Genomic DNA, 55,244 nt, shown 5'->3' on the forward strand with positions numbered 1-55,244 from the left:
CACGATGAGAGCCACAGCCACCTGCGGGAACGCGTCGCCATTCATCGATGGCGAGCGAATATGACGAATTTCGCACGAGACATTCCGGTGAACCGATAATTGCCGAGTTGTTTCCCGGAACGGTGGGGTGGGCACTGGTGATGCGGTCAGTTGGGACCGCGAAATCGGAGGTGACCGTGCAACCGTCGACGTTCAATCCCTGGACCTGGCGTGACCCGGCCGCGCTCGCCGGCGGGTACGAACAGAGCACGCCGCCGGCGGCGCCACCGGAGCGGTCCGGCGACGGCCCGGACGCACCAGGGCCGGGCACCCCGATCGACCTGACGGGCTACCGGGTCGAGGCGACCGACGGCCGGATCGGCTCGGTCGGCGAGGCCAGCGGGGACACCGACGCCCGGTGGCTGGTGGTCGACACCGGGCCCTGGATCCTCGGCCGCAAGGTGCTGCTGCCGGTCGGCACGGTCGCCCGGGTGGACCACCTCGACCGCACCGTGTACGTGGACCGGACCCGGGAGCAGGTCAAGGGTTCCCCGGCCTTCGACCCGGAGGCGTACGACCGGCCGGACTACCGGGACCGGGTGGGCGGCTACTACCAGGACAGCTACCGCCAGGGCTGACGGCCCGCCGGGGAAGCCGATACCGTAGCGGCATGGTCCGGGCGAGCAGTTACGCGCCGGAGGTCGTCGACCCGGTCGACGGCCTCCCGCTCGATGCCGTGCCCACCTTCCCCACCAGCTCCGGCGACGGCCGCGAGCGGATCATCGACGTGCTTCGTGCCGACGGGATGCGGTTCCGTGACGGCGCGCGATGGCGTTCGACGCACTGACTCGAACCCACTGACCCGAGGGGCGTCCGCCCCGGGTCGATCGCGCCCATCCTCTTCCTTCGGCACGAAAGGCGTACCACCATGTCCACAGCACGGATGCTCACCGGGGACCGCCCCACCGGGCGGCTGCACCTCGGCCACTACGTCGGCAGCATCGCGAACCGGGTGCGGCTGCACCAGCGGTACGAGAGCTTCTTCATCATCGCCGACCTGCACATGCTCACCACGCGCAACGGTCGGCAGGACATCGAGGGGGTGGCCGACAACGCCCGCGAGATGGTCACCGACGTCCTCGCCGCCGGCGTCGATCCGGCACGGGCCACGTTCTACCTCCAGTCGGCCATCCCGGAGGTCGGTGACCTGAACACCCTGTTCCAGAACCTGGTGACCGTGCCCCGGCTGGAACGGGTGCCGTCGCTGAAGGAGATGGCCCGCGACTCCGGCAAGGAGGAGATGCCGTACGGCCTGCTCGGTTATCCCGTGCTCCAGGCCGCTGACATCCTCTGCGTCAAGGGCGAGGTGGTCCCCGTCGGCAAGGACAACGCGGCGCACGTCGAGGTGACCCGGGAGATCGCCCGGCGCTTCAACCACCTCTACGGGGAGGTGTTCCCGGTGCCCGAGCTGATCCCGTCGGAGACGCCCACCCTGGTCGGCACGGACGGCCGGGCCAAGATGAGCAAGAGCCTGGGCAACGCCATCTCGCTCTCCGACGACCCGGCCACGGTGCGCCGGAAGGTGATGGGCATGTACACCGACCCGAACCGGGTGCGCGCCGACGTACCGGGCACGGTCGAGGGGAACCCGGTGTTCGCGTACCACGACGTGTTCAACCCGGACCGGGACCGGGTGGCGGAGCTGAAGCGGCGCTACCGGGCCGGCCGGGTCGGGGACGTCGAGGTGAAGGAGGAACTGGCGGCCACGCTCAACCGGTTCCTCGACCCGATCCGGGAGCGCCGGGCCCGGTTCGAGGCGGACCGGGGCCTGGTCGACCAGCTGATCGTCGAGGGGACCGAGCGGACTCGCGCCGAGGTGCGCAAGACCCTGGTGGAGGTACGCCGGGCGATGGGGTTGAGCAGCGCGTACACCCAGGTGCGGCGGCGGGCCGAGCGCTACCGCAAGCGCGCGGAGACAGCCGCCTGACGAGTCGTCCGCACCGACGGGGACGGGGCCGGTCGGGCAACCGCCCGACCGGCCCGCCGCGTCACGGCGTGGTCACTGGGTGACGGACGCCGCCAGGTGGAACGGGTTCGTGAGGTACGGGCTGGTGCGACGCGCCTCGACGACGAACTCCCACACACCCGGCTTCGGCTTGGCGTAGCTGCGGGTGAACGGGTCGCAGCCGTTGCCGTCCAGGTAGTTGGCGTAGCAGTAGGCGGTGCCGGCGCTGGACCGCTCCGCGTCGAGACCGTCCGGCCCGTACGCCCACCAGCGGGTCTGGCTGCCGTCGGCCAGGCCGGAGAGGTTCACGTCCAGGCTGGTGGCGCCGGCCGGGACCGCCACGGTGTAGATGATCGTGCCGTTTCGGTTCACGGTGCCCGCCGCCGACCAGGTGGCGCCGGGCGCCAGCGGGGCGGCGGCCGCGACGGCCAGCATGGCGGACCGCTCGACGGCCTGGGTGGCGGCGTTGTCGATGGTCAGCACGGCGCTGTGGATGCCCTGGGTGGTCGGGGCGGCGGTCACCCGGACGACCGTCGGGACGCCCTTGGCCAGGGTGACCTTGCGAGGCGCGGTGAAGGTGCCGTCGTTGCCCTGGAGGTCCAGGACGTAGTCCACCGGATCCTCGGAACCGCCGGTGCGGGTCAGGGTCAGGTCGTAGTCGCGAGACTCGCCGACGGCCTGGCCGCCGCTGCCCGGTGCGCAGCTGTTGTACAGCCCGCTGCCGGTGTGCGGCGTGGCCAGCTTGTCCGAGAGGACGGTGCAGACCGGCGCCGAGACGGTGACCTCGTCGGTGTCGGCGACGCCCTTGGCCAGGTACTGCCAGGCGTGCACCACGTCGAACTCGCCGCGGCCCTGGGCGATGGCCGGCTCGTCCTTGTTGAAGTCGGCGGTCGAGTAGATGGCCCGACGCAGCTCCGCCGGGGTGGGGTCGATGCCGTTCTGCTTCGCGGCGGAAAGCAGCAGCGCGGCGGCCCCGGCAGCCTGCGGGGAGGCCATCGAGGTGCCCTGCATCATCGAGTACCCGGTCGGCAGGGGGTATCCGGCGTCCGGGACGGCGCTGCTGGCGATCCAGCTCGGGGTCGGCGAGATGGCCGCGCCGGGCGCGGTGATGTCCGGTTTGAAGCCGCCGTCCTCGCGCGGGCCGCGCGAGGAGAACGGGAAGACCGACCGGACGGCGTTGACGACGGACCCGTAGTTGGCCCACCAGGTGTGCTTGGAGACCGAAGCGCCGACGCTGACCACGTTGCCGGCGGAGGACGGGTCACCGACGCTGTTGGTGCCGGCCCCGGAGTTGCCGGCCGACGAGAAGATCTGGACGCCGGTGGTGTCGATCAGTCGGTCGTACAGCAGCGCCATGGCGCTCTGCCCGTCGTTCAGGGCGGGCATCGAGCCGATGGACAGGTTGATCACGTCCACGCCGTAGTTGGTGGCGAGGTCGACCATGCCGTCGGTGAGGGCGGCGCTGGAGCAGCCGTTGCTGGTGCAGGCCCGCATGGAGACGAGCTTGGCGCCGGGCGCCTGACCGTTCATCTGCCCGCCGAGGATCCCGTGCGCGGCGGTGATGCCGGCGACGTGCGTGCCGTGCGCCTCGTCGAGGGTGTTGATGTTGACGCCGGCCAGCAGTGGGCTCAGGCGCCGGGCCTCGACAGTGAAGGGCTGGCGCTCGTTGAGGTCCGTCGCCGGGTTGTCGGTGCCGATGTAGCCGATCTGCTGGTTCTCCCGGTACGGCCGGTGCAGCTCGTCGTCCGTGAACACGTAGTCCTGGTTGAGGTCGATCCAGACCGCGTTGTCGGACTCGCGGTACGCGATGCCCAGGGTTCCGGTGAGGGTGGGGTCGACGTAGCCGGCGATGGCGAGGTTCTTGCGGGTCAGGTACATGTCGTCGCTGCCGCCGTCGGGCAGCGTCCAGGTGATGTCGTACTTGTCCACCACCGGCCCGGTGACCTTGTTGCCGGCGCTGAGCAACAGCCAGGTGCGGTCGAAGAGCAGGTCGATGAGGTTCAGCGGGTTGCTGCCGACGGCCGTGTCCACCAGCTTGCGTTCGCCGGTCGTGGTGGTGGCGAGCGCCGGGTGGGTCGGGTCGATCCCGGTGTCCATGACGCCGATGGTCACGCCCCGGCCGTCGTAGCTCGGGTGTTCATTCTTGAACGCCACCGAGCCGGTCTCCCGGGTCGGCATGTACGGGTTGTTGTCGGGCGTCGCCGCCGACGGGGCGGCCGGGTGGCGTCCGGCGTCCCCGCCGGCGGCCGGGCTGGCCGCCGTGGTCTCCGCCAGTTCGAGCAGTTCGTCGGCGTCCACCCGGAGCACGTCGTCGAGGGCGACGGCCTGCTCCACGGCGGCGAAGGGCACGTTCGCCTTGACGTAGCCGATCTCCGGCTCGGTGCGGGTGACCTCGGCGCCGAGGTCGGTGAGCTGCCGGGTGGCCGCATCGGCCCGGCCCGGCCGCACCGCGAACATCAGCGTGACGAAGTCGGGGACCGCCTGGCCGGCGCCGGCCGGCAGGCTGCGGGTCCGGTACTGCGCGGCGTACGTGGCGATCAGGGCGCGGTCGTGGCTGCCCAGTTTGTCGGCGGCGCCGCCGGGAGCCGCCGCGACGCCGGCCTGGGCCGGGCCGGCGGACAGGGAGAGGCCGCCCACGACAAGCGTGGCGGCGAGTGCCGCGGCGACCTGACGGGCACGGCGCGGTGTGCGTCTGGCAGGGGAAGTCACTCGACATCCTCCAGGGGCAGGGATGGGCTGACGCGCACACACTGCCATCGATATCGGGCCCCTGAGCTGGCAGTTCACCGCCATGGCATAAATCTGCCAACGCCCTTCGGCCGGTATGTCGGAATTTGCCGCGCCTGCCTACTCGGCAACCCGCTGAGCTGGCGATTCTCAGATCCACTTACGGCGGGCGGCCTGCCAACCCAACTGGATCCTGCTCTGCACCCCGGCCAGACCGAGGAGCCGCTGCACGCGCCGCTGGACCGTCCGCATGCTCACCCCCAGCTGCGAGGCGATCGCCTGGTCGGTGTAGCCGGCCAGCAGCAGGGCCAGCAGCCGGCGGTCGTCGACCGCCAACGGGCCGTCGGGAAGCGCGGAGAGCGCGGTCGGCACCGGCAGGGCCGACTCCCAGATCCGGTCGACAATCCAGGTGAGACAGTCCACCACCGGGCGGGCCCGCACCACCAGCAGCACCGGCTCCCTGGGCGCCACGTCCGGCGGCACGAGCGCCGCCTGCCGCCGGTCGATGACCATCAGCTTGAACGGGACGGCGGCCACCCTCATCTCCTCACCCAGCGCGGCCCACTCCTCCAGCAGCAGCGGGATCTGCGGGCTGTCCGGGTCCAGCAGGTCACGGTCGTACACCACCCGGTAGCGGACCCCGGCCCGCAGCGCCTCGCGCTGGGCGACGTTGTCGGTGGCCGGAACGGCGACAGCCGGACGCCGGCTGAGGGCGCGGATGTCCTGGGTGGCCTCCCGCTGCAACATGGCGTAACGCTCGGCGATGGCCCTTGCCCCCCGGACCACCTCGACCGAGTCCGCACCGCCCCCGGCCGGGCCGTTGGCCTCGAACCGCTCGGCCAGCTGCGCGATGACCGCCTGCGCCCGGCGTAGCTCGTCCATCCGTTGCAACGCCAGGAGCTTGAGGGTCGGGTCCGGGGGCGCGGCCCGGATCAGGCCCGCCGGCTCGGACCGGACCTCCACGAGTCCCTTGCCCGCCAGGCCCGCCAGCGCCCGGTCGACCTCGGCGCGGGACAGTCCGGTCCGATCGGCGAGTTCCGCCGCGCCGGCCGCCGGGGCGGCGGTCAGCGCCAGATAGACCTGTTCCTCACCGGGCTCGACGCCGACAGCCTCCAGCACTTGGCCCTCCACCCGGCAGTCCTGATCATGAGCGACCCGCGGTGGGCAGCAGTGTAGCCAGCTGTCCGCGCAGGCCAAGGCCCCGTGACCCGCGGCTGCGCTACGTGAGGTCGACGTACCGCGGGCAGGGTGGCGCCGGCCCGCGACGAGCTGCCCTCGATACTGGGGACCATGCCGGAGCCGACCCTGCCCATCCGTACCGAGCGGCTGCGCCTGCGGCCCTACCGCGGCGACGAAGTGGACGCTCTGCTCGCGTACTACAGCGATCCGGTGGTGGCCCGCTACATCCCGTGGGAACCGTGGACGCGTGACTTCGCGGCAACCGTGGTCGCCCGGCGCGTCCACGGCACCGGCATCACCGGGGCCGAGTCCCGGCTGGCGCTGGTGGTGGAGCACGAGGGTGAGATCGTCGGCGACGTCATCCTGTGGCCGGCCGACGAGACCCTGTCCCGGGGCGAGATGGGCTGGGCCTTCCACCCGTCGGTGTCCGGGCGTGGGTTCGCCACCGAGGCGGTCCGCGCGCTCGTCGGCGTGGCGTTCGAACAGTGCGGCATGCACCGGGTGATCGCCCACGTGGACGCCCGGAACACACCGTCGGCACGGGTGTGCGAGCGGGTCGGCATGGTCCGGGAGGCCCACCTGCGCCAGGACCACTGGACCAAGGGCGAGTGGGCGGACACCCTGATCTACGGGCTGCTCGCCAAGGAGTGGGCTGCCACGCCGGCGGCGCCCGTGGGCTGAGCGCGCCCATGTGAGGATGTGCCGGTGTCGTATCCCCCTCATTCGGCCCACCCGCCGGTGCCGGGCGCCGTGACGCCGATGGTGTACCCCCACCCGATCCAGCCGCCGCCGGGCTGGTCGGTGCTCGCCGTCACGGTGAACCGTGGCCCGTACATCGTGCCCGTCTCCGCCACGGGCAAGCTCAAGATCGACGGTCAGACGGTGCCGATCCCCGGCGAGGGCACCTGGCACATGGTGCTCGCGCCCGGGCCGCACGACGTGCGCTACACCGACTTCATGGGCGTCCCACTGGTGACCACCGCACTGGCCGCCCATCCGGGCGCGGCGCATCACCTGTCGTTCCGGTTCGGCGCGTGGCGCAACCGCGTCCACGACGGGCACGGCACCGACGTGACGAAGTTCGGGCTCTGGTCGAACTACACCATCCTGCTCCTCGTGTTCGCCGTGGTCGGGGTGGTCTGCTGCGGTCTGCTGGCGCCGTTGGCCACGTCCTGACCCGGCCTTGTTCGGCCTGGCCCCGAACGGTCGCAGCCGCTCGCCTCACCGACCGCCGTGGAGCTTTCGCTGGAAGTAGGCGGCTACCTCGGCCAGATGCTCGCCGTACGCGGGCTCGCTCGGGTGGTACTCGGCGGTCCGCTCGTCCCGGAACGGGGTCAGCCAGCGATGGTAGGTGTCCTGCTCGTTCTCGGCCGCGTGGATCGCGCGCAGGATGACCGGCCGGTAGACCAGCTCCGCCCGCCAGTTGCCCACGTACTTCGCCTTGATGTGCGCCGTCACCGGACGACGCCGCCCGTGGGCGTACCCGATGACCGTGATGGTCTCGTACCCCAGGCCGCCGAAGCCGCCGACCACGTACAGCTTCGCGCCGGCGGGGAAGATCTTCTGGCTGCGGAAGTCCGCGCGCGGCCCGTTCGCGCTGTACGGGTACGGCAGCAGGTTGCCCACGATGCACCACTCCGGGCTCCAGCCGTCCTCAACCATGCGGGGACACTACTGGTTTCCCGACCGCTGACAACGGCCCGAGTCAGTCGCCCGCTTCGACGTACGACGCCAGGTTGGCCAGTGAGGAGGCGATCCCGGCCTCGTGGACCGCCTGGTCGATGCCGGGTGGCACGTCCGTGGCGGTGACGGTCACCTCGGTCCCCGCATCGGTGGCGGCGAGGTGCCAGGTCATTGTCATGGTGCCCGCGTACGCCGGGTCGTCGGCCTCGAACACGGCCCGCTGCACCACCCGTTCTCCGGGCACCAGGGCGGCGAACCCGACGTCGACGACATCCGTCGCGTCTGACGTCTTGCCGGGACTGCCGGCGGAGTCGAGGTAGGTGAGGACCATCCGGAACCCTCCACCGGGCCGGGGATCCCACCGCTCGATCCGCCCGCGCATGCCGTCCGGCGGCAGCCATTCCTCAAGCGACTCCCGGTGAAGGAGGGCGCCGTAGACGGTCGCCGGTGGTGCCGCGATCACCCGGCTGGCCCGGTCGATCCTTCCCATGGCCCGATCCTAGGCACGCAGTGGCTGAGCGGAGCGGAGCGATCCGGCTTCGTCGTCCTCGTCCGGCCGCTGTTGCCCGACTAGGACGAGTGCGCCGCCCTGAACCTCCGCGGCCCGTCGGGCCAGGGGAACGCAGGTGATCTCCCCTCAACCGTTCGGGCTTAGGGTCGGTGGCATGGCGCTGCAACTTGTACAGGTGAACTTCAAGGCTCGGGACGACTCGGCGCTCGGCCGGTTCTGGGCGGAGGCGCTCGGCTGGGGTGTCTCCAGCGAGGGCCCCGGCGTGAGCAACGTCGAACCCGTGGGCTTCGTCTGGCCGGACCCGACCGCCGTCTGCATCGACGTGGTCGCCGTTCCGGACCCCGAGACGGTGAAGTACCGCGTACACCTCGATCTCGCCACCACCTCGGTGGCCCATCAGACGGAGTTGGTCGCGCGCCTGAAGGATCTCGGTGCGACGCCCGCCGACGTGGGCCAGGGCGACGTCCCCTGGACGGTCCTGGCCGACCCGGAGGGCAACGTGTTCTGCGTGCTGGAGCCTCGGGAGATCTACCGGGACACCGGGCCGATCGCCGCGGTGGTGGTCGACTGCGCGGATCCGCGGGCGATGGCCCGGTTCTGGGACGAGGCGCTGGACTGGACCCTGCACGAGGTGACCGACGATCACGCGGTGCTGCGTTCGGTCAAGGGTGTCGGGCCGTACCTGGAATTCCGCCGCATGCCCGGCGAGCCGACCGTGTCGACCCGCGTTCACCTCGATCTGCTGCCGTACCCCGGTGACGATCAGGCGGCGGCGGTGGACCGGCTGCGGGCTTCCGGCGCCACCGTCATCGACGTCGGCCAGGGCGACGTGCCGTGGAGGTGCCTCGCCGACCCGGAGGGCAACGACTTCTGCGTCCTCGCTCCGCGCTGACCCGGCACGCGCTGGGTCGTATGGCCGTGGATCGCTCAGCCGTCCTCTTCAGATCATTGGCTAGCGCATCGATCGGAACGTCGCGCGGATGTCTTCCGAGAGCAGCTGCGGCTGCTCCCAGGCCGCGAAGTGCCCGCCCCTGTCGTGCCGGTTGTAGTGGACGAGATTGGGGTACGCCCGCTCCGCCCAGCTGCGCGGAACCCGGTAGATCTCGTCGGGGAAGATGCTCACGCCGACCGGGATCGTCACGCCCTTGGTGGCGAAGAAGGGGAGCTTGCTCTCCCAGTACAGCCGCGCCGAGGACACCCCGCTGTTGGTCAGCCAGAAGAGCGTGATGTTGTCCAGGATGTCGTCGCGCGTGAGGTCGCTCGGCCTCTGCAGACGCCCTTCGAGGACCTGCTGGACCAGGCCGGGCTGACCGCTGCCGTCGCCGTGGTCGAGCATGAACGCGGCGAGGTCGATGGGTGAGTCCGCCAGGCCGTAGAGCGTCTGCGGGCGCGTCCCCATGATCAGCCCGTACGCCACGTGTGACCCGAAGAACGTGAGCAGTTGCTCGTACGTCTCCCGCTCCTCGCCGGAGAGACCGTCCGGTGCCGGGCTGCCGGCAAAAGCCGCGAGAAAGAGCTCCGGCGGAACCGCGCCGGGCATGTTGGTGTGGATGCCGATCAGCTCCGGCGGCGCCGGCTCGGCGTCCTTCGGATCGGCCCGGCCGCCGGCCATCGCGTCGACGACGATCGCGCCCCAGTCGCCGCCCTGCGCCACGAACCGTGTGTACCCGAGACGCCTCATCAGCTCGACGTAGGCCTTCCCGATGTGCACAGGATCCCAGCCGGTCGTGGTCGGCTGGCCGGAGAACCCGTACCCGGGCATCGACGGGATCACGACGTCGAAGGCATCCGACGCGTCCGCGCCGTGCGCCGTCGGATCCGTGAGCGGGCCGATGATCTTCAGCTGCTCGATGATCGACCCGGGCCAGCCGTGGCAGACGACCAGCGGGAGCGCGTTCTCGTGCTTCGAGCGAACGTGGATGAAGTGGATTTCCAGACCGTCGATCTCGGTAACGAAGTGCGGGAGGGCCTTCAGCCGCGCCTCGCACCTGCGCCAGTCGTAGTCGTTCGCCCAGTAGCGAGCGAGGTCCTGCATGAGCGCGAGCGGCACGCCCTGCGAGTCGTCCTTGACGGTCTCCTTGTTCGGCCAGCGCGTGGCTCTGATCCGCGCGCGCAGATCCGCAAGGGCCGCCTCGGGGACCTCGATATTGAATGGCCGCACTTCTGCGGCGCCCGTCCGCGCTTCCGTCTTGACGGCCACGCAGGCCTCCCTTCCGCTTTGAACGCCTTGAGGTCGAGCGGGTTGGTCTCCGCCGGTCGCGGACGAATGGCGTGCCCCGGCTTCTATCGGGCAGCTTCGGTTTAGGCGACCGCCCGGACTGCGCCAGGACAGCAGGGGCAGGCGGGCTTACCTGTCCAGAGCGTAGGACGCTTTCCCCAGGTCCGGAGCCATAAGAGCAATCCCCCGTTGGCCTTCCGGGACGGGCCCGGGGGGCAGACGACCAGGGCGTGCCGCTGGAAGTGGGGGTCAAACAACTAGGGCCGGTCTCCTGTGACAGGAAACCGGCCCTTGATCTCTTGCGCGCCCGAAGGGACTCGAACCCCTAACCTTCTGATCCGTAGGAGCGTCCCGCCTCCGCCGTTACCCGCTTCGCCTGCCTGCTGGCTCGTGGCCGGCGTTCATCTGGTGGCGGCTGTTGGCGTCCTGCTGGGGTCAGGCTGGGGTCAGAGACTGGCAGCTTGGGAATCACACAAGATCGGATCGTCATGCTGGGTAGCGGCTGGTCGGACCGGTCCTGGACGGCCTGACTTGGCCCCTATTGGCACCCGCTTGTGGCCCGTGAATGGCCCGGCAGCTTCGACTGCGGTTGGCGGAGTTGGTTCAGCGACGGTTACGGGATCGGCGGAGCGCCCAGACCCCGCCAACGATCGCCGCAGCAGTCGGCAAGAGGCAGCAGAGCGTCAGGACGAACAGGTGCCACGGCTTGAGAGCTCCCATGGCCGAGAGGATAAGGACCGCTTCCCAACACCGCTGTCCCTGGAGCCTCAGTTTGAAAGAGCGTGCTCGGCTGGTCGTGATGCCCGAAACGCCTGCGGCCTGCGGCTGACGCGGCTGCCTCTCGTGCCCGTTGGTGACCGCTACGCGTCCTGGTTACTGGCTTTCGGCTGGCCCGGGACCGTCCGTCCACCGCCGTCTTGCCACAGACCGATGGTGTTCGCTGCTTGGAGTGGTCCCGGCCGGCGCAGGGGCCATTCCGCGTGGGAGTAGCCCCGGCGCCGGGTGATCCGTCAAAACCGGTCGGTCCAGGCGGTACCCAGGATCACCTGGTACGAGCTGACCCGCACAGGTGAGAGCGTCAGCAGTTCATCGGCGAGGAGCTCGCCGGTGTTCGGATCGAAGATCAGCAGCCACCGTTGATCGTGTTCGCGGTCGTCGAAGGTGATGGCTACACCGTTTCGGCCGCCTCGGTCGGTTACTTGGCCTCGCCACAGGAATCCGGGTACGTCCGCGAGGATCCGCAGGATCTCCGCGCGGGTCTGGCGTGGTACAACGTACCGCCCGTACACCGTGCTGACCTGCTTCGAGACGGGGCCGCCGCCGATACTGACCTTGAGCAGTTCGGCTAGCTCGGCACGATTCGACGGCAGCGGAGCGGAGTCCGGCCTCGGCGGCAGCGGCATGTAGGAGAGCTGGGGCCCGGGACTCACGGACGTGACGGGCTCGGCAGCCTGGGCCTTGAGGACCTCCTGCTGCCAGTACTCCCGGGACTCCTGGTCCGGGTACTGAGGCTCGTGTGGGATGGTGATCTGTCTGCCGGACCCGTCGGGAGCCTGCCAGACTTTCCACTCCGTGATGTGAGAGATGAGGTAGCGCCCATCGGGCGACGTCACCAACGGCTCGCCCCACACCTTCGTGTGGTGGTACGTGTAGCGTCCGGTGCTGTTGTCGTACTCTGCGTTGACAAGCCTGTCCGCCAGTGCGCGCAGTTGAGGGCCGGCCGCTGGCGCGTCAGAGTCGTACTGATACGAGACCGGCAGTAGCACCGTCCCGAGTTCGGGGCCGGGAGGGCTGGCCGTTGGTGCGGTGTCCGGGCTGGTTGCGTTAAAGGTGTGGACGATTGCTGTGGTGCCGGCCGCCACCACGGCTAGCGTTCCGGCCGTGAGGACCAGCCGGCGGATCGGCCGTGCGTGGCGACGACGGTGGTCGACCGGTTCGGCGGTGGCCTCGGCGAGGTCGATCACGTCACGTGCGGAGAGTCGGGGTTGGGCGGTGGCGGTGTTTCGGGCCGGGTCAGCCGGACCGAGCAGGGTACGAGTGCGCTGTTCTCCGAACATCACAGATCCTTTCGAGGACTGACCAGCATCAGACGTTGTACCGGCGGCGCAGCTTCGTGCGACATCGCTGCGTTGAGGCGTCGACGAGCGCGGTGCAGGCGCACCGCGGCGGTGGTACGGGTACAACCCAGAACCTGAGCCGCCTCGGAAACCGTCAACTCCTCCCAACCGACCAGTCGGAGAATCTCCTGATCAAGATCGGAGAGGGTGACCATGGCCGCCCGAATGTCGGCAACGCCGACATTCGTGTCCGCGCCGGATGAACCCACTTGTAGCAAGAAGTCAGCGTCGGTGAGGGGCGATACGTCCGGCGCGACTCGCCGAGCCCGCCGCTCGTTTGCCAAGAGACGCCGAGCCACCCCGTACAGCCACGGCAGGCTGTGGTCCGGGACCTCGCGGCGCCGCCGCCACGCGGTGACAAACACCTCCTGAGCCAGTTCAGCCGCCGCGTCCGCATCAGCGAGCCGACGCTGGCCATACATCAACACGTGTCCGTATTCGGCGATATACATCCTGGTGAACCAATCCTCGCCGCGTCTTCCCGGTGGCCCCATCCGAACTCCCGACTGATTCGACAACTCCTACCCTGGCTTATGTCACCGCCGGCCCGATGATTACCGGCAACGGCCCCGCAATCCGCTCACTGCCACGATTCAACTCGCCCCTCCGATGACAGCTCCACCAGAAGCGCAGCCGGTCGAGGGCTCCCACAGCCCGCGGCCCTTTGATCTTGATTGCGCCTGCCCTGCAAACCTCAAGGCGGATCTCCTCGTCGGGCAGTCGCCAGACCGTCCAGCCTTCCGGGACGGGGACCAGGTGGAGCGCCCTACCGGACGAACGACCTGGTCCCCGTCCCGGAAGGCTGGTAGCCCTTGTGGTGCCCGGCGAGGTGATCCGCGGCGGCATCTCTGAGGAGGGCCGGGGTTCGGGGCGGAGCCCCGAGGTCTTCAACCTCTTGTCGCCCGTCAGCGTGGCCGGCCGGCCCGGCCGATGCCGACCGGAGGTCGCCAGCAGGCCGGGGCCGGGCCGGCGCGGCCCGCTTTGCGGGCCGCCTTGATCCTTAAGAGGTTAATTCGGCAGTTCGCGGTGTAGAGCCCTGGCCAGCTCGGCCATCCCGTCCGTGCCTTCGGTGATGGCGTCCGCTCCTGCCCTCAGTAGGCGAGCGCGCTTGCCAGGCTTGTTGGCAAACCCGATCGTGCGAACATCGGCAGCCCGTCCGCCTTCGATGTCAGAGGTGGAGTCGCCTACGAGGACGCACCTGGTCGGGTGGGCATCAACCGCCAGGGCGGCGCGGCGGATTGGTGCCGGGTTCGGCTTCATGAGACTTGGGTCGGCGTGTGCTCGGCCAACCGTGGTCGTGATGTACCGGGTGAGTCGGTGAGAGGTCAGATAACGCTCGATGGCCGGGGTTGAGTTGTTGCTGACGATGGCGATGGCCCGCCCGGCCTCATGGGCAGCAACGATGACCTCCCTCGCGTAGGGCGTCGGTGTGGCGCCGTCGACCGCAGCCAGCTCGGCTCGGCACAACGCGTTCTCAACTCGTACGACCAGCGATGGCGTGCCGGTGGTCGCGGTGAAGCGGAGCACTTCGAGCGGGTCGTCGATGGCTCGGATGTGCGCCGGTATCTCGACGTCGTGCTCCTCGATGACGCGGCGCAGCTCGGCCGCGACGGTGGAGTCCGCGAGGGTGGCGAAGACTGCGCAGACCGGCCCGTCGAAGTCGAGCAGAATCGGCCCGGTGTCGCTAAGGACCTGGGCGACGCTGTATCGCGGGTTCATGGCGTGTAGTCGTGCGCGATGGTTGACCACATGGAGTCGAACCAGGTCCGGGCCTGGTCGACGTACTGGGACGCGTCGGAAGCCTCGTCGTCGCTCACGGCCCGGTGGAAGAGGATCGCGTCCTTGCCCATCGGGTCGTAGATGGCCGTGGGCTGGCCTTTGATCATGACGGTGTGCTCTACCACCGGGTAGAAGCCGAAGAAGGCTTCCTCGCCGTTGAGGATGTAGAGCTTGAACAGCGGCGCTGCGCGGTGCACGCGCACCTCTGCTACGGCGTCTTTGACCAAGCCTAGGTCTCCGAGTTCGCGCACCGCCTCGACAATGGCGTCCGTGTGCCGGCGGGTGATTCGCTCGGCGCGCTCGCGTACGCCGGGATCGTCGGCCTGCGTCTCGGCCAGGCACGGCAGGGCCATGGGCTCTCTCGTGTCCGGGAGCAGGATGCGAACGGTAACGGACTCGGGCGTCAGTAGCCCGGCACGGATCTTGTCGAGCGGCTCGGTCAGCACTCCGTGGAGGGTCTCACCGGAGAAGCCGGCGAATTCGATCGTGACGTTTGCGCGCTCGAAGGCCGCCTCGACGTGGGGTCGGAGTCCTACCGGACGCTCGGTTTGTGCGCGGACGAATGCGCCGCTGCCCTGACGGGTGACGATCAGGCGCTCGTCGCGCAGGATGCGCAGCGCGGTCTTGACCGTCTCTCGGGCGACGTTGTAGCGCTCGGCTAGGTCGTTCTGCGACGGCAGTCGCTCGCCTGGCTCGAACTTGCGGGTACGAATCGCAGCTCGCAGAACGTTGGCGATCTGCTGCGACGGGGGCCTGGGGTCGTCCGGGTCCAGCCCGGCCAGGTTTTCCAGCTCGCTGGTCATGCAGGTCAGAGTAGCTGCTGGCTAGCCAAGCTAGACCAATCAGCGCCCAACTCTTGACCTGGCTAGCCAGGCTGGCCTACTTTGAGTCCTGCGCGATTTGGCTAGCCAAGTCGCATCCCGAGGCCGGCGGAGTGCCGGCGGGCAGAGCTGGAGGTAGGGCAAATGGCAGTCCCGAACACGATCAAGGTTCCGGTTCCGTTCGAGTACGTCTTCCCGCAAGGTGCGCTATGCCTCGGGGTGGAGCCGGTGACGGACTTCGACAAGCGCGGCCAGGGCGACGACCAGGCCCGCGACAAGGACACGGGCGAGCGGCTGTGGGTGGTCAAGGTCCTGGACCTGGACCCGGAGGCCGGCAAGTTCGGCGGGTCGAAGGAGGTCAAGGTGAAGATCGCCGCGCCGGTGCAGCCGGTGCCGCCGGCGTCGAAGATCCCGGGCTATCCGCCGGCGGTGGAGTTCACCGACGTGACCCTGACGCCGTATGTGGACTCGCAGCGGTGCAAGGGCTCGGGGAAGTGCCGGGCGCGGCAGGCGTGGTCGATTCGCGCCGGGGCCATGACCGACGCCGCGATCAAGCAGGCGGCCTGACCAGATCCGGATGCGTGGGGCGGGCCTTCACCCCGCCAAGGACGACGCCCGCCCCGCGCTCACCGTCTCTCCTGGAAGGAGTTGGGCTGATGCCCACGCTAGCTGACGCTGCCCGTATCGCCGGGAACCCGCGCCCCGCCCCCCACCGTCGCACCCACCGCCGCACGGTCATGCGCCTTGCCGGGCCGGGCATCCGGGCCGCCCGGGAGGTCTACACCACCATCCCCGCCGACGCGGTCCGCGTCGCGGCGCTGGTGGAGATCGCCGCCGCCGCCGCTGCCCTGGCGCGGACGGTGGTGAAGCTGCGCCACCTGGACCCGGACCTGATCGCCCCGCACGTCTCCGACCGCGTCGACCTGCGGGCGGTGCTCGGGCGTGGCCGGTGGCTGCCGACCATGACCCGTCACGTCCCCGCCCCGGAGTCGGGGCCGGTGGACCTGGCCGCACTGATGCCCGCCCGGCCGGCGGTCCGTCGTCGGGTGGTCCGCCGTCGTCTCAGCTCCCCGGGGCAGGGCTCCCTGTTCACCGCCGCCGCGACGGTCGGGGAGGGCTGAGTCATGCCGCTGGTGAACGTGATCCGGGGCGACCGGATCGACTCGGCCCCGATCAACGTGCGGACCCCGTTCATCCGCATCCCGATATGGCTGGCCCTCACCTGGTGGACGATCAAGGGCCTCGCCCGCCTGGCGGTGGTCCTGGTGCGCTTTTGGTACGTCACCGGCCCGACCGCCGTGTTCGGCTGGCTGTACCTGCGCTGGGGTTGGGCCGGTCCGGTCGGGCTCGTCGCCCTGGTCGGCGTCGTCACGGCCGGTTGGGCCTTCGGCCATCGGGCGTCGTTCCTGCGGTACGGGTGGTGGCCGGTCCTGTCCTGCTACCGGCGTTGGGTCTACCGCCGCAAGTGGCTGGCGGCGATGGTCACGGCCAAGCTCGCGGTCTCCTTCGACGGGCACACCGTCCTACCGGTGCTCAAGCGGGTCCGCTGCGGTGCCGGCGTCGACGTGGTGATGGTGCGGATGGTCACCGGGCAGATCCCCGACGACTTCGCCAAGGTCGCGGAACGCCTTGCCCACACCTTCGGCGTCCGCCAGGTCAAGGCCACTCCCGGTAACCGGCCCGATGTGGTGCTGCTGCACCTGTTCCGCGGTGACCCCCTCGCCAAGACAGTGCGCCCCCTCCCGGTGCCGGCGGTGCCGGAGTTCACCGCTCTGCCGGTGGGCCGCCGGGAGGACGGCGACGGCTACGACCTGCGCCTCTTCGGGACTCAGGTCCTGGTGGTGGGCGCCACGGGCTCGGGGAAGGGCTCGGTCATCTGGTCCGTGGTCCGCTCCCTCGCCGCCGGGGTCACCTCTGGCCTCGTGCAGCTGTGGGGACTCGATCCCAAGGGCGGCATGGAACTCGGGATGGGCGCGCCGATGTTCGCCCGGTTCGCCCGCAAGGACTACGCCGCCATGGCGGAGCTGATCGAGGAAGCCGCCACCGTGGCCAAGGATCGGGCCGGGAAGCTCTACGGCCGCACCCGCCAGCACACGCCGACGCCGGATGAGCCGCTAATCGTCGTGGTGATCGATGAGCTGGCGAACCTGACCGCGTACCTGACCGACCGGCAGTTGAAGGATCGGATCAAGGCCGCCCTGTCCATCCTGCTCTCGCAGGGGCGGGCCGTGGGCGTGCACGTCCTGGCCGCAATCCAGGACCCCCGCAAGGAAGTCCTGCCCTTCCGCGACTTGTTCCCCACTCGCATCGGCCTCCGACTCGCGGAAGCCGCACAGGTCGACCTGGTGCTGGGTGAGGGGATGCGGGACCGGGGCGCGCTGTGCGACCGCATCCCACAGTCCCTGCCGGGCGTCGGGTTCGTGGTCATCGACGGGGACCCGACCCCGATGCGGGTCCGCTTCTCTTACCTGACCGATGACGAGATCCGCGACATGGCCCACACGTACGGGCGGCTGCGCGTGATCGACGGTGAAGTCCTGGACGGTGCCGCATGAAGCCCCACCCCACCCACACCCGCTCGGAGCGTGTTGAGGGCCTGGTCCTGGTCGTCATCCTCCTCCTGGTCGCCGGCTTCGCGGGCGCGGCCTCGTTTACCCACGTCAAGGACTGGACCCTCGACAACAGCCCCACCGGCACCGGCGAATGGTTCGGCTGGGCCAACGCCGTCATCTCCGAACTGGTGCCCGTCGCGGCGCTGCTGACCATCCGCCGCCGACGCCGCAACGCTCAGCCAGTCGGCTACCCGATGTTCCTCCTCGTCGCCGCCGTCCTCCTGTCCCTTGCCGCGCAGCTCGCCGTCGCCAAGCCCGGCCTGTCCGGCTGGCTGCTGTCCGCCGTCCCCGCCCTGGCCTTCATGGGCCTGTCCAAGCTCGTCCTCACCACCGCCCCCACCCCGGCCCCGACTGACCCCGCGCCGGCCCGCCCGGTCACTCCGCCTGCCGCGCCGGTCCAGCCGACCCCCGCGCCGGCTGTGCCTGAGCCCGTCGCCCTGGTCGACGTCGAGCCGGCCCGACCGGCCCTCGTCGAGCCGACCCGGCCAGCCCCGGTCGCTCCGGTGCCGCCGGCTGCCTTCGTCCGCCGCAACGGTGTTCCGCCGCTGATCGGAGAGGTGACCCGATGACCGACCACCTGCTGTCTGGCGTGCTCTTCGCCGCCGGCCTCACCCTGTTCTGCTGGGATCAGTACCGGCTCTACGTCGCCCGCTACGAGCTGGCCGCCCTGCACCGCGCCACCCTTCGCGACCCGCTCACCGGGCTCGCGAACCGCGCTGGCCTGGCCGACGCTTGGGCTCAACTCGCCGCCTTGCGGCCGTGGGTGGTGATGGTCGACCTGGACGGCTTCAAGCCGGTCAACGACACTCACGGCCACGCCGCCGGGGACCTCGTACTGACCGCCGTCGCCAGCCGGCTCCGGTCGGTTCATGGTGTCGCCGCTCGGCTCGGTGGGGACGAGTTCGCCGCCCTGCTCCTGGACACCGACCCGGCCGCGGCTGCCCGCCAGCTGGCCGCCGCCGTCGCCGCCCCCGTCCGGCTGCCCTCCGGTGTGGCGTTGTCGGTGACCGCCAGCATCGGAATCGCTCCCGCCAGTTCGGCCGGGCTCGCCGCTGCCCTGGCAGACGCTGACGCGGCCATGTACCGGGCCAAGACCACTCGGGCCGGGGTGATGGCCTTCGACCCGCTGCGCGACGACCACGCCACCGCCGACCCCCGCCCGGCCGTGCGGGTCCGCGACCTGACTCCCTCGCTGGGGGTGGGCCGATGACCCTCACTCCGACCCTACCCGGCCTCGACCCCACCCCCGTGGTGGAGCCGAGGCCGGGCTCCCGGGCCGCCCGCATGCTCATGCCCCGCTCCGTCGACGTCGTGGCCGACCTCGCCGCCGACTACGGCGTCTGCACCCGCCCCGTCTCCCTGCGCCGCACCGACCTCGACAGCGGCCAGACGGAAGTCATCGACATGCCCTGCGGGGCCACCCAGGAAGCCAAGTGTCCGGCCTGCGCTACCCGTGCCCGCCGGCTACGGCAGCAGCAGATCCGCGAGGGCTGGCACCGCGATGACGAGCCCGACCCCGGTCCCCTCCCGGCCACCGACGCTCAACGCGGGCTGATCGTCGCCCGCGCTCATCTCGAGTTCGCCCGCGACGAAGCCGCCCGCGCCTCGCAGTGGGATCAGGTAACGGACCTGGACGACGCGATCGGGGAACTGGAAGCCCAGATCACCATCGAGGGCATGCGGGGCCGGCCCGCCCCTCCGCACGTCGCCGAGGACCAGGAGGACGGCGACGGCAAGCGGCGGGTCCGCTCGACCAAGCGCCGGCAGGACGCCCCGGACCTGCCCCGCCTGCCTGTCGAGAACCGCACCATCGGCCGGACCTTCGAGGGTCGGGCCGGGATGGTGTTCCGGCCGTCGATGTTTCTCACCCTCACCCTCGGTTCCTACGGGCGGGTGCACTCCGACGGGACGCCGGTCGACCCCGACAGCTACAACTACCGGCGGGCCGCCTGGGACGCCGTGCACTTCCCCCGGCTCCTGGACCGGTTCTGGCAGAACCTGCGCCGCGCGGTCGGCTGGAACGTCCAATACGCCGGAGCAGTCGAGCCGCAACGCCGCCTTGCGCCGCACGCACACTTCGCCATGCGCGGCACCATCCCCCGCGCCCTCGTCCGGCAAGTAGCCGCCGCCACCTACCACCAGGTGTGGTGGCCGCCCGTCAACGAGCTGGTCTACGAACCGGGGAGGGCGCCGCAGTGGGAGGCCGACGCTGGCGGCTACACCGACCCGGACTCGGGCGAGCTGCTGTCGTCGTGGGATGACGCCCTGGACCTGCTCGACGCCGACCCTGACGCCGAGCCCGTGCACGTGGTCCGCTTCGGCGCTCAGGTCGACGCCAAGGGTGTCCTCGCCGGCACCAAGGACGCCGATCGGTGCGTCGGCTACATCACCAAGTACCTGACCAAGCAGGCGGCCGACTGCCACGAGGTCACCACCGCCCGGCAACGGGCGCACCTGGAACGGCTCTGGCAGGAGTTGCGGCACACGCCGTGTTCGGAGCGGTGCGCCAACTGGCTGCTCTACGGCATCCAGCCGAAGAAGGCGCGGCCTGGGTTGAAGCCGGGGAACTGCAAGAACAAGATCCACAAGCGGGAAACCCTCGGCATCGGCGGCCGGCGCGTCCTCATATCGCGGCAGTGGTCGGGGAAGACCCTGGCCGACCATCGGGCTGACCGACGCGAGTGGGTCAAGGCGCTGCTCGGCGTCACCACCGACGCCGGCACCGCCCCGGCCCGCTCCGACACAGTGCGGCACGCCTGGGAACTCGCCAGACCCACCGACCCCGACGTGCCACCCCTGGGCCACCGGGTCCTCCGGGCGATCTCCGAACGCATCCAATGGCGCGCGCAACTCGCCGCCGCGATAAGGGCTGCCGACCCGCCCCATGTTTCGGCAACCGGTGGGACGGCTTGTGAGGCGAGGCAATAACTGTGGAGGAACTGCTGACGATGGATGAGGCGGCCCGGCTTCTACGGGTGTCGCGGTGGACGGTGTTTCGGCTCGCGAAAGAGCGTCAGGTGACGTCGCTGCTCGTCGGCCAGCGGTGCCGGCGAATTACCGCGTCGTCGGTTCAGGCGTATATCGCACGGCAGCTTGAGGAGGCAGCCTGATGACTGCTCCGAACGGTGGGGGTCGTCGCGTTCGCCGCAATGGCGAGGGGAACATTCGGCAACGGAAGGACGGGCGTTACGAGGCGCGCGTCTGGGTGTTCACCACGGACGGGCGGGAAATCCGCAAGAGCATCTACGGCGCGACCTGGGATGAGGCGCATGCGGCGCTGGTCAAGCTCAAGTCTGATGCGCTTGCGGGTGTCCGCCTTCCGGCAACGGGTGCGACGGTCGGGGAGTACCTGACCTACTGGCTCACGGAGATCGCGGCTGAGCGGGTGCGGCCCTCGACCCTCGCCAGCTACCAGTGGCTTGCTCGCACGTACGTGGTGCCGTATCTAGGGGCCAAGAAGCTGGGTCGCCTGCGGCCATCCGACGTGCGTACCTTCCTGGCCCGGCTCAAGAGCGTGTGCCAGTGCTGCGCCCTGGGGAAGGACGCAAAGCGCGTCGAACGTGGGCGCCAGGCGAGATGCTGCGCCAAGTCGCCTCGGCAGTGTTGTGAGGCGGTCCTGTCCGATGGCTCGATCCGCTACGCCCATCGGCTCCTGCGGGCTGCGCTTCAAGATGCGGTGACGGAGGAGCTGCTGGCGAGTAATCCGGCGAAGGCGCTGCGGATCTCGCACCGCTACCGGCCGAAGTTCACGCCGTGGACGGCTGACGAGGCAAAGCGGTTTCTGAAGGCTGCGCGGGATGACCGGTGGTATGCGCTGTACTCAGTTGCCCTGGCGCTGGGGGTTCGCCGCGGTGAGGCGTTGGCGCTGCGGTGGGTCGACGTGGACCTGGTCGATAACGTGCTGCGCGTTCGGCAGTCGTTGCAGCGCACAGGCGGACAACTCCGGTTCGGCCCGGTGAAGACGGACGGGTCCGAGCGGGCTGTGGCCTTACCTGCTGGGCTGGTCGACGTGCTGCGTGGTCATCGGGCGTTGCAGCGGACGGAGCGGGAGGCTGCCGGTGATCGCTGGCAGGAGCATGGCCTTCTGTTCACGACAAAGATCGGCACGCCGATTGAGCCCCGCAATGTCAATCGGCATTTCGACCAGCTATGCGAGCGGGCAGGCGTTCGTCGCATTCGGGTTCATGACCTGCGCCACTCGTGCGCGACTCTGCTTTACGACCAGGGCGTGCCGCTCGAACGCATTCAGGACGTGCTCGGTCACAGCTCCCCGATCGTCACCAAGTCGATCTACGTGGAGGCAACGCGGCGCGTGCAGCAGGACGCGGCGGATCGGCTCGGCTTCCTGTTCGACGCGTAGGCGTAGGGGTCAGCCGTGGGGGTCACAACGATCAAGGGCCGGTCTCCCGTGACAGGAAACCGGCCCTTGATCTCTTGCGCGCCCGAAGGGACTCGAACCCCTAACCTTCTGATCCGTAGTCAGATGCTCTATCCGTTGAGCTACGGGCGCAGGTGCTCGGCCAGTCTACACACCCGGCTTTCGCGCGGAGACTCCGGGATTCGAACCCGGGAGGGGCTTTAAGACCCCAACCGCATTAGCAGTGCGGCGCCATAGACCAGACTAGGCGAAGTCTCCCAGGTGGCCCGCAGACCACCGGGCCCGAGGATACAGGCCCAGACCCATCGGGAGCAAAGCGACTACCGGACCGCCTCCGCGAGGTCTGCCGGGGTGGCTGCGCTCCGGCGCTGTGCGACGGCCCGATCGGGACTAGGCTCCATCGATATGCAGGAGCAGCCGCCCAGCGAGCCGAACCGCCGAGAGCCTGCTGAGGGAGCGCGGCGGCGCTCTCCGAAGGCCACCTTCACCCCGCCGCCGCTGCCGGCGACGCCGGATCCGGCGGACCGGGCGGAAGACGGGGCGCCGCGTCCGCGCCGGGTGAAGGCGGCTCCGACGGTGCTCTTCCAGCCGCCCGAGCCGGACCGTCCGCTGCCCCGCCAGACGAAGGCGGCCACCGGGTCGGCACGCCGCCGGACTGACCAGTCAGACAGCGGCAGTGATCCGAACCACACCATCTCGCCGGGAGCCACGGAGGACCGGCCCGGCGAGGAGCCGGCGGGTCCGGCCCCCGCCGCCCCCGGGTCCGGATCAGCACCGACGGCGGCGGCCCCCGCCTCCGCCAAGCCCGAATCATCGATTGTGAAGCCGGCCCCTCGCCGCGCCCAGCCCGGGTCAGCGGCGACCCCTGCCGCCGCTCGGTCCGATTCGACGCCGGCGGCGACCACCCCGGCCGCAGCAGACCCAGGCACGGCCGACCAGCCCGAGGCGGACACCGGGACCGGCCGCGCCGAGACGGACGAGGCCAGGACCAATCCGGTGGGCGTGGAGGCGGTCACCGTCGTCCCGAGCCGGAAAGATCCAGCCAGGGCGCGGCCATCCGAGGCGCGCAAGGCCGCCACCCGGAAGGCGGCCGCCCCGCGCAAGGCGTCCCCGGCCGGGGACGCTCCCGCGAAGCCGGCCCGAGCGACGAAGACCGGCGCCAGCAAGAAGGCGGCACCGGCCAAGCGGACCACCCCGGTCACGAGGACGGCCCCGGCCGAGCCAGCGACCACTCCCACGCAGCAAACGCCCGCCCCAGCGGAGCCGCCGACCACTCCCGCGCAGCAAACCCCCGCCCCGGCCGAGCCGGCGGCCACCCCCGCGCAGCAAACCTCCGCCCCGGCGGAGCCGGCGTCCACCCCGGCTCGGGCAGCGACCACGCCGGCCGCCACGAAGAAGGCGGCACCGGCGAAGAAGGCCACCGCCGCGAAGAGGAAGGCCGCCCCCACGGCCACCCCGGAGCAACCGGCACCGGAGCAGGCCGGAGCGCTGCAACCGACCGAGATCCGGGAGGCCGAGCCGCCGGCGCGTACGCCGGAGCTGCGCGCCGCCCTCGCCCGGCTGGTCGAGCATCCGGGCTTCGCGCCGGAGTTGCTCGCCCTCGCCGCCGTGGAGGCGATCGGGCCGCGCGCCCGCGACTGGGCCGACCGGCTGCGGTCGGCGTACCCGGATGCCTCGCCGGACGGCCTGGCCCGGCTCGCCACCCGGCGGTTCGTCCGGCAGGCCGGGGCGGGCGGGGCGACCGCCGCGCTGGCCGGCGCCTTCGCCCCCCTCGCCGAGCTGGCGGCGGTGCTCTGGACCCAGGCGAACCTGGTGCTGCACCTGGCGGCGGCGTACGGCCGGGATCCGGCCCATCCGGACCGGGCCGCGGAGCTGCTGGTGCTGACCCAGGTGCACCCGGACGCGGAGAGCGCCCGGACGGCGCTGGCCGCGGCCCGGGCGGCGGATGGGCCGGGCGACGAGCCCTGGTCGCGGGCGGTGGAGGCGGCGTGGCGGCTGGCCGCGCCGCTCGCCGCGCAGGCGGGCGGCTGGCTGGTGCTGCGGCTGGCGTCCCGGGTGCTGCCCGGCGCGGCGGTGCTCGCCGCGGCGGCCGGCGACTCGGCGGCCGCCGCCCGGCTGGCCGCCCGGGCCGTCACCCGCTACCGGCCAGCGCGGTCGCGGTAGGAGATCCACGCGAGGTGCGGCACGTCGCGGTCTCTGCCGCGGCCGATGCCACGTGCTGCCGCATCCAGAGTCGAGCACAGCACCGGGCGAGCCCGCCGGCAGCCGGTCACAGCCAGGAGAACCAGCCCTTGGGCAGCAGGGCGTAACCGACGAAGGCCACGATGTCGAGCAGCGCGTGCGCCACGATCAGCGGCATCACCCGGCGGGTGCGCAGGTAGAAGAGGCTGAACACCACGCCCATCACCACGTTGCCGACGAACGCGCCGAAGCCCTGGTAGAGGTGGTAGGAGCCGCGCAGCAGGGCGCTGGTCGCGATGATCGCGCCGGTCCGCCAGGCCAGCTGGCGCAGCCGGGTGACCAGGTAGCCGACCACGATCACCTCCTCCAGCACGGCGTTCTGCACAGCGGCGAGGATCAGCACGGGCACCGTCCACCAGATCTCCGGCAGCGCGGCGGGGACCAGCGTGGCGTTCACGCCGAGCTGCGCGGCGACCCAGAACAGCGCCAGCCCGGGCAGCCCGATCAGCGCCGCCAGCCCGGCGCCGCGGGCCAGGTCCGGCCCGGGCTGCCGGGCGTCCAGGCCGAGGGTGCGGGCCGGGTCGCCGGGGTCACGGGCGATCAGGTGTACGGCGAGCAGCACCGGCAGCAGCGCGAAGACGATGCCGAGCAGCTGGTACGTCAGGTCCAGCCAGGGCCGGGGTGACACCGAGGTGTTCAGCGCGGCGGTCTGCTTCGACAGCGGCCCCTCGGCGGTCAGCTTCGCGATGATCGACACCAGCGCGTAGACGGCGGACTGCCCGAGCGAGAGCCCGAGCACCAGCAGCGCCTCCGTGCCCAGGGTGCGGCGGGACACCGGGCGGGTGAGCTCAACAGTCACCGCACCACTCTGCCCGACCGCGACCGCCGGCGACACTCGCCTGAGCGGCCCTCGTGAGCTGATCGCACATTCTGTGCGACCGGCGGGCACGCTGCGTGGTCATGCTGTGCGTGCCCGATCCGCCCGACAGGTCAAGGAGCGCGCCCGGTGGACGACTTCGCGCGGCTGCTGAAGGAGAGCTGGACCCTGGTCGAGGAGCACCGGGAGCGGCTGAGCGACCACTTCTACGCTCGCCTCTTCCTGCTCGACCCGGGGCTGCGGAACCTCTTCCCGGTCCAGATGACCGGGCAGGGCGACCGCATCCTGGAGGCGATCGTCACCGCGAGCCAGACGGTCGGCGACCCGGAGAGCTTCGACGAGTACCTGCGGGCGCTCGGCCGGGACCACCGGAAGTTCCACGTCGACGCCGCGCACTACGCGACCATGGGCGTCGCGCTGCTGGACGCGCTGCGCAGCACCGCCGGCGACGGCTGGAACCTGGAGTACGACCAGGCGTGGCGCGACGCGTACGCGGCCATCTCGGAGAAGATGCTGGCCGGCGCGGCGGCGGACGAGAACCCGCCGTACTGGCACGCCGAGGTGCTGACCCACCAGCGGCACGGCTCGGACACCGCCGTGCTGACCTGCCGGGCCCTGCAGCACCCGCTGCCCTGGAAGGCCGGCCAGTACGTCAGCGTCGAGGTGCCCCGCCATCTCCCCCGGGTGTGGCGGACCTACTCGGTGGCGAACGCCCCGAACGACGACAACGTGCTGGAGTTCCACGTCCGTACGCCGGGCGCCGGTTGGGTCTCCGGTGCGCTGGTCCGCCGGGTCAAGCCGGGCGATTTGATCCGGGTGGCCGCTCCGATGGGCTCGATGACGCTGGACCGCTCGTCGGACCGGGACATCCTCTGCGTCGCCGGCGGGGTCGGCCTAGCCCCGATCAAGGCGCTGGTGGAGGAGCTGGCCAGCTACAACCGGGCCCGCTGGGTGCACGTCTTCTACGGCGCGCGTACCGAGGCCGACCTGTACGGGCTGGCCGGGCTGCGGGAACTGGTCGCCCAGCACCCCTGGCTGTCGGTCACCCCGGCGTGCAGCGAGGACCCGGACTTCGACGGCGAGCTGGGCGACGTCTCCGAGGTGGTCAGTCGGTACGGCCCGTGGACCACGCACGACTGCTACGTCTCCGGCTCCGCCCCGATGGTCCGGGCCACCCTGCGGGTGCTCGCCGCCGACGACGTCCCGCCGGAGCGCACCCGGTACGACACCTTCGGCAGCATCTAGGACATTTCTCCCCCCATGCCGGGGCGCGTGCCCCTGCCCCCTGGGGCACGCGCCCCGGCCCCCCGATCGGGCGGACCGGCACCGCCCGCCCGACCACGCCCGCCCGGCCGTCCTTTCCCACCCTGGCGGGCGTGGTCGCCGCGTCAGTAGCGCCAGGGGTGCCCGGTCTCCCGGTACTCCTCGACCGGCACCAGCGGCACGCCGGGTGCCATCCGGTCGACGTAGAGCCGCCCCTCCAGGTGGTCGATCTCGTGCGCGACGAGGCGGGCCATGCCGAACTCGAACGAGGTGATGATCCGGCTGCCGTCGTACTGGGCGTGCTCCACGTCGATCCGCAGCGACCGGGGCACCAGGCCACGGTGGTCGAAGAAGGAGAGGCAGCCCTCGTACTGCTCGTCGGCGTCCGGGGCGGCGTCGACCACCCGGGGGTTGATCAGCACGACCGGCTCGGCGGTGCGGTCCGGCGGCCGGACCACCGCGGCGGCCGAGCCGATGCCGAGCTGCGGCGCGGCGATGCCGACCCCCTTGCTGAACGGGTGCAGCTCGTCCAGCCGGACCAGCACCGAGCAGAGCCGGTCGACCACGCCGCGGGCCACCCGCTCGTCGCGGGGCAGGTCGAACGGGCGGGCCGGCTGGCGGAGCAGGTCGGCGCCGCGTTGCACGATGCCGATGCCACGCATCCGGTCGCTGGGCCGGATCCGGCCCCCGTTCGGCTCGGGCTCCGGGCGGCCGCGGAACCGCCACTGCATCCGGTAGCGGGCGTTCAGCGGCGGGTCGTCGGTGGCCCAGTCGAACAGCGCCCGGTCGCCGGCGTCGTGCCGGGTCACCGGGGTCCGCAGCGGGCCCTCCTCCGCCGAGAGCGAGGTCTCCACGCCCCAGACCTGCGGGTCGAGGCCCGCCGGCAGGTCCAGGCGTACGGCGAGGTGCCGGGTGGGCAGCCGGACCGCCCGCTGGAACCAGGGGCCCCACTTGTCCTGCCCGACGTGGTACGCGTACTCGATGGTGGCCCGGTCGCCGGGGTAGAGCGGGAACCGCCGTTCGGCGTTCTCGAAGAGCAGCCAGATCTCCTTGAAGGCGTCCCGGTCGTGCTTGGCCCGCCAGTGCATCGCCTCGCGCTCGCCGCCGTCCTCCCGGTACGCCCGCAGCTGCAGCTCGGCGAAGGTGAGCGGGTGTTCCCGGTGGTGCCGGTTGGACCGGCCGGGGTCGTTCGGGTAGCGGTCGACGGCGACCCGGACCAGGTACCGGGTGACCGGTTCGGTGCCGGCGTTGTAGAGCTCCCGGCGGATGACGCAGCGGTAGCCGTCGTCGGTGTGGGTGAGGGTGGCCAGTTCCCGCTCGACCACCAGGCCGGTGCCCGGTGGCAGCCACTGGCCGGGCAGCGGGGGATCCCGGTGGCCCTTCTCGGCGCGCGCGTGGCGGAGTTCGTCGTACTCCCGGAAGCGCTGCCAGATCGCGCCGCTGGCCTCCAGCACCGCCTCCGCGCGGCGTGCGAAGTCCTCGGTGGGCCGGTGCCGGCGCCCTTCGACGTGGCTGACGTAGGACGGGTCGAACCCCATCAGGGTGGCGAGCTGTTTCTTGGACAGCCCCCGCCCGGTTCGCTGCCGCGCGAGTTCGGCGGCGAAGGAGTCGGCAGCCCGATCGAGCGGTGAGGTCGTCATCAGCTTCCTCGTGGCCGGGAGTATCAGTTTCACGTTCCGTGGCCAGGCAGATACGAAACTGCCACCTTGCCGACACGAGGCTTGACTCTTCAGCGACGCCTGTCGATACTGTGCGCTCGCCGCCGGCTTCGGCGGCGTTTTTCGTCCGGACCGTCGGGTAGTAGGCCGACGCCGACCGGAGTGACCGGGGCCTCCCCCGCCGACCCAGGTGAGGCTTCCCTTAGCGTCCGAGGCGTGGTTAGGCTAGCCTTAGCTCAGCAGGGGCGCTTCGGACGGGAGACGATTCGGATGACAGCGGTGATGCCGGGGCGCCAGGTCGCCACCGCACCGCTCGCGCCGGTCACCGCCACCCTGCGGGCCATGTTCGGCACCGACGACGTGCCCGGCCTGATGCCCGGCCTGCTGGTCACCGACGAGTACGGCTGGAGCCCGGCCACCACCCTGGTCGACGGCAGCCGGCTGTCCGAGTTCCTGCACGCCGCCACGCTGCGCTGGGGCGGCACCCCGCACGCCTGCGCCGCGCTGGCCTGGAAGTCGTACAGCTACTGGACCGCGCTGCCGGTGGTGCTCGGCTGGGCGTCCGCCCGCCGGGTGCCGCTGTTCGACCCGGCCGACGTGCTGATCCACTTCGAGGACCACCGCCCGCTGCTCACCCTGGGCCTGCGCCGCTCGACCACCGTCGCGGTGCTGCCCGGCGATCCGCTGGCGGTCTCCGGCCTGCCCGAGGTGCGGGTGATGGCCGGCGAGGCGGAGCTGCTCGGCGCGCTGCGCGCCTCCCTGCTCGACGCCCACCTGGCCCCGATGATCGAGGCGATCCAGGCCGAGGTGCGGATCGGCACCCGGACCCTGCTCGGGTCGGTGGCCTCCGGCATCGCGCACGGCATCCTGCGGGCCGCCGACGGGCTGCCCGGCTCCTCCGTCGAGACCATCGACACCCTGCTCACCGCGCTCGACCTGCACGACCTGGTGGAGCTGGTGCCCGGCCCGGCGGGCGAGCCGACGGTGCAGCGGCGCACCTGCTGCCTGGCCTTCACCCTGCCGAAGCCGAAGATCTGCCAGGGCTGCTGCGTCCGCCAGTCCTGACCCCGACCACCGGCGCCACGCGGGTGGTCAGTCGGTGAGCGCGCGCACGTCCCAGGCCCAGACCCCGCCAATGCGCGCCGGCCGGATCCCGGTCAGCTCGATCATCCCCCGGCGCAGCGCGACGGACTGCGGGTGCGGGCCGAGGATCACCACGCCGGCCCGCCAGTACCGCAGGTCGTCGACCGCGTCCACCCGCGCCTGCGGGGTGATCGGCGGCACCGCGCCGGTGCTCTGGATGACGGCGAAGAAGCTGCTGGTCGGCCGGGGTGGGGCGGTGAACAGGGCAGCTCCGCGCTCCGCGCTGTCCGGGCGGGTGTCCGGTCCGAGGAAGTAGCCCCGCGCGATCGGCATCTCCAGCCGGGTCATCGCGGACCAGCGCAGCGGTTCGGCGTAGTCGCTGTCCGGCAGCGGCAGCGTCACCACGCTCCGGCCGCCGGCCACGTAGGGCCGCCACGCCCCGGAGGTGACGAAGGCGGGCACCGCGTCGAGCCGTTCCGCCGGCAGCGGGGTGGGCAGCAGCGGGAGCAGGGCCATGGTCAGCACGGTGGCGGTGGCGAACCGGAGCTGCGGCCGGGCGGTCGGGAACCGGGCGGCGAGCGTACGGACGCACTCCGCGCCGTACGCGAGCAGCAACCCGATCACCGGGGTGAGCGCCAGCGACCACCGGGTCGGCACCACCGAGTGCAGGATCGGCAGGTTCTCCAGCGCCGCCCACGGGCCCGGGATGCCGGTCTCCCGGCCGTTGAAGCGGATCTCCCGACCGAGCGAGAGCAGGCCGAAGAGGAGTCCCAGCGCGGCCAGGCCGAGCACCACCACGTTGCGCCGCAGCCACCAGACCAGCGCCACCACCAGCACCGCCAGCGGCCAGCCGAAGAAGGCGTTCTCCTCGGTCGGGTTCCGGGCCAGCCCGGCCGCGCTGCGCTCGTCGCCGGCCAGCGACTCCCGGGAGAAGGCGACGAACGACACCAGGTCGGTGGAGTAGCCCCGGATCAGCCGGGACAGCCCCGCATAGGCGCCCGGACCGAAGAGCTGCACGTAGAGCGGGTAAGCCAGGACCACCGCACTGGCCGCGGCGGCCACACCCAGCCCGGCGAGGAAGGGACGGGCGCTCCGGCGCAGGGCGGGCCGGCCGAGGGCGAGCGCGGCGACCACCACGCCCAGGCCGATCGCGGTCATCAGCAGGATCTCGAGGTTGAGGAAGGACTGCCAGACGATCACCAGCGCGAGCAGCAGGCCGTTGCGCAGCCAGCGGCCGGGCTCGGCCAGCCGTACGGTGCGCCAGACGATCAGCGGGACGACGAACTGGGACACGATGTTCGGGTGGGCGTTGGCGTGCGACACCATCGCCGGCGCGTACGCGCAGAAGGCGGCGCCCAGCCAGGCCGGCCCGCGGGCGCCGACGAGCACCCGGGAGAGGACGAAGTACCAGGCGGTGGCCGTGGCGATCATGCCAACGGTGAGGAAGAGCAGGAATGCGGCGCGCGGGCCGATCAGGACGGTGACCGGTGTCATTGGCAATGAAACGGATAATACCGACGTATTTGCCATCAAATTTACGCCGTCCGGGACGTTCATCCGATCGGAGAAGAACGGATAGGCAAAATCGGTCACGACCCGCGCGCCGTGCGCCATCATCCACTCGAACTGCGCCTGATCCGACGGGTTGTCCCGGATGCCCTGACGCGGGTCGAGCCAGAGCCGCGCGGTGATCCAGAACGCGAGCGCGACGAAGCTCAGCACCGCCGCCAGATCGATCCACCACCCCTTGCGGAGGCGTACGCCCCGGTCGGGCCCGCCCTCCGGCGCCCCGGGCGAGGGTTCGCCGGCGGGGAGGTCCGATTCGGGAGTAGTCATGACAATTCGGAGCGTAGTCACGAGAAGGTGGCACCGTGACATGTTTCGGGGTACTGCACTACCATGTGCCGGGTTCGCCGCCCGGCGATCACGCGTCCGACCCCCGACCATATTTCGGCCACCACGGTGCCCCGATTCATCCGCCCCCTGCGCGGATGATTCACTCTGTCGGTTCAGGCGCGGGTCGAGTCATATCGTGAGGAATCGACGCATGGCAGAAATCACCGGGGATCAGCGCGTCCAGTCCGAGGTCCTGGAGGGCCTCGCGACCGCCGTCAATCACCGTCGCTGGTTCGTCGAGCTGGCCCTGCCGTACCTCGGTGACAACCCGATCGAGATCGGCAGCGGCCTGGGCGACTACGCCCTGGAGTGGGCCACCCGGCTACCCCGGTTCACCGCCACCGAGGCCGACCCGGACCGGCTGGTCTCGCTCAAGGAGCGCCTCGCCGAGCAGCCGACCATCGAGGTCCGGCAGATGCTCCTGCCGCATTCCGAGCGGGGCGACTACAGCTCGGCCGTGTCGTACAACGTGCTGGAGCACATCGAGGACCACGTGGGCGCGCTGCGCAGCATGCGCGACCTGGTCCGCCCCGGCGGCGCGGTGATCATCATCGTGCCCGCGTTCCAGTTCGCGATGAGCCCAGCGGACATCGCCACCGGCCACGTCCGGCGCTACACCAAGAAGACGCTGGCCGGGGCGATGACCGAGGCCGGTCTCGAGGTCGAGACGATCCACTACGCGAACGCGCTCGGCCTGATCGGCTACTTCATGGCCACCAAGGTCTTCCGGCTGATGCCGAAGGAGGGCCCGATGGTGAAGGTCTACGACACCCTCGTGCTGCCCGCCACCAAGGCCGCCGAGCAACTGGTCCGCCCACCCTTCGGCCAGTCCGTCTTCGCCGTGGCCCGCGTCCCCGCCTAACCCACCCCCCACCCCCCGCCCACCCGAACCCGACCCGTTGATCATGAGGTTGACGGCGATGTCGATCTCCTCGACCGCCGCCAACCTCATGATCAACGCTGGGGTCGGGGCCAGGGGTTACTGCTTGACCTGGTAGGTGGGGCGGGTTACGGCGCGGGCGAGGGTGTGGAAGGTGAGGTTGAAGCCGACGTAGGCGGGGGAGGCGTCGGGGGCCAGGTCGAGGCGGTCGACGTCGAGCGCGTGCACCGCGAAGACGTAGCGGTGCGGGCGGTCGCCCGCCGGCGGCGCGGCCCCGCCGTAGCCCCGCTCGCCGTAGTCGTTGCGTACGGTGAACGCGCCGCCGAGGTCGGCCTCGGCGACCCCGCGCGGCAGCGACGTCACGTCGGCCGGCAGGTTGACCAGCACCCAGTGCCAGAACCCGCTGCCGGTCGGCGCGTCCGGGTCGAAGCAGGTCACCACGAAGCCCCGGGTCTCCGCCGGAAAGCCGGACCAGGCGAGCTGCGGCGAGAGGTTGTCGCCCCCGACGCTGCCGTGCGCGAAGGTGGCGTCCATCGGCTCGCCGTTCTGCACGTCGTCACTGGTGACGGTGAACGACGAGACGGTCGGCAGCAGCTCGTACGGGTCCGGGGCGATCGGTCGTTCCAAAGTCATCGAACGGGTCCTTCCGGTGAACGGTTTCCTGCCCTTTCTTACCTCGCCGTCGCCCGACTATCGACCGGAAGCTCCCGTTGTCCGGCCGATCCGCCGGTCCGGGTGGGACTGTTGCCGGGGAACAATCCTCCTCGGGAGGACCACCCCTTGACTTCCATCTGGCGTGACTTCTGCAAGGCCCTCGTCGCCGCGGTCCGCCGCCCCGACGAGGCGGCGCTGCGCGCCGAGCGCGGGCGCGCGGTGCGGCGGCTCGCCGAGGAGAAGGTCCGCGAGCAGGAACGGCGGCTCGCCGGACCGGATCGCCCTCGGCAGCCCGCGGAGGACGTACGGCCGACAGCGCCGGCGAGCGGTGGACCCCACACCGGACCGGCGAGCGGTGGACACCGCAGCGGGCAGGCAGACGACGGACGGCCCAGCGGTCCGACGGACGGGGGGCGGCGGCCGGCGGCGGCGGACGAGGGCTGACGGCTCGCCAGGCATCTGCCCTGGTCCATGAGCCGTTACCCTCGCCGCATGGCCCTCGACCTGTTCGCCGGGATACCCGTCACCGACTACGCCGCCGCGCTGGCCTGGTACGAGCGGCTGTTCGGTTCCCCGCCCGCCTTCGTCCCCAATGACCACGAGGCGGTGTGGGGGCTCGCCGAACACCGGTGGGTGTACATCGAACAGCACCCCGACCGGGCCGGGCACGCCATGCACACCGTGTTCGTCGACGACCTCGACGCCCTGCTGGCCGAGACGGCCGAGCGGGGCATCAAGCCGGCCAAGCGGGAGACGTACGCCAACGGCGTCCGGAAGGCCATCTACGTCGATCCGGACGGGAACGAGATCGGCTTCGGCGGCCCGCCGCTCTGACCGGCACCCCCAGCCCGACCGCCGGGACGGTCCGGCGCAGGCGGGACGGCACATACCCCCGTTCGCGCTGCCCAGGGGCGCGGCCTCGGGGGACCGGGGGCTACGGTCCGACGACGACGTTCGCGAGCGGCTCGCCCGCCGCGTACCGCCGGACCTGGTCGACGAGCAGCCGGCGGGCCCGGGGCGCCAACGCGGCGGTCAGGCCGCCGACGTGCGGGCTGATCAGGAGGTTCGGCGCGGACCAGAGCGGGTGGTCGGCGGGCAGCGGCTCGGGTTCGGTGACGTCCAGGGCGGCGTGCAGCCGGCCCGCGCGCAGCTCGGCGAGCAGCGCACCGGTGTCCACCACCCGCCCCCGTGCCACGTTCACCAGCAGGGCGCCGTCGGCCATCCGAGCGAGGAAGTCCTTGTCCACCAGGCCCTCGGTCTCCGGGGTCAGCGGCGTCGCCAGGATGACGACGTCCGCTCGTGGCAGCAGCTCCGGAAGGTCGATGACCGGCCGTACGCCGGGGCGGGCGCTCCGCGCCACCCGGCTGATCTCCACCTCGAACCCGGCGAGTCGGCGCTCGATCGCGGCGCCGATCGAGCCGTACCCGACGATCAGCACCCGGGCGTCGGCCAGCCCGGCCGACCACCCCGAGGCCCAGCGGCCCTCGCCCTGCGCCCGGACGAAGTCCGGCAGCCGGCGCCGGGCGGCGAGGGTGAGGGCCACGGCCAGCTCGGCGGTGGCCGCGTCGTGCACGCCCCGGCCGTTGGCCAGCGTCAGGCCGGGCCGCAGGTACGGCAGGACATGGTCGTAGCCGGCGGTCACGGTCTGCACCACCTTGAGCCGGGGCATCCGGGCGATCGGCTCGCAGAAGCGCGGGTCGACAATCCCGTACGGAACCGCGTAGAACTCGACGTCGTCCAGCTTGTCGGGCACGGCTTGGGTGCCGTCGTACAGCGCGACGTCCAGGTCGCCGAGCTCGGCCACCGCGTCGGGGTGAGGGATCAGGTAGCGCACAGTGACGATCATGCTAGATCCCGAGCGGGACGCGGTGAGACCCGGTCATGGACACGCCCCCTGACCGGCGATACGCGCTGGTCAGGGGACGTTGGCAGCGGAGGGTGTGGGATTCGAACCCACGAAGGACATCGCTGCCCTTACCGGTTTTCAAGACCAGCGCCATCGGCCACTAGGCGAACCCTCCTGGGCCACGGACCCGACGGGGTGCGCGGCCGTGCCTAGTCTGCCACGGCTGCCGTCCGGGCGAGCGGGCACGCCAGCCGGACTGGGATGATCGACGCCGTGTGGCAGAGCCCGACCGTCGTGCTGATCACCGGAATCATGGCCGCCGGCAAGTCCACTGTGGCCGAGGGCCTGGCCCGCCGGCTGCCCCGCGCGGTGCACCTGCGCGGCGACGTCTTCCGTCGGATGGTGGTCAGCGGCCGGGCGGAGATGACCGCCGAGCCGTCCGACGAGGCGTACCGGCAGTTGCGGCTGCGCTACGACCTGGCCGCCGCGGCGGCCGACCGCTACGCCGCCGCCGGCTTCACCGTGGTGCTCCAGGACATCGTGATCGGCGCCGACCTGCCGGCCATGGTCGACCGGATCCGGCACCGGCCGCTGGCCGTCGTGGTGCTCGCGCCCCGGCCGGAGGTGGTCGCCGCCCGCGAGCGGGACCGCCCCAAGCAGGGGTACGGGGACTGGCCGGTCGCCGACCTCGACGCCGACCTGCGGACGCGGACGCCTCGGATCGGGCTCTGGCTGGACACCTCGGCGCAGACCCCGGAGCAGACGGTGGACGAGATCCTGGCCCGGGCGTGGACCGACGGTCGGGTGGGGTAGACACGACACATGCGCGCGATCACGATCCCGGAACCCGGTGGACCCGAGGCACTGGTCTGGAGCGAGGTTCCCGACCCCGAGCCCGGCCCGGGCGAGGTGGTGGTGGACGTGCGGGCCAGCGCGGTCAACCGGGCGGACCTGCTGCAACGGCAGGGGCACTACCCACCGCCGCCGGGCGCGTCCGCGTACCCGGGGCTGGAGTGCGCCGGGGTGATCGGCGCGCTCGGTCCCGACGTGACCGGGTGGCGGGTCGGCCAGGAGGTCTGCGCCCTGCTGGCCGGCGGCGGGTACGCGGAGCGGGTCGCCGTGCCGGCCGGCCAGCTGCTGCCGGTGCCGGCCGGGGTCGACCCGGTCGACGCCGCCGCGCTGCCCGAGGTGGCCTGCACGGTCTGGTCGAACGTGGTGCGGCTGGCCGGGCTCGGCGCGGGCGAGACGCTGTTGGTGCACGGCGGCGGCAGCGGGATCGGCACCTTCGCCATCCAGCTCGGGGCGGCGCTGGGTGCCACCGTGGTGGCCACCGCCCGGAAGACCAAGCACCGGGTGCTGCGCGAGCTGGGCGCCGCGCACACCGTGGACTACCGGGAGCAGGACTTCGTCGAGGAGGTCCGGCGGGTCACCGAGGGCCGGGGCGCGGACGTCATCCTCGACATCATGGGCGCCTCCTACCTGGGCCGGAACGTGGCGGCGCTGGCCACCGGCGGCCGGCTGGTGGTGATCGGCATGCAGGGCGGGCGCAAGGGCGAACTGGACCTCGGCGCGTTGCTGGCCAAGCGGGGCACGGTGGCGGCGACGGCGCTGCGGTCCCGGCCGGTCGCGGAGAAGGCGGAGATCGTCCGCGGGGTCCGCGAACAGGTCTGGCCGCTGATCGAGGCGGGCCGGATCCGGCCGATCGTGGACCGCCGGCTGCCGATGAGCCGGGCCGCCGAGGCGCACCAGCTCTGCGAGACCAGCGAGCACGTGGGCAAGGTCCTGCTCACCACGGGATGACGCGCGGCGGCTTGTCCGGCGCCACCCGGGCTGGAGCAGGCGATCCGGGCGTCCGGCACTGAACCCGCGGGCCGGATCGGCCGCCGGGCGGGGGCAGGATCAGGCCGGGGCCGGGTCGGCGGCCGGGCGGGGCAGCATCAGGCGCGGGCCCGGGCCCTCACCGGCCAGGGCGTCGCTGGGGTTGCTGAGGGTGCAGCGCTGCAACGACAGGCAGCCGCAGCCGATGCAGCTGTCCAGGTCGTCGCGGAGCTTGGTCAGCAGCCGGATCTTCTCGTCCAGCCGCTCCCGCCAGACGATGGAGAGCCGCGACCAGTCGTCAGCGGTGGGCGTACGCGAGGCGGGCAGCGACTCCAGCGCGGCCCGGATCTCGTCCAGCGAGATGCCGACCTGCTGGGAGATCCGGATGAAGGCCACCCGGCGCAGCTCGCCGCGGGCGTATCGGCGCTGGTTGCCGCCGGTGCGTTCGGCCCGGATCAGCCCGAGCCGCTCGTAGTAGCGCAACGCCGAGGGCGCCACCCCGCTGCGGTCGGAGAGCTGGCCGATGGTCAGAGACTCGTGCATCACGTCGCCTTGAGTTGAAGTCCACTTCAACTTGCAGGCTATCCGCATGACCACGATGACCGCCAGTACGGGCCGGGCCGGCGCCCCGCCCGGGCCACGGCTCCCCGCGCCGGTGGCGCCGCTGCTCGACCGGATCCGGGCCGGCCGGGAGTTCGGCGCCAACGTCTACTCCACCGTCGACGTGCTCTGGGTGCTCTACGACCGGATCCTCCGGATCACCCCGGCCACCGTCGACGACCCGGAACGGGACCGCTTCCTGCTCTCCAAGGGCCACGCCGTGGCCGGTTACTACGCGGTGCTCGCCGCCAAGGGCTTCGTCCCGCTCGACTGGCTCGACGACCAGGGCGGGCCGGCCAGCCGGCTCGGCGACCATCCGGACCGGCTGCTGGTGCCCGGCGTGGAGATCGGCTCCGGTTCGCTCGGTCACGGCCTCGGGCTCGGCGTGGGCACCGCGCTCGGGCTGCGCGCCCAGGGCCTGCTCACGCCCCGGGTCTACGTGCTGCTCGGCGACGCGGAACTGGACGAGGGCTCCAACCACGAGGCGATCGCGTACGCCGGGGCGACCGGGCTGGCGAACCTGACCGCCGTCGTGGTGGACAACTCCTCGGCCACCCACGGGTGGCCGGGCGGCGCGGCGGCCCGGTTCACCGTGAACGGCTGGACCGCCGCCACCGTCGACGGACGCGACCACGACGCCCTGCACACCGCCCTGACCGGGCAGGACAACCACCGGCCGCACGTCGTCGTCGCGGTCGTCGACTCCGGGGAGTGACCATGCGGGACAGCTTCGTCGACACCACCACCGCGCTGCTGGCCGAGGATCCGCGTACCGCGCTGGTGCTCGCCGACATCTCCGCCGCCGCGTTCGCCCCGGCCGCCCGGCGGCACCCGGACCGGGTGCTCAACGTCGGGATCCGGGAACAACTGATGGTCGGCGTGGCCGGCGGGCTCGCGCTGACCGGGCTGCGGGCGATCGTGCACAGCTACGCGCCGTTCCTCGTCGAGCGGGCGTACGAGCAGCTCAAGCTGGACCTGGACCACCAGGGGGCGAGCGCCGTGCTGGTCAGCGTCGGCGCGTCGTACGACCGGGCGGCCGCCGGGCGCACCCACCTCGCCCCGGCCGACGTGTCGCTGATCGACACGCTGCACGACTGGACCGTGCACGTTCCCGGGCACCCGGGCGAGGTGCCGGCACTGCTGCGGGCCGCGGTGGCCGCCGAGGGCTCGGCGTACCTGCGCCTCTCCACGCTGCACAACGACCGGCCGCGCCCCGGCGACGGCACGCTCGACCTGGTCCGGGACGCCGGCCCCGGCGCGCCGCTGCTGGTAGCGGTCGGGCCGGTGCTGGACGCCGCGCTCGCCGCGGTGGCGGACCTGGGGGTCTCGGTGGCCTACACCCACCGACCCCGGCCGTTCGACGTCGCGGGGCTGCGGGCGCTGGCCGGCACCGAGGTGATCCTGGTCGAGCCCTACCTGGCCGGGACGTCGGCCCGGGTGGTGTCGGCGGCGCTGGCCGACCGGCCGCACCGGCTGCTGACGCTCGGGGTGGCTCGGCAGGAGCTGCGCCGCTACGGCTCGGCCGAGGACCACACCCGCTGGCACGGGCTGGATGCGGCGGGGCTGCGCCGCTCGGTGAGCGAGTTCCTGGCGCCGGCGCTCACGCCGGCCGGCCGCTGAGCGGCCACCCGGAGCGCCCCGCCCGAGGGGGCGGGCCGGGAAGTCAGCGGGGCGGGGTGCCGGCGGGGCGGCGGCGGGTGCGCTCGCGGCCGAGGATCCAGAGCGCCTCGACCCCGTCCTTCCAGGTGATCTTCTTGCCCTCCTCGCGGCCCCGGGCCCGGTAGCTGATCGGCACCTCGTACGGCCGGATCCGGCGGCGCAGCAGCTTGCCGGTCACCTCGGCCTCCATCCCGAAGCCCCGGGAGCGGATGTCGAGCGAGCGGTAGAGCGCCACCGGCATCAACTTGAAACAGGTCTCCAGGTCGCCGATGTAGGAGTTGAACAACACGTTCGCCGCCATCGTGACGCCCTTGTTGCCCATCACGTACCAGAAGCTGTAGGCGCTGTGGCTGCCGAAGGTGCGATTGCCGTAGACCACCGTCGCCCGACCGTCGAGCACCGGGTCGAGCAGCTTGGGGATGTCCTGCGGGTCGTACTCCAGATCCGCGTCCAGGATCACCATGTAGTCGCCCTCGGCGTTGTCCACCGCCGTCTTGATGGCCGCGCCCTTGCCCGCGTTACGTGGGTGGGTGACGACCCGCAGCCGCGCGTCGTCGGCGCGGCCGAGGATCTCACCGGTGCCGTCCCGACTGCCGTCGTCGACCACGACCAGCTCGATCTCGCACGGGTAATCGACCGCCAATGCCTGCTTCAGGGCATCCGCGATGCGTTCTTCCTCGTTGTAGACCGGCATGAGGATCGAGAGCTTCACGGGAATCTCCACGGTGGCGACAATATGTCGGGCCTAGCCTAGCCTGGCAGGTCAGCGCGGTGGTGGCCGCCACCGTGGGCGTCGGCCACCACGACGGGCGGCCGATGGTGTTTACTTCCGGCCATGTCGGCAGCCGGCTACCCGCTCGCCCTGGCGCCCGTCGCCGCGCTTCTTCTGCTGACCGTCACGCTGCGACCGGCCGCGCCGGGCACCGTGGCGCCGCTGCGGTTGGCCGTCGTCCGGGCCGCCCTGGTGACCGGCGCCTACGCGGTGCTCACGGTGGAGCTGCTCGGCGCGCTGCGGCTGCTCACCCGGCCCGCGTTCGCGGTCGCCTGGCTGCTCTTCCTGGCCGCCGCGGGCGCGGCCGCGAGCTGGCGCCGCCGTCGGGACGCGGGCCCGGCCGGCCCGGTCGCCGCCGCCCGGCCGCATGCACTGGTCGGAGTGGGGGCCGCCGAGCCGGCGCGGGCGATCGCCGCCGGCCCGCCGCCCACCGCCGGGCCCGGGTCGACCCGCCCGGCCGCCGTGGGCGGCTCCGGGGGACCGGCCCGCGCCGGCTGGGCGGCCCGGCTGGGCAAGTGGTGGCGTACGGCGGGTCGGGGCGAGCGGCTGCTCGCCGGCACGGTGGGCGGGCTGGTCCTGGTCGAGCTGCTGGTCGCGCTGCTGGCCGAGCCGAACAACTTCGACTCGCAGACCTACCACCTGCCCAAGGTGGAGCACTGGGTGGCGCAGGGCGACCTGGACTTCTGGCCCACCGCGATCCACCGGCAGGTGACCATCCCGCCGGGGGCCGAGTACCTGCTGCTGCACCTGCGCCTGTTCACCGGCGGGGACGCGCTGCACAACCTGGTGCAGTGGGCGGCCATGGTGGGTTGTCTGCTGGTCGGCAGCCGGATCACCGCCCAGCTCGGCGGTGGCCGGCGGGCTCAACTGCTCACCGCGTTCGTGCTGGCCACCACGCCGATGGTGGCGCTGCAGGCGACCAGCACGCAGACCGACCTGGTCTGTGCCGCCTGGGTGGCCTGCGCGGCCACCCTGGCGCTGGACGGGCTGCACCGGCGGACCGGGCCGGGCACCCTGCTCGGGCTGGGCGCGGCCACCGGGTTGACCGCGGTGACCAAGACCAGCGGGCTGATCGCGGTCGGTCCGCTGCTGGTGCTCTGGGGCCTCGCCCAGTTGCGCCTGGCGTACCTCGACCGGCCCGCGGCCCGGGTGGGCGGCACGGCTCGTACGGTGGCCGGGTCGCTGCTGATCCTCACCGTCGCCGCGGCGGTGGTCGGCCCGTTCCTGGCCCGGGTGACCGTCGAGTTCGGTCACCCGCTCGGGCCGCCCCGGCTGCGCGAGTCCATCCCGATGGAGCGGCACGATCCCGGGTCCATCCTGGTCAACGCGCTGCGGATCGGGCACACCGCGTTCGACACGCCGCTGGCGCCGCTGCGCCGGGCCGGCGCGGAGGCGATCGTCGGCGTGGCCGGGCTGATCGGGGTGGACCCGCAGGACCGGGCCACCACGTTCGGGCGGGAGACCTTCCCGGTGCCGTCCTGGTATCCGGACGAGGATCGGGTGGCCTTCCCGCTGGCCGGCGCGCTGGCGCTGCTCGGGGCGGGGTTCGCGCTGACCCGGCCCGGCCGGCTGAGCCCGGAGCGGTCCGGGACGCTGCGCGCGTACGCGGCGGTGGTGGTGAGCGCCGTGCTGCTGCACACCGCGATGATCAAGTGGCAGCCGTGGGGCAACCGGCTGTTGCTCTACGCGCTGGTGCTGGCCGTGCCGCTGGCCGGCGTCTGGCTGGACGCGCTGGTCCGCCGCCGGTCCGCCGCCGCCGACGGCGGAACTGCCACCGCGGCGCCCGGTGCCGCCACGGCCGGGCCGGAGAGCGCCACCGCCGACCCGGGGGGCGGTGCGGCCCGGCGGCGGTCGCTGGCGCTGGGGCTCGCGGTCACCGTGCTGGCGACCAGCGCGCTGGCCGGGGTGCTCGCGGTGTCGTACGGCTTCCCGCGCCGGCTGGTCGGCACCGGTTCGGTCTTCACCACCGGCGACTGGGAGACCCGCTTCCTGCGGCGCCCGCAGTGGGCGGCGGAGTTCCGCTGGGCGGCGGAGGCCGTCCGCGCGGCCGACGCCCGTCGAATCGGCCTGGTGCAGCAGAACGACAACTGGGAGTACCCCTGGTGGCTGCTGCTGCGCGAGCCGGACGGCCGGCCGCCGGACCTGGTCGCGCTCCAGTCGGTGCTGCCGGAACGCCCGCCGGCCGACCCGGCGTCGGTGGACGCGATCGTCTGCACGGGCAGCCGGCCGGCCTGCAGCCGGCTGGTGCCGCCCGGCTGGCGGCTGGAGTTCCGCGGCTACGTCGGCTACGCGCTGCCGCCCGCCGGCTGACCGGGAATGTTCCCGCCGGCCAGCCCGGCCGCGAGGATCAGGGCGACGCCAGCGGCCGGCAGGCGGGGCGGATTGCCGGGATAGCCCGGTTCGGCAGACCGCGCGCAACGATTCTGAGACGTATTCACATACCTGCATCACGCGCGTTACCTTCCGGTAACTCGATCGACACCCCACGATCGAGGCGAAAGGAGTGCGTCGATGCTTGGTTCCCCTGCCAGGCGCGAACGTGCGACCCGACGACGGACCCTCACCGCCGTTCTCGCCGCCGCTCTCGTCCTGCCGATGCTCACCGGTCCGGCCACGCCCGCCACCGCGGCGGACCGCCCGGCCATCCAGCCACTCCCCGCGAACCTGGAGGCGATCCGTGCCGCCGAGGCCACCGCGCTCTACGGCACACCCGCCATCCGCCCGATCGAACAGCGCCGCACCGCGCTGATCACCATGGGCGACAGCGAGATCTCGGGTGAGGGAGTGGGCAACTACGTCCCCGGCACCCACGAACCCGGCAACTGGTGCGACCGCTCGTACGACCAGGCGGTGTTCCGCACCGGCATCGCCGCCGACGAGAAGTACAACATCGCCTGCTCCGGGGCGACCCCGTGGAACCTGATCCGGGGCGGGCCGACCCAGCACAACGAGCTGAACCAGGGTGACCACCTGGCGATCAAGGCACGGAACACGCACCTCAAGCTGATCTGGGTGGTGGTCGGCGCGAACGGCGACGGCACTATCCAGTTCGGCCCGGTGGCCACCGACTGCACCATCCGCCGGGTCTTCTTCCAGGGCCCGTGCTACCCCACGTACACCGACCAGTGGACGATCCGCACCGACGGCAGCCGGCGGGCGGTCGAGGACGCGCTCACCGACATCCGGCGGACCATGACCGACGCCGGTTACCTGCGGTCGGACTACGAGCTGGTGCTCATGTCGTACCCGAGCCCGGGCAGCCCGGACGTGGAGGACAACCCGAACTTCCCCGGCTGGTACGCCGGCGGCTGCCTGCTCTACCTGGCCGACGCGGCGTTCGCCCGGAACAAGGCGGTGCCGCTGTTCGAGACGGCCATCCGGGCGGCGGCCACCAACACCGGCACCCGCTACCTGGACGCCAGCCGGCTCTTCCACGGGCACGAGGTGTGCACCGACAACACCTCGGTCCGCGGCCTCTACATCGAGGTCGGCATCTGGGACGAGAACGCGGCCCGGCAGTCGTTCCACCCGAACTACCGGGGGCACGGCATGTTCGCCCAGTGCATCACCCAGTTCTGGAATTCCGGCCAGCAGCGGGCCACCTGCGTCGACCCGGCCAGCACCGGCGGCGGCGTGCTCTACCCGGGGCTGTTCGAGTTCAAGCAGCTACGTAACGTCGCCACCGGCACCTGCGTGGACGGCAAGGGCTACGACTCGCGCAACGGCACCCCGCAGCAGTCGTACGGCTGCCACGGTGGTCGCAACCAGGGCTTCTGGTACGACCCGACGCGGCAGTCGCTGCACTCCGAACTCTCCCACGACCGCTGCCTGGACGTGGCCGGCGGCACCCTGAGCGCCGGCACCGCTGTCAACATCTACGACTGCCACGGCGGCGCCAACCAGAAGTTCGTGCTGGCCGGCAACCAGCTCAAGGTGGCCGGCAACACCAACCTCTGCCTGGCGTTCGACAGCCCGTGGCTGGGCAGCCCCCGGCTGCGGCTGGCCACCTGCTCGACGAGCACCCGGCAGCAGTGGTCGTTCGAGTCCCGCAACTTCGCCAACCCGGTCGGCTACGGCCACGACGACTTCATCGGCTCTCGGGTGTACTGATTCCCACTCATCCGCGTACAGCGAAAGAGTGGCCATTCCGCGCGGAATGGCCACTCTTTCGCTGTACGGGCGCGGCCCTGGCCGGGGCGGCGGGCGGCGGGCGGCGGACCTACTTCTGCTTGACCGGCACGACGATCAGGCGGGCCACCCCGTTGTCGCCCTCCTTGGCGCCGGCCACGCCGACGGTGGTGCCGACCTCGATGTCGGTGGACTGGATCGTGGTGCGCCGCTCGACGACCCGCAGCTTGTCGCCGAAGGTCCAGGTCATGGTGAAGCCGTCGGTGGACTTCACGGTCATCGAGTCGCCGTCGATCGCGGTCACCTCGCCGCGCTGCACGGCGACCGTCTTCGTACCGTCCTTGGTCTGCACCACGGCTTCGCCGTGCAGGGTGTTGCGGCGCAGCAGCACCCGGGCCTTGCGGCGCTCGCGCCACTCCTCACCGCGCTCGCGCCGCGGCTTGTCCCCGGTCGCGGACGGCGACGCGGGCGCGGCCAGGGTGTCCACCTCCAGGTCGCCGGCGTCGAAGCCGAGCGCGGCGAGCGCCTGCCCCTCCGCGCCCATGGCGGCGGCGACCTCGACGGCGGTCTCCCGGACCGGCTGGCCGCCCACCTGGTCGGCGCCGCAGCCGGTGACGCCGAGCGTGGCGGCCGCCAGCAGCGTGGTGGCGGCGATTCCCCAACGTGCCATGAGTCTTCCTCTCGTCCGTGGTGCTGCCAGCCTGCCGCGCGTCGGCGAGCGGAGCGTCAGGCCGATGTTCGAGCCGGGTAAGGATCCGGCGGCAACCGGACGGTGAAGGCCGCCCCGCCCTCCGGGGCGTGCCCCGCCACGATCTCCCCGCCGAGCCGGCGGACCAGGCCGGCGGCGAGCGCCAGCCCCAGCCCGCTGCCCACCTTGCGCACGCCGCGGTACCGCTGGTGCAGCGCGCCGCGCTCGAAGGCCACCGCCAGGTCGTCGTCGGTGAAGCCGGGCCCGCCGTCGCGGACCTCGACCACCCCGCCGGCGGCCGGGTCCGCGCCCGCCGGGCGGACCGCGAGCACCACCGGCGCCCCCGGCGGTACGACCCGCAGCGCGTTCTCCAGCAGTCCGTCGACCACCTGCCGGATCCGGCCCGGGTCGGTGTACGCGGGCACCGGCCGGTCCGGCATCTCCACCCGGAAGGGGACCCCGACCGCGGCGCAGCGGCCGGCCCAGGTCCGCTCCGCGTCGGCGGCCAGCCGGGTCAGATCGACCGGCGCGGGTTCCAGCGGAAAGTCGGCCGCCTCCAGCCGGGCCAGCGCCAGCAGGTCGCTGACCAGGCGGTCCAGGTGTTCCGCCTCGGCGAGCAGGGTCCGCCCGGTGTCGGCCGTGTCGTTTGGCGGAATCACGCCGTCGGCGAGCGCCTCGGCGTAGCCGCGGATCGCGGTCAGCGGGGTGCGCAGCTCGTGCGAGACGGAGAGCAGGAACTCCCGCTGCCGGCCCTCGCTGGTGGCCAGCGCGGCGGCCAGCCCGTTCAGCGCGTACGCCAGGTCGGCCGTCTCGTCCGGCGGCTCCACCGGCACCCGTACCGTCCGGTCCCCGGCACGCAGCCGCGCGGCGGCCTCGGCGGCCCGCCGGACCGGCCGGGCCAGCAGGCGGGCCAGCAGCAACCCGGCGACCACTCCGGCGCCGAGCCCGGCGAGCAGTGGAAGCCAGAGGCTGGGCAGCACCTGCCGCCACGGGGCGCTGACCCGGCGGGTCAGCACCACCCCGTTGCCGCCGGGCAGCGCGCGCCCCTCGACCAGCGTGCGGCGCCCGCCGACCGGCCGGCGGGTCGAGACGTTGCGCCCCTCGGCGATCCGCTGCACCACCCGGGGCGGCAGCCCAGCCCGGTCCGGCGCGCCCCGCCGGATCAGGTACGCGTCGATGCCCTGCACACGCAGCTGGCGCAGCAGCCGCTCCTCGTCGGCGGTGCGACCGGTCATCAGCCGGGGGCGCAGCACCTCGGCGGCCAGCCGGGCCTGGGCGGCCAGCGCCTCCTGGTCCCGCCGCTCGACCCCGCGCACCGCCAGCGGCACCGCGACGATCGCGGTGACCAGCACCGAGACCAGGGCGACCGCACAGGTGACCAGCACCGCGCGGGCGGTCAGCGTACGGCCGAACCGGCGGCGCGGCGGGACCGGCGGCGGGCCGACCACCGGCAGCGCGAGGGTCGGCTCAGCCATCGGCGGCGTACCCCACGCCCCGGTGGGTACGGATCACGCTGGCCCCGCCGAGCTTCGCCCGGACCTGCGCCACGTGCACGTCGACGGTCCGGGTGCCGGCGTGCGCCGCGTAGCCCCAGACCGCGGCCAGCAGCTCCTCCCGGGTGAACACCCGGCCGGGCCGGGCCATCAGGTGGGCGAGCAGGTCGAACTCGGTGGTGGTCAGCTGGACCGGGGCGCCCGCGACGGCCACCGTCCGGCGGACCGGGTCGAGGGTGACCTGGCCGACCACCCGGGGCCGGTCCGCCTCGGGCGGTCCGGCCGTGCGGCGCAGCACCGCCCGCACCCGGGCGACCAGTTCGCGCGGGCTGAACGGCTTGGTGACGTAGTCGTCCGCGCCCAGTTCCAGGCCGACGACCCGGTCGACCTCGTCGTCGCGGGCGGTGAGGAAGATGACCGGCGTCCAGTCGCCGGCCTCGCGCAGCCGCCGGCAGACCTCGGTGCCGGTCAGGCCGGGCAGCGCGATGTCGAGCACGCAGGCCACCGGGCGCAGCCGGCGGGCGGCGGCCAGCCCGGCCGCCCCGTCCCGCTCCAGGTGCACGCCGAACCCGTCCCGGCTGAGGTAGAGCCGGACCAGGTCGGCGATGGCCGGCTCGTCCTCGACCACGAGGACGAGCCCGCGCGGCTGGGCGTCGACGGTCACCGGCCCATGATTGCCGACCGGGGCGGCGGTGCGGACGCCGGCGGATGTTCGGATTCGGTAAGGACACGCCGGGGCGGGCCGCCCCGGCCGGTGGTCAGCGGACCGTGGCGGGCCGGAGGGTGGCCGGCCGGGCGGTGGGCGGAGCCTCGCCGATGGTCGCCACGATCCGCTCCCGGGCGCTGCGCAGCCGGGTCCGGAAGGCGTGGTTGAGCAGGGCGTCGAGCTGCCACACCTGCTTCGGGTGCTGGGTCCGGATGACGAACCGCTCGCGGATCCCGTCGATCGCGGTGGCGGCCAGCTCGACCGAGTGCAACCGGGGGTCGGGGCTCCAGGTGACGTTGCTCAGCTCGCGCAGTTCGGTGTTGAGGTGCAGGCGCAGCCGGTGCAGCACCCGGGTCTGCTGGGTGACGACCAGCCGGCGGTGGGTCAGCAGCAGCAGGTACTCGCCGGCCATCGGGCGGTCCGGGCGGTTGCACCGGCTGACCAGGATGGTCGCGTCGCCGGAGCCGACGCAGCGACGGAAGATGGGCATGTGCCGGGTGACGGTCTGCGCCGCCAGCCCGGCCTCGGCGGCGGCCGGGAGGAACGTTCGGGAGAACACGTCCATGCCCTGCCCAACGACGGCCACCCGGGAGTGACGCGGCTCACACGACAGTTTTGGAAGTTCCACGACGCCGAGTCGCACCGCCTGTGCGACGGCGGGCGGGCGCGGCGGTCACCGGGCCGGCGTCAGCCGGCGGAGCGTCCCGGACAGGCTGCCGTACCTGCGCAGCTGCGGCTGTGCCGTACGGACCGCGTACGCCGGCTGTTCGAGCTCCAGGTAGTTGCTGTCGATGTTGATCCGGACCCCGCCCCAGGTCTCATGGTGGTCGCCCCGGTACTGCTTCATCCGGCGCCTCGGCCAGTAGGACGCCGGGATGGCCTCGTCCGACACCGTCTGGACGCCGTCCCAGCGGGCGAAGTCGATCAGGTCGGGGCGGGCGTAGCCGGGCCGCGCGTAGGCGGCCACCTGGTCGGCGAGCCCGGCGGACTCGACCGAGGTGTACAGGCCGGCCAGGAAACCGTGCTCGTGCAGCCGGCCGGTCCAGGCACTCACGAAGGTGTCGACCGCGCCGGTGCACGCGACGTTGCCGGCCGGGTAGCGCTCCAGATCCAGGATGATCGTGCTCCGCGCGGCGAGCCCCAGGTTCCGCGCGCTGGTCGCCGCGTCGTCGGCCGCCTCGCGGCCCTGGACCGCGGCCCGAGCCGGGTCGATCCGACGCTGGTAGCTGGAGCAGGGTGCCTGGAGTCCGACGTAGAGCGGGAAGAACCGCCAGCCGGCGGCCTGCTGGGTGCTGACCCATGCCTTCGTCAGGTTGGCCTGCGCGCAGCCCCGGTTGACCCCGCCGATGTAGATGCCCACCGCCCGGTACGGCGACTGGAGCCACGCCTTCATCGCCGTGTTCGACGGTGCCGCGCAGGTGTCGAAGCCCAGGCCGGTGAAGGTGCCCGGGTGCGGACCGGTGTAGCCGGCGGCGGCCGCCGGAGCCGGCCGGTCGACCACGGCGGCACTGGCGAGGAGCGTGGCGACCGCGGCCACGGCGAGGAGCCGTCGGGCGGTACGGCGCAGGGACGGCCGGATGGCGGTGGGCGTCAAGGGTCTCCCGATCTGACGACGCGGCGGGAAGGCGGCGCGACCGGGCGGATCGGTACGGAACCCTCGCACGCCGCGGTCGGATCATGCCCGCCCGACCGCCGACTGTCCAGTTCGTACTCGCAGGTGGCCGGCGGGCCCGGCGGCCGGGTGGCCGGGCAGCGACCAGGGGCGGATCCGGGGCTCGACCGGGCCGGTCACCCGGCGGCCGTGCCGGCCGAGCTGGTCGGTCACCCCGTCGTGGGCGGTGGCCTGCCGGTGCGGATCGGCCCAGTCGGCGTACGGCGTCGAGGTGGCGGTCACGCCCGGCGATCCAGGCCGTGGCCGGGCGACCGGGCGAGGCCAGTTACGGCTCGACGGCCGACCCGGCCGGTGGGCGCCCCGGGCCGGCCACCGGAGCGGGCGACCGGCCGGGGCGGTGGAGTCAGAGCAGCTCGACGATGGTGGCGTTGGCCATGCCGCCGCCCTCGCACATCGTCTGCAGGCCGTAGCGGATGCCGTTGTCGCGCATGTGGGCGAGCATCGTGGTCATGATCCGGGCGCCGGACGCGCCCAGCGGGTGACCCAACGCGATCGCGCCGCCGCGCGGGTTCAGCCGCTCCGGGTCCGCCTCGGTCTCCGCCAGCCAGGCCAGCGGCACCGGGGCGAACGCCTCGTTCACCTCGTACACCCCGATCTCCTCGATGCCCAGCCCGGCGCGGCGCAGCGCCTTCGCGGTGGCCGGGATCGGCGCGGTGAGCATGGTGACCGGGTCGTCGGCGGCGACCACGGCGGTGTGGATCCGGGCCAGCGGGCGCAGGCCGTGCCGGCTGGCCCACTCGGAGGTGGTGACGGCGAGCGCCGCCGCGCCGTCGGAGATCTGCGAGGCGGAGCCGGCGGTGACCACACCGTCGGGCCGGAACGGGGTGGCCAGCTCGCCGAGCTTGGCCAGCGAGGTGTCCCGCCGGATGCCCTCGTCGGCGGCGAACTTGCCGCCGTCGGCCAGCGCCACCGGGGCGAGTTCGGCGTCGAACGCGCCGGCGTCCTGCGCGGCGGCCGCCTTCTCGTGGCTGGCCAGCGCGTACTCGTCGAGCTGGGTGCGGGAGAAGCGCCAGCGCTGGGCGATCAGCTCGGCCCCGACGCCCTGGTTGAACGGCAGCGGGGACTCGTCGGCGAAGCCCTCCACGCCCCGGTAGCGGTCGCGCACCTGGTCGCTGAAGGGCATCCCGCCGGCCACGCTGGAGCCCATCGGCACCCGGGTCATCGACTCCACGCCACCGGCGACCACCAGGTCGGCCTGGCCGGAGAGCACGGTGGCGGCGGCGAAGTGCAACGCCTGCTGGCTGGAGCCGCACTGCCGGTCGAGCGTGGTGCCGGGCACCGACTCGGGCCAGCCGGCGGCCAGCACGCCGTTGCGGGCGATGTTCCACGACTGCTCGCCGACCTGCGACACACAGCCCCAGACCACGTCGTCGACCTGCCCCGGGTCGATGCCGGTGCGCTCGGCCAGGGCGCGCAGCACGTGCGCCGACAGGTCCACCGGGTGCACCGTGGCCAGGCTGCCCTTGCGTCGCCCCACCGGGGTGCGTACGGCGCCGACGATAACCGCGTCACTCATGTCTACTCCCCGGTAACTTGGCTCGCTCCCGATCCTACGTCCTCGGCGGGGTGGTCGTCCGCCCCCGGGTGCGCTGGCATGCTGGGCGCATGCCAGCAGAGTCGTCCGGGCAGTGGCGGGTGCCCGCCGCACTGCCGGTGCTGAAGGCCACCGGCGCCCTCGCGCTGGTGGCGCTCGGGCTGCTTCTCGCCGAGGGAGATCCGGTTCAACTGGTGCTCGCCGGGTCGGCCGCGGCCGGACTGCTCGGCTGGGCGCTGCGCGACGTGGTCGCCCCGGTCCGGCTGGCCGTCGACCCGGAGGGCCTCACGGTGATCGAGGGCTGGGCCGGGCGGCGCCGGCTGCCCTGGGCCACGGTGGAGTCGATCACCGTGGAGCGGCGGGGCCGGCTGGGCCTGGCCAACGAGGTGCTGGAGATCGACGCGGGCGAGTCGCTGCACCTGTTTGGGCGCTCCGACCTGGGCGCCGAGCCGGCCGAGGTGGCCGAGGCGCTGCACGCCGCCCGCCCGGCGGACTGAGCGGCCCGCGACCGCCCGCCGGGTGGTCGGAGCGGCGCGGCGGGCTGAGCGGCCGGTCAGCCGACCAGGGCGGCGGTGCGGACCAGCGCCAGGCCGAGCAGCGCCAGCACCAGGACCGCGCCGCCGGCGAACTGCACCAGCGAGCGCCGCGACCGCGGGGCGTACGCCAGCACCAGCGCCATCGCCGCGCCGACCACCAGACCGCCCAGGTGCCCGGGGATGGAGATGCCCGGCACCGTCAGCGTGAAGACCAGGTTGATCACCAGGATCGGGATGACCTGGGAGATGTCCCGGCCCATCTTGCGTTCGATCACGATGAGCGCGGCGAAGAGCCCGAAGATGGCCGTGGAGGCGCCGGCGGTGGTCACGTTCGGCTCGCTGAACAGGTAGGCCGCGACGTTCCCGCCGAACCCGGCGATCAGGTAGAGCGACAGGAAGCGCAGCGGCCCGAGGTTGGCCTCCAGCGACCGGCCGAGCACCCAGAGCGCCCACATGTTCAGCAGCAGGTGGACCACGCCGAAGTGCAGGAACATGGCGGTGAGCAGGCGGTACCACTGGCCCTCGGCGATGCCGCCGACGGTGCCGTCGGGGAAGATCGCGCCGCCCAGCACCGAGCCCCAGTCGGTGAGCGGGGTGCTGCCGCCGAGCAGCCCGCCGAAACCGGAACCGCCGACGGCGGCGTCCCCGCCCCGGTCGGAGGCGATGGAGAGCAGCATCAGCAGCACGTTCAGCGCGATCAGCGCCCGGGTGACGTAGCCGTGCCGGCCGGCGGCACCGCCACCGAAGGCGGTACGCGCCGGCCGCACGCTACGGCGCCCCTCGTTGACGCACTCCGGGCACTGGTGCCCGACCGACGCCTCCCGCATGCAGTCCGGGCAGATCGGCCGGTCGCAGCGGGTGCAGCGGACGTAGGTCTGCCGGCCCGGGTGCCGGTAGCAGACCGGGGTGGTCGGTGGCGACTCGCTCACCGCGCCGACCCCCCGTCCGGGCCCGTACGGCCGCGCCGGGCCCGCCCTCCGGAGCGCTCAGTCATGCGAGCAAAGGTACCTCGCCGACGCTCAGCCCTCGCCGCCCTCGATCTCGACCCGCTCGATGACCACGTCCTGCAGCGGCCGGTCGCTCGGGCCGGTCGGGGTGTTGGCGATCGTGTCGACCACCTTCGCCGAGGCCTCGTCGGCGACCTGACCGAAGATGGTGTGCCGGTTGTTCAGGTGCGGCGTCGGCGAGACGGTGATGAAGAACTGCGAGCCGTTGGTGCCCGGCCCGGCGTTCGCCATCGCCAGCAGGTACGGCCGGTCGAAGCGCAGCTCCGGGTGGAACTCGTCGGCGAACTTGTAGCCCGGCCCGCCGCGGCCGGTGCCGGTCGGGTCGCCCATCTGGATCATGAAGCCGGCGATCACCCGGTGCGAGATGGTGCCGTCGTAGTACGGACCGCTGCCCGGCTGGCCGGTACGCGGGTCGGTGTATTCGCGCTTGCCCTGCGCCAGCTCGACGAAGTTGCGGACGGTCTTCGGCGCGTGGTTGGGGAAGAGCTCCAGCCGGATCGGGCCGGCGTTGGTGTGCAAGGTGGCGTAGACAGCCTCGGCCACGGGTACTCCTCACTTGTCGGTCAGTTCCATGCGGATCCTCCCATGTGCCCGATCTGGCCATGCGGAGGCATCCGAAGGTGGAGGATGACGGAGGAACAACTCCCAGGAGGTGGGACCGTGTTTGGAATCGGGCGGCGTAAGTCCCAAGGGCAGCTCGCCAGGGCCGAGCTGAACCAGAGCATCAGCCATCTGGTGCAGGCGGCCAACCTCGCCGCGAAGGGTGCCGGCGGGCGTGTCGGACCCCGGGTCCAGGCAGCCCGGGGCTACGTCGCGCCGACGGCTGCCAAGGTGCGCGACCGCGCCGCGGCCGGCTGGGGGACCACCCTCACCACTCTGGCACCGCTGGCGGCGGCAGCCCGCGACGGTGCCGGGCAGGCAGGCTCGATGACCAGGAAGGCCAAGGCGAAGAACATGCGGATCAGTGGGAAGAAGAAGCAGCCCCGCCGTCGCGGGTCCATGATGACCGGTCTGCTCGCCGCCGGCGCGGTGGCCGGCCTGGCCGGCGCGATGGCCCTGCGCCGGCGCCGGGAGCAGCAGGAGTGGGCCGAGTACGACCCGACCCGCACGCTGGAGCCGATGCGCGACGAGGTCGACACCATCGAGGTGAAGACCGGCGGCGGCAGCGGGGTGACCGACGCGTCCACCATGTCCAGCGGCTCGGGCATGACCGGCGGCCCGGCCGGGGCCGGCAGCTCGGCGATGGCCGGCGACGACAGCGCCTCCACGACCGCAGCGGGCAAGCAGCCGACCATCCAGGCGACCGACAAGGTCCCGTCGGTGGCCGAGGGTGCCCGGGACGTCTCCGGTCGGCCGGCCGACGACCTGAGCAAGGCGATGAGCAAGAACACCGCCCGGACCAACGGGCGCCGCTGACCCACGGGTCAGGGCGCCGCGGACCGGAGGGACCGCGGGAAGCGCCGGCGAGACGGGGATGGCCCCGGGACGCCGGCGCTTCCGCGTCCGGGTGCGGGTGCGGGTGCGGGTGCGGCGGCGAGGCTGGTCAGAGCCAGCCGTTGCGGCGGAACCAGCGGTAGAGGGCGAGCGAGATGGCGAGCATCAGCGCGAGCACGACCGGATAGCCGTACGTCATCCGCAGCTCGGGCATGACGTCGAAGTTCATCCCGTAGATGCCGGCGATGGCGGTCCAGACCGCGGCGATGGCCGCCCACGCGGCGATCTTGCGCATGTCGTTGTTCTGGTCGACCGTCACCTGGGCCAGCCGCGCCTGGAGGATCGAGTTGAGCAGGTCGTCGTAGGAGTTGACCTGCTCCACGGTCCGGCTGAGGTGGTCCTGCACGTCCCGGAAGTAGCGGCGCACCTCCTTGGGCACGTCCCGGTTCATCTGCGAGGTGAGCGTCATCAGCGGTCGCTGCAGCGGCGTCACCGCCCGCTTGAACTCCACCAGTTCCCGCTTCATCTGGTAGATCCGCTGGATCCGGCCGCTGGCCTGCCGGTCGAAGACCTCCGCCTCCAGCGTGTCGAGGTCGTCCTCCAGCCGGTCGGCCACCTCCAGGTAGAGGTCCACCACCCGGTCGGTGATCGCGTACGCCACCGCCCAGGGGCCCTGGAGCAGCAGTTCCTGCTTGGTCTCCAGGTCGGCCCGCACGGGTGAGAGCCGGCAGGCGTCCCCGTGCCGGACGCTGATCAGGAAGTTCGGGCCGATGAAGAGCATCACCTGGCCGGTCTCGACCACCTCGGAGGTCTCGGTCAGCTCGGCGTGCTCGCAGTAGCGGGCGGTGCGCAGCACCAGGAAGCTCACCTCGTTGAAGAGCTCCAGCTTGGGCCGCTGCTGGGCCTTGACCGCGTCCTCGACCGCCAGCTCGTGCAGGCCGTAGGTGGCGGCGATGGCGGTCATCTCGTCCAGCGACGGCTCGTGCAGCCCGAGCCAGACGAAGCCGTGTTCCGCTCCGCGGGCGGCCTGGAGCGCCTCGGCGTAGTCCCAGTCGCCCGGCTGCCGCCGGCCGTCGACGTAGAGCGCGCAGTCGACCACGGCGCTGCGGCCGGGGGCGCTGGGCGGGGCGGCGTCGCGGGCACCGTCGGCGCCCCGGCGGCGGGCCATCGCCCGTACCGGTGCCACCCAGGCCCGGGGCTTGAGCACCCGGCCGGCGCTCGGCGGCGCCACCCGCTCGACCCGGTCCGTCATCGTGCCCCCCTTCCCACGCTCCGCTGCGGCTTGCAGGTTACGCCGCCGCGCCGGTCACCGCCCGTGACGATCAGGTGGGGGTGGCGCCGGGCGGGCCGGGCCGCATCGGGGGGTGAGGGACGACACGGCCCACCCGGCACCCTTGGGGGCAGGGATTGTGCTGGTCACGCCACTCACCGTGACGGCGGCTCGGGTGGCCCGCGTACGCGCCGGTCGGCGCGGGAGCCTCGCGCGAGACGGATCTCCGCTACGGGTGGTGAATGACGCTCGCAGCATTGTGGGCCGCCGGCCGCCCCGGTGGGAGTACCGGGACGGCCGGTATCGCTTTACTGTCGGAAACCCGACAGAAATCAGCTCCGGACGGCCGCGACCGCCTCGGCCAGCCGCCGGACACCCTCGTCGATCCGGTCGGCGGTGACCGCCGAGAACGCCAGCCGGAGGGCGTGCTGCCCGCCCTCGACGACGAAGTCGCTGCCCTTGACCACGGCCACCCCGCGCTCGGCGGCGGCCGGGGCGAGCCGGTCGACCAGCACGTCCTCGGGCAACTCGATCCAGAGGAAGTAGCCGCCGTCCGGCTCGACGAAGCGTGCCTCCGGGATGTGCCGGCGCAGCGACTCGGCGAGCACCCGGGCCCGCTCGCCGAGCGCGGCGCGGACGGTCTCGATCGAGCGGTCGATGTCGCCGGAGACGCAGAACTGGTGCACGATCGCCTCGGAGACCATGCCGGGCGAGATGTAGAGGCTGGTCGCGTTCTTGGCGATGTCGGCGATCAAATCCGCCGGCCCGACCAGGTAGCCGACCCGCACCCCGGGGCAGACGGTCTTGGTGAAGCTGGAGGCGTGTACCACGACACCGCGGGTGTCCAGCGACAGCATCGACGGCAGCGGCTCGCCCCGGAACCGGATGTCGGCGTACGGGTCGTCCTCGAAGATGGTGAACCCGTACTCGGCGGCGAGGTCGAGCAGCTCGCGCCGCTTCTCCAGGGAGAGCGTCACGCCGGCCGGGTTCTGGTAGTTCGGGATGACGTGGGCCAGTCGCGGGCGCACCCCCGACTCCAGCAGCTTGCGCAGCTCGGCGGTGTCCAGGCCGTCCGGCTGGATGGTGACACCGTGCAGCTCACTGCCCATCCGCTTGAGGTTGAGCAGGGTCCGGTCGTACGTCGGCCGTTCGACCACCACCGCGTCACCGGGGCGCACCAGGTGGTCGAAGAGGAACGCGTCGGCCTGCAACGAGCCGTTGGTCACCAGCACCTGCTCGGGCCGCACCCCGTGCTTCGCGGCGATCCACTCGCGCAGCGGGAGGTAGCCGACGGAGGTGCCGTACGCCGTCACCCCGGCGGGGTCGGCGTCGAACGCGCGGACGGCGGCGGCCTTGAGCCCCTCGACATCGACGATGTCCAACGAGGGAGCGCCACGGGCGAAGGAGATCAGCTGCTCGGCGGTCATGGCTGTTCAGCGTACGGGCGGCGGCGGGGTGCGCGCGGACGGCACGGCGATGTCCGCATCCTGAGCCACCGGGTCGGGTGACCTGCGTCAACCGGTGGCCGGCAAGTCGGACCGGAAGGCCGAGCGGGTCGTGCTGCGCGTACCGGGACCGGG

The 55,244-nt window shown here is 72.3% G+C and carries 55 protein-coding genes and 3 tRNA genes; 28 read left to right on the top strand and 30 right to left on the bottom strand.

From position 1 onward, the window contains the following. Positions 1-176: 176 nt before the first annotated feature. The 3 genes from GA0070609_RS27835 (at position 177) to trpS (ending at position 1,966) form a co-directional block, all read left to right on the top strand. Positions 177-617 (top strand): PRC-barrel domain-containing protein, encoded by a 441-nt coding sequence (locus tag GA0070609_RS27835; RefSeq protein WP_088998008.1) that lies wholly within the window; start codon positions 177-179, stop codon positions 615-617. A gap of 32 nt (positions 618-649) precedes the next feature. Continuing rightward, positions 650-826, top strand: coding sequence for a hypothetical protein (locus GA0070609_RS33740; RefSeq protein ID WP_167180209.1), 177 nt, complete (start codon positions 650-652; stop codon positions 824-826). 81 nt (positions 827-907) lie between these two features. After that, positions 908-1,966, top strand: coding sequence for a tryptophan--tRNA ligase (gene trpS / locus GA0070609_RS27840; protein WP_088996532.1), 1,059 nt, complete (start codon positions 908-910; stop codon positions 1,964-1,966). A gap of 72 nt (positions 1,967-2,038) precedes the next feature. Here the strand turns inward: trpS and GA0070609_RS27845 are convergent, their stop codons facing one another. Together GA0070609_RS27845 and GA0070609_RS27850 are read right to left on the bottom strand one after the other, a co-directional pair. Next, positions 2,039-4,621: a S8 family serine peptidase gene (locus GA0070609_RS27845; protein ID WP_197700193.1), complete on the bottom strand. Its 2,583-nt coding sequence runs from the start codon at positions 4,619-4,621 to the stop codon at positions 2,039-2,041. Between the two features lie 240 nt (positions 4,622-4,861). Continuing rightward, entirely contained in the window at positions 4,862-5,830 is a 969-nt protein-coding gene (locus GA0070609_RS27850; protein WP_088996534.1) for a helix-turn-helix domain-containing protein, read from the bottom strand. A gap of 171 nt (positions 5,831-6,001) precedes the next feature. On the opposite strand from GA0070609_RS27850, the gene GA0070609_RS27855 reads away from it, so the two are divergent. After that, positions 6,002-6,571 carry a GNAT family N-acetyltransferase gene (locus tag GA0070609_RS27855; RefSeq protein WP_088998009.1) on the top strand — a complete coding sequence of 190 codons (570 nt, stop codon included), beginning with the start codon at positions 6,002-6,004 and terminating at the stop codon, positions 6,569-6,571. Positions 6,572-6,595: 24 nt separating this feature from the next. Beyond that, positions 6,596-7,066: a hypothetical protein gene (locus tag GA0070609_RS27860; protein ID WP_088996535.1), complete on the top strand. Its 471-nt coding sequence runs from the start codon at positions 6,596-6,598 to the stop codon at positions 7,064-7,066. Positions 7,067-7,111: 45 nt separating this feature from the next. Here the strand turns inward: GA0070609_RS27860 and GA0070609_RS27865 are convergent, their stop codons facing one another. Together GA0070609_RS27865 and GA0070609_RS27870 are read right to left on the bottom strand one after the other, a co-directional pair. Continuing rightward, complete coding sequence (locus GA0070609_RS27865; RefSeq protein ID WP_157748314.1) at positions 7,112-7,552, bottom strand: hypothetical protein; 441 nt, start codon at positions 7,550-7,552, stop codon at positions 7,112-7,114. Between the two features lie 43 nt (positions 7,553-7,595). Further along, on the bottom strand, positions 7,596-8,063 hold the full coding sequence (locus tag GA0070609_RS27870) for an SRPBCC family protein (RefSeq protein ID WP_088996537.1): 468 nt from the start codon (positions 8,061-8,063) through the stop codon (positions 7,596-7,598). Positions 8,064-8,238: 175 nt separating this feature from the next. Between GA0070609_RS27870 and GA0070609_RS27875 the strand changes: the two genes are divergently transcribed. Continuing rightward, the gene (locus GA0070609_RS27875) at positions 8,239-8,976 is read left to right on the top strand and encodes a VOC family protein (protein WP_088996538.1); all 738 of its coding nucleotides are present in this window, start codon (positions 8,239-8,241) and stop codon (positions 8,974-8,976) included. A 60-nt stretch (positions 8,977-9,036) separates the two neighbouring features. On the opposite strand, the gene GA0070609_RS27880 is transcribed toward GA0070609_RS27875, so the two are convergent. The 5 genes from GA0070609_RS27880 to GA0070609_RS27900 all read right to left on the bottom strand — a co-directional run bounded on the left by GA0070609_RS27880 (position 9,037) and on the right by GA0070609_RS27900 (position 15,001). Next, a complete protein-coding gene (locus GA0070609_RS27880) occupies positions 9,037-10,284 on the bottom strand; it encodes an epoxide hydrolase family protein (RefSeq protein ID WP_088996539.1) in 1,248 nt (415 codons plus the stop codon). A 1,028-nt stretch (positions 10,285-11,312) separates the two neighbouring features. After that, positions 11,313-12,359: a CU044_5270 family protein gene (locus GA0070609_RS27885; protein ID WP_088996540.1), complete on the bottom strand. Its 1,047-nt coding sequence runs from the start codon at positions 12,357-12,359 to the stop codon at positions 11,313-11,315. Continuing rightward, the gene (locus GA0070609_RS27890; RefSeq protein WP_231928436.1) at positions 12,359-12,871 is read right to left on the bottom strand and encodes an RNA polymerase sigma factor; all 513 of its coding nucleotides are present in this window, start codon (positions 12,869-12,871) and stop codon (positions 12,359-12,361) included. Before GA0070609_RS27890 ends, GA0070609_RS27885 begins: the two co-directional genes overlap by 1 nt. Before the next feature lie 556 nt (positions 12,872-13,427). After that, on the bottom strand, positions 13,428-14,138 hold the full coding sequence (locus tag GA0070609_RS27895; protein ID WP_088996542.1) for an HAD family hydrolase: 711 nt from the start codon (positions 14,136-14,138) through the stop codon (positions 13,428-13,430). Further along, positions 14,135-15,001, bottom strand: coding sequence for a GntR family transcriptional regulator (locus tag GA0070609_RS27900; protein ID WP_088996543.1), 867 nt, complete (start codon positions 14,999-15,001; stop codon positions 14,135-14,137). The genes GA0070609_RS27895 and GA0070609_RS27900 overlap by 4 nt, the downstream gene beginning before the upstream one ends. 162 nt (positions 15,002-15,163) lie before the next feature. Between GA0070609_RS27900 and GA0070609_RS27905 the strand changes: the two genes are divergently transcribed. The 8 genes from GA0070609_RS27905 to GA0070609_RS27940 all read left to right on the top strand — a co-directional run bounded on the left by GA0070609_RS27905 (position 15,164) and on the right by GA0070609_RS27940 (position 21,991). After that, on the top strand, positions 15,164-15,586 hold the full coding sequence (locus GA0070609_RS27905; protein WP_088996544.1) for a hypothetical protein: 423 nt from the start codon (positions 15,164-15,166) through the stop codon (positions 15,584-15,586). Positions 15,587-15,675: 89 nt separating this feature from the next. Further along, complete coding sequence (locus GA0070609_RS27910) at positions 15,676-16,140, top strand: hypothetical protein (protein ID WP_157748315.1); 465 nt, start codon at positions 15,676-15,678, stop codon at positions 16,138-16,140. A gap of 3 nt (positions 16,141-16,143) precedes the next feature. After that, complete coding sequence (locus tag GA0070609_RS27915) at positions 16,144-17,574, top strand: FtsK/SpoIIIE domain-containing protein (RefSeq protein WP_088996546.1); 1,431 nt, start codon at positions 16,144-16,146, stop codon at positions 17,572-17,574. After that, a complete protein-coding gene (locus tag GA0070609_RS27920; protein ID WP_088996547.1) occupies positions 17,571-18,200 on the top strand; it encodes a DUF2637 domain-containing protein in 630 nt (209 codons plus the stop codon). Before GA0070609_RS27915 ends, GA0070609_RS27920 begins: the two co-directional genes overlap by 4 nt. Then, positions 18,197-18,841: a GGDEF domain-containing protein gene (locus GA0070609_RS27925; protein ID WP_088996548.1), complete on the top strand. Its 645-nt coding sequence runs from the start codon at positions 18,197-18,199 to the stop codon at positions 18,839-18,841. Before GA0070609_RS27920 ends, GA0070609_RS27925 begins: the two co-directional genes overlap by 4 nt. Beyond that, on the top strand, positions 18,838-20,559 hold the full coding sequence (locus tag GA0070609_RS27930) for a replication initiator (protein WP_088996549.1): 1,722 nt from the start codon (positions 18,838-18,840) through the stop codon (positions 20,557-20,559). Before GA0070609_RS27925 ends, GA0070609_RS27930 begins: the two co-directional genes overlap by 4 nt. A gap of 2 nt (positions 20,560-20,561) precedes the next feature. Further along, positions 20,562-20,741, top strand: coding sequence for a helix-turn-helix transcriptional regulator (locus GA0070609_RS27935; protein ID WP_197700194.1), 180 nt, complete (start codon positions 20,562-20,564; stop codon positions 20,739-20,741). Beyond that, on the top strand, positions 20,741-21,991 hold the full coding sequence (locus tag GA0070609_RS27940) for a tyrosine-type recombinase/integrase (RefSeq protein WP_088996550.1): 1,251 nt from the start codon (positions 20,741-20,743) through the stop codon (positions 21,989-21,991). Before GA0070609_RS27935 ends, GA0070609_RS27940 begins: the two co-directional genes overlap by 1 nt. Before the next feature lie 77 nt (positions 21,992-22,068). On the opposite strand, the gene GA0070609_RS27945 is transcribed toward GA0070609_RS27940, so the two are convergent. Both GA0070609_RS27945 and GA0070609_RS27950 read right to left on the bottom strand, forming a co-directional pair. Beyond that, positions 22,069-22,141 (bottom strand) — tRNA-Arg (locus GA0070609_RS27945). A 35-nt stretch (positions 22,142-22,176) separates the two neighbouring features. Next, positions 22,177-22,267: transfer RNA gene (locus tag GA0070609_RS27950), tRNA-Ser, on the bottom strand. Positions 22,268-23,005: 738 nt separating this feature from the next. Here GA0070609_RS27950 and GA0070609_RS27955 point away from each other — a divergent pair. Next, complete coding sequence (locus GA0070609_RS27955; RefSeq protein WP_231928437.1) at positions 23,006-24,172, top strand: hypothetical protein; 1,167 nt, start codon at positions 23,006-23,008, stop codon at positions 24,170-24,172. Between the two features lie 106 nt (positions 24,173-24,278). On the opposite strand, the gene GA0070609_RS27960 is transcribed toward GA0070609_RS27955, so the two are convergent. Continuing rightward, on the bottom strand, positions 24,279-25,049 hold the full coding sequence (locus tag GA0070609_RS27960) for a CPBP family intramembrane glutamic endopeptidase (protein ID WP_088998011.1): 771 nt from the start codon (positions 25,047-25,049) through the stop codon (positions 24,279-24,281). Between the two features lie 147 nt (positions 25,050-25,196). On the opposite strand from GA0070609_RS27960, the gene GA0070609_RS27965 reads away from it, so the two are divergent. Continuing rightward, entirely contained in the window at positions 25,197-26,312 is a 1,116-nt protein-coding gene (locus tag GA0070609_RS27965; RefSeq protein ID WP_088996551.1) for a globin domain-containing protein, read from the top strand. Positions 26,313-26,455: 143 nt separating this feature from the next. Here the strand turns inward: GA0070609_RS27965 and GA0070609_RS27970 are convergent, their stop codons facing one another. Continuing rightward, a complete protein-coding gene (locus GA0070609_RS27970) occupies positions 26,456-27,970 on the bottom strand; it encodes a peptide deformylase (RefSeq protein WP_088996552.1) in 1,515 nt (504 codons plus the stop codon). A 300-nt stretch (positions 27,971-28,270) separates the two neighbouring features. Here GA0070609_RS27970 and GA0070609_RS27975 point away from each other — a divergent pair, with 300 nt between their 5' ends. After that, a complete protein-coding gene (locus tag GA0070609_RS27975) occupies positions 28,271-29,053 on the top strand; it encodes an IucA/IucC family C-terminal-domain containing protein (protein WP_088996553.1) in 783 nt (260 codons plus the stop codon). 27 nt (positions 29,054-29,080) lie between these two features. On the opposite strand, the gene GA0070609_RS27980 is transcribed toward GA0070609_RS27975, so the two are convergent. Next, complete coding sequence (locus tag GA0070609_RS27980; RefSeq protein ID WP_088996554.1) at positions 29,081-30,907, bottom strand: hypothetical protein; 1,827 nt, start codon at positions 30,905-30,907, stop codon at positions 29,081-29,083. Between the two features lie 211 nt (positions 30,908-31,118). Here GA0070609_RS27980 and GA0070609_RS27985 point away from each other — a divergent pair, with 211 nt between their 5' ends. After that, on the top strand, positions 31,119-31,829 hold the full coding sequence (locus GA0070609_RS27985) for a class I SAM-dependent methyltransferase (protein ID WP_088996555.1): 711 nt from the start codon (positions 31,119-31,121) through the stop codon (positions 31,827-31,829). A gap of 117 nt (positions 31,830-31,946) precedes the next feature. Here the strand turns inward: GA0070609_RS27985 and GA0070609_RS27990 are convergent, their stop codons facing one another. Then, the gene (locus tag GA0070609_RS27990) at positions 31,947-32,480 is read right to left on the bottom strand and encodes a YbhB/YbcL family Raf kinase inhibitor-like protein (protein WP_088996556.1); all 534 of its coding nucleotides are present in this window, start codon (positions 32,478-32,480) and stop codon (positions 31,947-31,949) included. 147 nt (positions 32,481-32,627) lie between these two features. Between GA0070609_RS27990 and GA0070609_RS27995 the strand changes: the two genes are divergently transcribed. Then, positions 32,628-32,945: a hypothetical protein gene (locus GA0070609_RS27995; RefSeq protein WP_088996557.1), complete on the top strand. Its 318-nt coding sequence runs from the start codon at positions 32,628-32,630 to the stop codon at positions 32,943-32,945. 48 nt (positions 32,946-32,993) lie between these two features. Then, positions 32,994-33,335 (top strand): VOC family protein, encoded by a 342-nt coding sequence (locus tag GA0070609_RS28000; protein WP_088996558.1) that lies wholly within the window; start codon positions 32,994-32,996, stop codon positions 33,333-33,335. 100 nt (positions 33,336-33,435) lie between these two features. Here GA0070609_RS28000 and GA0070609_RS28005 read toward each other — a convergent pair whose 3' ends face one another. Both GA0070609_RS28005 and GA0070609_RS28010 read right to left on the bottom strand, forming a co-directional pair. Continuing rightward, the gene (locus GA0070609_RS28005; protein WP_408630683.1) at positions 33,436-34,335 is read right to left on the bottom strand and encodes a 2-hydroxyacid dehydrogenase; all 900 of its coding nucleotides are present in this window, start codon (positions 34,333-34,335) and stop codon (positions 33,436-33,438) included. A gap of 98 nt (positions 34,336-34,433) precedes the next feature. After that, positions 34,434-34,522 (bottom strand) — tRNA-Ser (locus GA0070609_RS28010). An 86-nt stretch (positions 34,523-34,608) separates the two neighbouring features. Here GA0070609_RS28010 and GA0070609_RS28015 point away from each other — a divergent pair. Together GA0070609_RS28015 and GA0070609_RS28020 are read left to right on the top strand one after the other, a co-directional pair. Continuing rightward, a complete protein-coding gene (locus GA0070609_RS28015) occupies positions 34,609-35,160 on the top strand; it encodes an AAA family ATPase (protein WP_088996560.1) in 552 nt (183 codons plus the stop codon). Positions 35,161-35,169: 9 nt separating this feature from the next. Then, positions 35,170-36,147 carry an NAD(P)H-quinone oxidoreductase gene (locus GA0070609_RS28020; RefSeq protein WP_088996561.1) on the top strand — a complete coding sequence of 326 codons (978 nt, stop codon included), beginning with the start codon at positions 35,170-35,172 and terminating at the stop codon, positions 36,145-36,147. Between the two features lie 99 nt (positions 36,148-36,246). Here GA0070609_RS28020 and soxR read toward each other — a convergent pair whose 3' ends face one another. Continuing rightward, complete coding sequence (gene soxR, locus GA0070609_RS28025) at positions 36,247-36,708, bottom strand: redox-sensitive transcriptional activator SoxR (RefSeq protein WP_088998012.1); 462 nt, start codon at positions 36,706-36,708, stop codon at positions 36,247-36,249. A 46-nt stretch (positions 36,709-36,754) separates the two neighbouring features. On the opposite strand from soxR, the gene GA0070609_RS28030 reads away from it, so the two are divergent. Together GA0070609_RS28030 and GA0070609_RS28035 are read left to right on the top strand one after the other, a co-directional pair. Beyond that, positions 36,755-37,480, top strand: a complete 726-nt coding sequence (locus GA0070609_RS28030; protein WP_088996562.1) for a transketolase — start codon at positions 36,755-36,757, stop codon at positions 37,478-37,480. 2 nt (positions 37,481-37,482) lie between these two features. After that, a complete protein-coding gene (locus GA0070609_RS28035) occupies positions 37,483-38,385 on the top strand; it encodes a transketolase family protein (RefSeq protein WP_088996563.1) in 903 nt (300 codons plus the stop codon). 43 nt (positions 38,386-38,428) lie between these two features. Here GA0070609_RS28035 and GA0070609_RS28040 read toward each other — a convergent pair whose 3' ends face one another. Further along, positions 38,429-39,136: a glycosyltransferase family 2 protein gene (locus GA0070609_RS28040; RefSeq protein ID WP_088996564.1), complete on the bottom strand. Its 708-nt coding sequence runs from the start codon at positions 39,134-39,136 to the stop codon at positions 38,429-38,431. Positions 39,137-39,259: 123 nt separating this feature from the next. On the opposite strand from GA0070609_RS28040, the gene GA0070609_RS28045 reads away from it, so the two are divergent. Then, positions 39,260-41,506, top strand: a complete 2,247-nt coding sequence (locus GA0070609_RS28045) for a hypothetical protein (RefSeq protein ID WP_088996565.1) — start codon at positions 39,260-39,262, stop codon at positions 41,504-41,506. Positions 41,507-41,791: 285 nt separating this feature from the next. Further along, on the top strand, positions 41,792-43,306 hold the full coding sequence (locus GA0070609_RS28050; protein ID WP_231928438.1) for a ricin-type beta-trefoil lectin domain protein: 1,515 nt from the start codon (positions 41,792-41,794) through the stop codon (positions 43,304-43,306). Positions 43,307-43,415: 109 nt separating this feature from the next. Here the strand turns inward: GA0070609_RS28050 and GA0070609_RS28055 are convergent, their stop codons facing one another. The 7 genes from GA0070609_RS28055 to GA0070609_RS28085 all read right to left on the bottom strand — a co-directional run bounded on the left by GA0070609_RS28055 (position 43,416) and on the right by GA0070609_RS28085 (position 49,399). Beyond that, a complete protein-coding gene (locus tag GA0070609_RS28055; protein WP_088996567.1) occupies positions 43,416-43,994 on the bottom strand; it encodes a hypothetical protein in 579 nt (192 codons plus the stop codon). A 56-nt stretch (positions 43,995-44,050) separates the two neighbouring features. Further along, positions 44,051-45,487: a sensor histidine kinase gene (locus tag GA0070609_RS28060; protein WP_088996568.1), complete on the bottom strand. Its 1,437-nt coding sequence runs from the start codon at positions 45,485-45,487 to the stop codon at positions 44,051-44,053. Beyond that, the gene (locus GA0070609_RS28065) at positions 45,480-46,169 is read right to left on the bottom strand and encodes a response regulator transcription factor (RefSeq protein WP_088996569.1); all 690 of its coding nucleotides are present in this window, start codon (positions 46,167-46,169) and stop codon (positions 45,480-45,482) included. The genes GA0070609_RS28060 and GA0070609_RS28065 overlap by 8 nt, the downstream gene beginning before the upstream one ends. A 94-nt stretch (positions 46,170-46,263) precedes the next feature. Beyond that, positions 46,264-46,776, bottom strand: a complete 513-nt coding sequence (locus GA0070609_RS28070) for a hypothetical protein (RefSeq protein ID WP_088996570.1) — start codon at positions 46,774-46,776, stop codon at positions 46,264-46,266. Between the two features lie 108 nt (positions 46,777-46,884). Continuing rightward, entirely contained in the window at positions 46,885-47,805 is a 921-nt protein-coding gene (locus GA0070609_RS28075) for a DUF1906 domain-containing protein (protein WP_088996571.1), read from the bottom strand. 81 nt (positions 47,806-47,886) lie between these two features. Beyond that, positions 47,887-48,105, bottom strand: a complete 219-nt coding sequence (locus GA0070609_RS28080; RefSeq protein WP_088996572.1) for a hypothetical protein — start codon at positions 48,103-48,105, stop codon at positions 47,887-47,889. 121 nt (positions 48,106-48,226) lie between these two features. Continuing rightward, positions 48,227-49,399: a thiolase family protein gene (locus GA0070609_RS28085; protein WP_088996573.1), complete on the bottom strand. Its 1,173-nt coding sequence runs from the start codon at positions 49,397-49,399 to the stop codon at positions 48,227-48,229. Between the two features lie 89 nt (positions 49,400-49,488). Between GA0070609_RS28085 and GA0070609_RS28090 the strand changes: the two genes are divergently transcribed. After that, positions 49,489-49,914, top strand: coding sequence for a PH domain-containing protein (locus tag GA0070609_RS28090; protein WP_088996574.1), 426 nt, complete (start codon positions 49,489-49,491; stop codon positions 49,912-49,914). Positions 49,915-49,970: 56 nt separating this feature from the next. On the opposite strand, the gene GA0070609_RS28095 is transcribed toward GA0070609_RS28090, so the two are convergent. After that, complete coding sequence (locus GA0070609_RS28095) at positions 49,971-50,882, bottom strand: rhomboid family intramembrane serine protease (RefSeq protein WP_088996575.1); 912 nt, start codon at positions 50,880-50,882, stop codon at positions 49,971-49,973. A gap of 90 nt (positions 50,883-50,972) precedes the next feature. Continuing rightward, positions 50,973-51,503, bottom strand: a complete 531-nt coding sequence (locus tag GA0070609_RS28100) for a peptidylprolyl isomerase (protein WP_088996576.1) — start codon at positions 51,501-51,503, stop codon at positions 50,973-50,975. Positions 51,504-51,587: 84 nt separating this feature from the next. On the opposite strand from GA0070609_RS28100, the gene GA0070609_RS28105 reads away from it, so the two are divergent. Next, positions 51,588-52,376, top strand: coding sequence for a hypothetical protein (locus tag GA0070609_RS28105; RefSeq protein ID WP_088996577.1), 789 nt, complete (start codon positions 51,588-51,590; stop codon positions 52,374-52,376). Between the two features lie 127 nt (positions 52,377-52,503). On the opposite strand, the gene corA is transcribed toward GA0070609_RS28105, so the two are convergent. After that, positions 52,504-53,646 carry a magnesium/cobalt transporter CorA gene (gene corA, locus GA0070609_RS28110; RefSeq protein ID WP_088996578.1) on the bottom strand — a complete coding sequence of 381 codons (1,143 nt, stop codon included), beginning with the start codon at positions 53,644-53,646 and terminating at the stop codon, positions 52,504-52,506. Positions 53,647-53,996: 350 nt separating this feature from the next. Beyond that, positions 53,997-55,091, bottom strand: a complete 1,095-nt coding sequence (locus GA0070609_RS28115; protein ID WP_088996579.1) for an aminotransferase-like domain-containing protein — start codon at positions 55,089-55,091, stop codon at positions 53,997-53,999. Between the last annotated feature and the right edge of the window lie 153 nt (positions 55,092-55,244).

It is taken from the genome of Micromonospora echinaurantiaca, from assembly GCF_900090235.1.
GTDB lineage: Bacteria > Actinomycetota > Actinomycetes > Mycobacteriales > Micromonosporaceae > Micromonospora > Micromonospora echinaurantiaca.

Bases quoted from the DNA above. Each gene is read 5' to 3' on its own strand.
- GA0070609_RS27985 (WP_088996555.1), top strand. From the start codon at position 31,119: ATGGCAGAAATCACCGGGGATCAGCGCGTCCAGTCCGAGGTCCTGGAG.
- GA0070609_RS27920 (WP_088996547.1), top strand. From the start codon at position 17,571: ATGAAGCCCCACCCCACCCACACCCGCTCGGAGCGTGTTGAGGGCCTG.
- GA0070609_RS27900 (WP_088996543.1), bottom strand. From the start codon at position 15,001: ATGACCAGCGAGCTGGAAAACCTGGCCGGGCTGGACCCGGACGACCCC.
- GA0070609_RS27910 (WP_157748315.1), top strand. From the start codon at position 15,676: ATGCCCACGCTAGCTGACGCTGCCCGTATCGCCGGGAACCCGCGCCCC.
- GA0070609_RS27865 (WP_157748314.1), bottom strand. From the start codon at position 7,552: ATGGTTGAGGACGGCTGGAGCCCGGAGTGGTGCATCGTGGGCAACCTG.
- GA0070609_RS27870 (WP_088996537.1), bottom strand. From the start codon at position 8,063: ATGGGAAGGATCGACCGGGCCAGCCGGGTGATCGCGGCACCACCGGCG.
- GA0070609_RS27895 (WP_088996542.1), bottom strand. From the start codon at position 14,138: ATGAACCCGCGATACAGCGTCGCCCAGGTCCTTAGCGACACCGGGCCG.
- GA0070609_RS28105 (WP_088996577.1), top strand. From the start codon at position 51,588: ATGACGGAGGAACAACTCCCAGGAGGTGGGACCGTGTTTGGAATCGGG.
- GA0070609_RS27990 (WP_088996556.1), bottom strand. From the start codon at position 32,480: ATGACTTTGGAACGACCGATCGCCCCGGACCCGTACGAGCTGCTGCCG.
- GA0070609_RS28090 (WP_088996574.1), top strand. From the start codon at position 49,489: ATGCCAGCAGAGTCGTCCGGGCAGTGGCGGGTGCCCGCCGCACTGCCG.
- GA0070609_RS27970 (WP_088996552.1), bottom strand. From the start codon at position 27,970: ATGACGACCTCACCGCTCGATCGGGCTGCCGACTCCTTCGCCGCCGAA.
- trpS (WP_088996532.1), top strand. From the start codon at position 908: ATGTCCACAGCACGGATGCTCACCGGGGACCGCCCCACCGGGCGGCTG.
- soxR (WP_088998012.1), bottom strand. From the start codon at position 36,708: ATGCACGAGTCTCTGACCATCGGCCAGCTCTCCGACCGCAGCGGGGTG.
- GA0070609_RS28015 (WP_088996560.1), top strand. From the start codon at position 34,609: ATGATCGACGCCGTGTGGCAGAGCCCGACCGTCGTGCTGATCACCGGA.
- GA0070609_RS28045 (WP_088996565.1), top strand. From the start codon at position 39,260: ATGTCGGCAGCCGGCTACCCGCTCGCCCTGGCGCCCGTCGCCGCGCTT.
- GA0070609_RS33740 (WP_167180209.1), top strand. From the start codon at position 650: ATGGTCCGGGCGAGCAGTTACGCGCCGGAGGTCGTCGACCCGGTCGAC.
- GA0070609_RS28055 (WP_088996567.1), bottom strand. From the start codon at position 43,994: ATGGCACGTTGGGGAATCGCCGCCACCACGCTGCTGGCGGCCGCCACG.
- GA0070609_RS27875 (WP_088996538.1), top strand. From the start codon at position 8,239: ATGGCGCTGCAACTTGTACAGGTGAACTTCAAGGCTCGGGACGACTCG.
- GA0070609_RS28050 (WP_231928438.1), top strand. From the start codon at position 41,792: ATGCTCACCGGTCCGGCCACGCCCGCCACCGCGGCGGACCGCCCGGCC.
- GA0070609_RS28030 (WP_088996562.1), top strand. From the start codon at position 36,755: ATGACCACGATGACCGCCAGTACGGGCCGGGCCGGCGCCCCGCCCGGG.
- GA0070609_RS28115 (WP_088996579.1), bottom strand. From the start codon at position 55,091: ATGACCGCCGAGCAGCTGATCTCCTTCGCCCGTGGCGCTCCCTCGTTG.
- GA0070609_RS28000 (WP_088996558.1), top strand. From the start codon at position 32,994: ATGGCCCTCGACCTGTTCGCCGGGATACCCGTCACCGACTACGCCGCC.
- GA0070609_RS27890 (WP_231928436.1), bottom strand. From the start codon at position 12,871: ATGTATATCGCCGAATACGGACACGTGTTGATGTATGGCCAGCGTCGG.
- GA0070609_RS27915 (WP_088996546.1), top strand. From the start codon at position 16,144: ATGCCGCTGGTGAACGTGATCCGGGGCGACCGGATCGACTCGGCCCCG.
- GA0070609_RS27930 (WP_088996549.1), top strand. From the start codon at position 18,838: ATGACCCTCACTCCGACCCTACCCGGCCTCGACCCCACCCCCGTGGTG.
- GA0070609_RS27980 (WP_088996554.1), bottom strand. From the start codon at position 30,907: ATGACTACTCCCGAATCGGACCTCCCCGCCGGCGAACCCTCGCCCGGG.
- GA0070609_RS27905 (WP_088996544.1), top strand. From the start codon at position 15,164: ATGGCAGTCCCGAACACGATCAAGGTTCCGGTTCCGTTCGAGTACGTC.
- GA0070609_RS27885 (WP_088996540.1), bottom strand. From the start codon at position 12,359: ATGTTCGGAGAACAGCGCACTCGTACCCTGCTCGGTCCGGCTGACCCG.
- corA (WP_088996578.1), bottom strand. From the start codon at position 53,646: ATGACGGACCGGGTCGAGCGGGTGGCGCCGCCGAGCGCCGGCCGGGTG.
- GA0070609_RS27975 (WP_088996553.1), top strand. From the start codon at position 28,271: ATGCCGGGGCGCCAGGTCGCCACCGCACCGCTCGCGCCGGTCACCGCC.
- GA0070609_RS28035 (WP_088996563.1), top strand. From the start codon at position 37,483: ATGCGGGACAGCTTCGTCGACACCACCACCGCGCTGCTGGCCGAGGAT.
- GA0070609_RS28020 (WP_088996561.1), top strand. From the start codon at position 35,170: ATGCGCGCGATCACGATCCCGGAACCCGGTGGACCCGAGGCACTGGTC.
- GA0070609_RS27925 (WP_088996548.1), top strand. From the start codon at position 18,197: ATGACCGACCACCTGCTGTCTGGCGTGCTCTTCGCCGCCGGCCTCACC.
- GA0070609_RS27855 (WP_088998009.1), top strand. From the start codon at position 6,002: ATGCCGGAGCCGACCCTGCCCATCCGTACCGAGCGGCTGCGCCTGCGG.
- GA0070609_RS28085 (WP_088996573.1), bottom strand. From the start codon at position 49,399: ATGAGTGACGCGGTTATCGTCGGCGCCGTACGCACCCCGGTGGGGCGA.
- GA0070609_RS27940 (WP_088996550.1), top strand. From the start codon at position 20,741: ATGACTGCTCCGAACGGTGGGGGTCGTCGCGTTCGCCGCAATGGCGAG.
- GA0070609_RS28060 (WP_088996568.1), bottom strand. From the start codon at position 45,487: ATGGCTGAGCCGACCCTCGCGCTGCCGGTGGTCGGCCCGCCGCCGGTC.
- GA0070609_RS28070 (WP_088996570.1), bottom strand. From the start codon at position 46,776: ATGGACGTGTTCTCCCGAACGTTCCTCCCGGCCGCCGCCGAGGCCGGG.